The sequence below is a fragment of the Acidovorax sp. Root402 genome (assembly GCF_001425125.1).
Taxonomy (GTDB): Bacteria; Pseudomonadota; Gammaproteobacteria; order Burkholderiales; family Burkholderiaceae_C; genus Acidovorax; species Acidovorax delafieldii.
Genome location: NZ_LMDQ01000001.1, coordinates 506,643 through 562,740, shown reverse-complemented (window position 1 = coordinate 562,740; position 56,098 = coordinate 506,643). Strand labels below are relative to the sequence as shown.

General features: G+C 59.2%; 55 protein-coding genes and 2 pseudogenes (2 of these 57 only partly in view). 37 read left to right on the top strand and 20 right to left on the bottom strand.

Annotation, left to right across the window (positions count from 1 at the left end):
• On the bottom strand, positions 1 to 6 hold the start of the coding sequence (locus ASC83_RS02540; protein ID WP_056057449.1) for a DUF4124 domain-containing protein. It extends 672 nt beyond the left edge of the window; 6 of the gene's 678 nt are visible here — the first part of the coding sequence; its start codon is at positions 4 to 6; its stop codon lies off the left edge, out of view.
• A 26-nt stretch (positions 7 to 32) separates the two neighbouring features.
• Entirely contained in the window at positions 33 to 731 is a 699-nt protein-coding gene (gene pyrE, locus ASC83_RS02535) for an orotate phosphoribosyltransferase (RefSeq protein WP_056057447.1), read from the bottom strand.
• Between the two features lie 10 nt (positions 732 to 741).
• Between pyrE and ASC83_RS02530 the strand changes: the two genes are divergently transcribed.
• The 7 genes from ASC83_RS02530 to ASC83_RS23795 all read left to right on the top strand — a co-directional run bounded on the left by ASC83_RS02530 (position 742) and on the right by ASC83_RS23795 (position 8,075).
• Entirely contained in the window at positions 742 to 1,545 is an 804-nt protein-coding gene (locus tag ASC83_RS02530) for an exodeoxyribonuclease III (RefSeq protein ID WP_056057754.1), read from the top strand.
• A 26-nt stretch (positions 1,546 to 1,571) separates the two neighbouring features.
• Positions 1,572 to 3,479, top strand: coding sequence for a GspE/PulE family protein (locus ASC83_RS02525; RefSeq protein ID WP_056057444.1), 1,908 nt, complete (start codon positions 1,572 to 1,574; stop codon positions 3,477 to 3,479).
• 193 nt (positions 3,480 to 3,672) lie between these two features.
• Entirely contained in the window at positions 3,673 to 4,221 is a 549-nt protein-coding gene (locus ASC83_RS02520; protein WP_143227300.1) for a molybdopterin-dependent oxidoreductase, read from the top strand.
• Complete coding sequence (locus ASC83_RS02515; protein WP_056057438.1) at positions 4,202 to 5,848, top strand: diguanylate cyclase; 1,647 nt, start codon at positions 4,202 to 4,204, stop codon at positions 5,846 to 5,848. Before ASC83_RS02520 ends, ASC83_RS02515 begins: the two co-directional genes overlap by 20 nt.
• A 23-nt stretch (positions 5,849 to 5,871) precedes the next feature.
• A complete protein-coding gene (locus ASC83_RS02510) occupies positions 5,872 to 6,234 on the top strand; it encodes a response regulator (RefSeq protein WP_225580994.1) in 363 nt (120 codons plus the stop codon).
• A 1-nt stretch (position 6,235) separates the two neighbouring features.
• A complete protein-coding gene (locus tag ASC83_RS02505) occupies positions 6,236 to 6,850 on the top strand; it encodes a hypothetical protein (RefSeq protein ID WP_056057432.1) in 615 nt (204 codons plus the stop codon).
• 367 nt (positions 6,851 to 7,217) lie between these two features.
• Positions 7,218 to 8,075, top strand: a complete 858-nt coding sequence (locus ASC83_RS23795; RefSeq protein WP_369816931.1) for a hypothetical protein — start codon at positions 7,218 to 7,220, stop codon at positions 8,073 to 8,075.
• Here the strand turns inward: ASC83_RS23795 and ASC83_RS23790 are convergent.
• Positions 8,050 to 9,117 carry a hypothetical protein gene (locus tag ASC83_RS23790; protein WP_140426278.1) on the bottom strand — a complete coding sequence of 356 codons (1,068 nt, stop codon included), beginning with the start codon at positions 9,115 to 9,117 and terminating at the stop codon, positions 8,050 to 8,052. The genes ASC83_RS23795 and ASC83_RS23790 overlap by 26 nt on opposite strands.
• Positions 9,118 to 9,190: 73 nt before the next feature.
• Here ASC83_RS23790 and ASC83_RS02500 point away from each other — a divergent pair, with 73 nt between their 5' ends.
• From ASC83_RS02500 to ASC83_RS02475, 13 genes and pseudogenes are all read left to right on the top strand, one after another.
• Positions 9,191 to 9,649, top strand: a complete 459-nt coding sequence (locus ASC83_RS02500; protein WP_140426277.1) for a helix-turn-helix domain-containing protein — start codon at positions 9,191 to 9,193, stop codon at positions 9,647 to 9,649.
• A 259-nt stretch (positions 9,650 to 9,908) separates the two neighbouring features.
• Positions 9,909 to 10,907, top strand: a complete 999-nt coding sequence (locus tag ASC83_RS23785; protein ID WP_140426276.1) for a hypothetical protein — start codon at positions 9,909 to 9,911, stop codon at positions 10,905 to 10,907.
• Entirely contained in the window at positions 10,900 to 13,176 is a 2,277-nt protein-coding gene (locus ASC83_RS23780; RefSeq protein WP_140426275.1) for a hypothetical protein, read from the top strand. The genes ASC83_RS23785 and ASC83_RS23780 overlap by 8 nt, the downstream gene beginning before the upstream one ends.
• 101 nt (positions 13,177 to 13,277) lie before the next feature.
• Positions 13,278 to 14,639 carry a hypothetical protein gene (locus tag ASC83_RS02495; RefSeq protein ID WP_140426274.1) on the top strand — a complete coding sequence of 454 codons (1,362 nt, stop codon included), beginning with the start codon at positions 13,278 to 13,280 and terminating at the stop codon, positions 14,637 to 14,639.
• A gap of 2 nt (positions 14,640 to 14,641) precedes the next feature.
• Positions 14,642 to 15,127, top strand: a pseudogene (locus ASC83_RS24505) (TniQ family protein); the annotation flags it as partial.
• A 117-nt stretch (positions 15,128 to 15,244) separates the two neighbouring features.
• Complete coding sequence (locus ASC83_RS24255) at positions 15,245 to 15,979, top strand: hypothetical protein (RefSeq protein WP_235509295.1); 735 nt, start codon at positions 15,245 to 15,247, stop codon at positions 15,977 to 15,979.
• 9 nt (positions 15,980 to 15,988) lie between these two features.
• Positions 15,989 to 16,144 (top strand): annotated as a pseudogene (locus ASC83_RS24500) (helix-turn-helix transcriptional regulator); the annotation flags it as partial.
• An 18-nt stretch (positions 16,145 to 16,162) separates the two neighbouring features.
• Entirely contained in the window at positions 16,163 to 16,663 is a 501-nt protein-coding gene (locus tag ASC83_RS02490; RefSeq protein ID WP_235509303.1) for a transcriptional regulator, read from the top strand.
• 110 nt (positions 16,664 to 16,773) lie between these two features.
• Positions 16,774 to 16,986: a DUF2384 domain-containing protein gene (locus tag ASC83_RS02485; RefSeq protein ID WP_056057423.1), complete on the top strand. Its 213-nt coding sequence runs from the start codon at positions 16,774 to 16,776 to the stop codon at positions 16,984 to 16,986.
• A gap of 79 nt (positions 16,987 to 17,065) precedes the next feature.
• Positions 17,066 to 17,653 (top strand): HAD domain-containing protein, encoded by a 588-nt coding sequence (locus ASC83_RS24070; protein WP_347230962.1) that lies wholly within the window; start codon positions 17,066 to 17,068, stop codon positions 17,651 to 17,653.
• A gap of 33 nt (positions 17,654 to 17,686) precedes the next feature.
• A complete protein-coding gene (locus tag ASC83_RS02480; protein WP_056057422.1) occupies positions 17,687 to 17,989 on the top strand; it encodes a hypothetical protein in 303 nt (100 codons plus the stop codon).
• Positions 17,986 to 18,453, top strand: a complete 468-nt coding sequence (locus ASC83_RS23320) for a hypothetical protein (RefSeq protein WP_082522308.1) — start codon at positions 17,986 to 17,988, stop codon at positions 18,451 to 18,453. The genes ASC83_RS02480 and ASC83_RS23320 overlap by 4 nt, the downstream gene beginning before the upstream one ends.
• A 406-nt stretch (positions 18,454 to 18,859) precedes the next feature.
• Positions 18,860 to 19,189, top strand: a complete 330-nt coding sequence (locus tag ASC83_RS02475) for a helix-turn-helix domain-containing protein (RefSeq protein ID WP_056057419.1) — start codon at positions 18,860 to 18,862, stop codon at positions 19,187 to 19,189.
• 290 nt (positions 19,190 to 19,479) lie between these two features.
• Here ASC83_RS02475 and ASC83_RS02470 read toward each other — a convergent pair whose 3' ends face one another.
• The 5 genes from ASC83_RS02470 to ASC83_RS02445 form a co-directional block, all read right to left on the bottom strand.
• Complete coding sequence (locus ASC83_RS02470) at positions 19,480 to 21,090, bottom strand: response regulator (protein WP_056057417.1); 1,611 nt, start codon at positions 21,088 to 21,090, stop codon at positions 19,480 to 19,482.
• Positions 21,087 to 22,622 (bottom strand): transporter substrate-binding domain-containing protein, encoded by a 1,536-nt coding sequence (locus ASC83_RS02465; protein ID WP_082522307.1) that lies wholly within the window; start codon positions 22,620 to 22,622, stop codon positions 21,087 to 21,089. The genes ASC83_RS02470 and ASC83_RS02465 overlap by 4 nt, the downstream gene beginning before the upstream one ends.
• A gap of 9 nt (positions 22,623 to 22,631) precedes the next feature.
• Positions 22,632 to 27,446, bottom strand: a complete 4,815-nt coding sequence (locus ASC83_RS02460; protein WP_082522306.1) for a PAS domain S-box protein — start codon at positions 27,444 to 27,446, stop codon at positions 22,632 to 22,634.
• An 88-nt stretch (positions 27,447 to 27,534) separates the two neighbouring features.
• On the bottom strand, positions 27,535 to 28,704 hold the full coding sequence (locus tag ASC83_RS02450; protein ID WP_056057405.1) for an HD-GYP domain-containing protein: 1,170 nt from the start codon (positions 28,702 to 28,704) through the stop codon (positions 27,535 to 27,537).
• Positions 28,705 to 28,883: 179 nt separating this feature from the next.
• Positions 28,884 to 29,519: a tyrosine-type recombinase/integrase gene (locus tag ASC83_RS02445; protein ID WP_056057402.1), complete on the bottom strand. Its 636-nt coding sequence runs from the start codon at positions 29,517 to 29,519 to the stop codon at positions 28,884 to 28,886.
• Between the two features lie 1,213 nt (positions 29,520 to 30,732).
• On the opposite strand from ASC83_RS02445, the gene ASC83_RS02440 reads away from it, so the two are divergent.
• From ASC83_RS02440 to ASC83_RS02435, 3 genes are all read left to right on the top strand, one after another.
• Positions 30,733 to 31,398: a carboxymuconolactone decarboxylase family protein gene (locus ASC83_RS02440; protein WP_056057399.1), complete on the top strand. Its 666-nt coding sequence runs from the start codon at positions 30,733 to 30,735 to the stop codon at positions 31,396 to 31,398.
• Positions 31,399 to 31,492: 94 nt separating this feature from the next.
• Positions 31,493 to 31,888 (top strand): cupin domain-containing protein, encoded by a 396-nt coding sequence (locus ASC83_RS23315; RefSeq protein WP_200938886.1) that lies wholly within the window; start codon positions 31,493 to 31,495, stop codon positions 31,886 to 31,888.
• A gap of 81 nt (positions 31,889 to 31,969) precedes the next feature.
• The gene (locus ASC83_RS02435) at positions 31,970 to 32,671 is read left to right on the top strand and encodes a cysteine hydrolase family protein (RefSeq protein WP_082522304.1); all 702 of its coding nucleotides are present in this window, start codon (positions 31,970 to 31,972) and stop codon (positions 32,669 to 32,671) included.
• 17 nt (positions 32,672 to 32,688) lie between these two features.
• On the opposite strand, the gene ASC83_RS02430 is transcribed toward ASC83_RS02435, so the two are convergent.
• On the bottom strand, positions 32,689 to 33,585 hold the full coding sequence (locus tag ASC83_RS02430; protein WP_056057393.1) for a LysR family transcriptional regulator: 897 nt from the start codon (positions 33,583 to 33,585) through the stop codon (positions 32,689 to 32,691).
• Between the two features lie 138 nt (positions 33,586 to 33,723).
• On the opposite strand from ASC83_RS02430, the gene ASC83_RS02425 reads away from it, so the two are divergent.
• From ASC83_RS02425 to ASC83_RS24440, 8 genes are all read left to right on the top strand, one after another.
• Positions 33,724 to 34,704 (top strand): aldo/keto reductase, encoded by a 981-nt coding sequence (locus tag ASC83_RS02425; RefSeq protein ID WP_056057390.1) that lies wholly within the window; start codon positions 33,724 to 33,726, stop codon positions 34,702 to 34,704.
• Between the two features lie 9 nt (positions 34,705 to 34,713).
• Complete coding sequence (locus ASC83_RS02420; protein ID WP_056057387.1) at positions 34,714 to 35,487, top strand: SDR family NAD(P)-dependent oxidoreductase; 774 nt, start codon at positions 34,714 to 34,716, stop codon at positions 35,485 to 35,487.
• Positions 35,488 to 35,500: 13 nt separating this feature from the next.
• Complete coding sequence (locus ASC83_RS02415; RefSeq protein ID WP_056057384.1) at positions 35,501 to 35,812, top strand: putative quinol monooxygenase; 312 nt, start codon at positions 35,501 to 35,503, stop codon at positions 35,810 to 35,812.
• Between the two features lie 93 nt (positions 35,813 to 35,905).
• Entirely contained in the window at positions 35,906 to 36,697 is a 792-nt protein-coding gene (locus ASC83_RS02410; protein WP_082522303.1) for an alpha/beta hydrolase family protein, read from the top strand.
• 412 nt (positions 36,698 to 37,109) lie between these two features.
• Positions 37,110 to 38,207: an alkene reductase gene (locus ASC83_RS02405; RefSeq protein ID WP_056057377.1), complete on the top strand. Its 1,098-nt coding sequence runs from the start codon at positions 37,110 to 37,112 to the stop codon at positions 38,205 to 38,207.
• Complete coding sequence (locus ASC83_RS02400; RefSeq protein WP_056057374.1) at positions 38,204 to 38,797, top strand: TetR/AcrR family transcriptional regulator; 594 nt, start codon at positions 38,204 to 38,206, stop codon at positions 38,795 to 38,797. Before ASC83_RS02405 ends, ASC83_RS02400 begins: the two co-directional genes overlap by 4 nt.
• A 46-nt stretch (positions 38,798 to 38,843) precedes the next feature.
• The gene (locus tag ASC83_RS02395) at positions 38,844 to 39,131 is read left to right on the top strand and encodes a YciI family protein (protein WP_056057370.1); all 288 of its coding nucleotides are present in this window, start codon (positions 38,844 to 38,846) and stop codon (positions 39,129 to 39,131) included.
• A 382-nt stretch (positions 39,132 to 39,513) separates the two neighbouring features.
• Positions 39,514 to 39,645: a hypothetical protein gene (locus tag ASC83_RS24440; RefSeq protein ID WP_255356899.1), complete on the top strand. Its 132-nt coding sequence runs from the start codon at positions 39,514 to 39,516 to the stop codon at positions 39,643 to 39,645.
• Positions 39,646 to 40,385: 740 nt separating this feature from the next.
• Here ASC83_RS24440 and ASC83_RS02390 read toward each other — a convergent pair.
• The 3 genes from ASC83_RS02390 to ASC83_RS02380 are packed head-to-tail and all read right to left on the bottom strand — an operon-like array spanning position 40,386 to position 42,985.
• Complete coding sequence (locus ASC83_RS02390; protein WP_235509294.1) at positions 40,386 to 41,948, bottom strand: DUF2326 domain-containing protein; 1,563 nt, start codon at positions 41,946 to 41,948, stop codon at positions 40,386 to 40,388.
• A gap of 52 nt (positions 41,949 to 42,000) precedes the next feature.
• A complete protein-coding gene (locus ASC83_RS24435; protein ID WP_369816923.1) occupies positions 42,001 to 42,156 on the bottom strand; it encodes an ABC-three component system middle component 7 in 156 nt (51 codons plus the stop codon).
• A 52-nt stretch (positions 42,157 to 42,208) separates the two neighbouring features.
• Positions 42,209 to 42,985: an ABC-three component system protein gene (locus ASC83_RS02380; protein ID WP_056057361.1), complete on the bottom strand. Its 777-nt coding sequence runs from the start codon at positions 42,983 to 42,985 to the stop codon at positions 42,209 to 42,211.
• A 728-nt stretch (positions 42,986 to 43,713) separates the two neighbouring features.
• Here ASC83_RS02380 and ASC83_RS02375 point away from each other — a divergent pair.
• A complete protein-coding gene (locus tag ASC83_RS02375; protein ID WP_235509293.1) occupies positions 43,714 to 44,907 on the top strand; it encodes a hypothetical protein in 1,194 nt (397 codons plus the stop codon).
• Positions 44,908 to 44,942: 35 nt separating this feature from the next.
• Here ASC83_RS02375 and ASC83_RS02370 read toward each other — a convergent pair whose 3' ends face one another.
• From ASC83_RS02370 to ASC83_RS02355, 5 genes are all read right to left on the bottom strand, one after another.
• Complete coding sequence (locus ASC83_RS02370) at positions 44,943 to 45,395, bottom strand: helix-turn-helix domain-containing protein (RefSeq protein ID WP_056057358.1); 453 nt, start codon at positions 45,393 to 45,395, stop codon at positions 44,943 to 44,945.
• A gap of 149 nt (positions 45,396 to 45,544) precedes the next feature.
• On the bottom strand, positions 45,545 to 45,856 hold the full coding sequence (locus ASC83_RS02365; RefSeq protein WP_056057356.1) for an HU family DNA-binding protein: 312 nt from the start codon (positions 45,854 to 45,856) through the stop codon (positions 45,545 to 45,547).
• 70 nt (positions 45,857 to 45,926) lie between these two features.
• A complete protein-coding gene (locus tag ASC83_RS02360) occupies positions 45,927 to 46,742 on the bottom strand; it encodes a DNA/RNA non-specific endonuclease (RefSeq protein WP_140426272.1) in 816 nt (271 codons plus the stop codon).
• A gap of 279 nt (positions 46,743 to 47,021) precedes the next feature.
• Entirely contained in the window at positions 47,022 to 47,471 is a 450-nt protein-coding gene (locus tag ASC83_RS23310) for an HNH endonuclease (RefSeq protein ID WP_082522302.1), read from the bottom strand.
• A gap of 189 nt (positions 47,472 to 47,660) precedes the next feature.
• Positions 47,661 to 48,275 (bottom strand): SOS response-associated peptidase, encoded by a 615-nt coding sequence (locus ASC83_RS02355; RefSeq protein ID WP_235509291.1) that lies wholly within the window; start codon positions 48,273 to 48,275, stop codon positions 47,661 to 47,663.
• Between the two features lie 116 nt (positions 48,276 to 48,391).
• On the opposite strand from ASC83_RS02355, the gene ASC83_RS02350 reads away from it, so the two are divergent.
• Together ASC83_RS02350 and ASC83_RS02345 are read left to right on the top strand one after the other, a co-directional pair.
• Positions 48,392 to 48,838, top strand: coding sequence for a LexA family transcriptional regulator (locus ASC83_RS02350; RefSeq protein WP_056057351.1), 447 nt, complete (start codon positions 48,392 to 48,394; stop codon positions 48,836 to 48,838).
• A 20-nt stretch (positions 48,839 to 48,858) separates the two neighbouring features.
• Entirely contained in the window at positions 48,859 to 50,157 is a 1,299-nt protein-coding gene (locus tag ASC83_RS02345) for a Y-family DNA polymerase (protein WP_056057348.1), read from the top strand.
• A gap of 261 nt (positions 50,158 to 50,418) precedes the next feature.
• On the opposite strand, the gene ASC83_RS23305 is transcribed toward ASC83_RS02345, so the two are convergent.
• From ASC83_RS23305 to ASC83_RS02335, 3 genes are read right to left on the bottom strand one after another with little or no spacing between them, the layout of a single operon-like run.
• The gene (locus ASC83_RS23305) at positions 50,419 to 50,748 is read right to left on the bottom strand and encodes a DUF6527 family protein (protein ID WP_082522301.1); all 330 of its coding nucleotides are present in this window, start codon (positions 50,746 to 50,748) and stop codon (positions 50,419 to 50,421) included.
• Entirely contained in the window at positions 50,745 to 52,133 is a 1,389-nt protein-coding gene (locus ASC83_RS02340) for a ThiF family adenylyltransferase (protein WP_200938885.1), read from the bottom strand. The genes ASC83_RS23305 and ASC83_RS02340 overlap by 4 nt, the downstream gene beginning before the upstream one ends.
• Complete coding sequence (locus ASC83_RS02335; protein ID WP_056057343.1) at positions 52,133 to 53,209, bottom strand: multiubiquitin domain-containing protein; 1,077 nt, start codon at positions 53,207 to 53,209, stop codon at positions 52,133 to 52,135. Before ASC83_RS02335 ends, ASC83_RS02340 begins: the two co-directional genes overlap by 1 nt.
• Before the next feature lie 144 nt (positions 53,210 to 53,353).
• Here ASC83_RS02335 and ASC83_RS02330 point away from each other — a divergent pair, with 144 nt between their 5' ends.
• The 3 genes in view from ASC83_RS02330 to ASC83_RS02320 are tightly spaced (at most 7 nt apart) and all read left to right on the top strand, a layout consistent with a single transcriptional unit that may run on beyond the window.
• Complete coding sequence (locus ASC83_RS02330) at positions 53,354 to 54,034, top strand: hypothetical protein (RefSeq protein WP_056057340.1); 681 nt, start codon at positions 53,354 to 53,356, stop codon at positions 54,032 to 54,034.
• A 4-nt stretch (positions 54,035 to 54,038) separates the two neighbouring features.
• Positions 54,039 to 54,554, top strand: a complete 516-nt coding sequence (locus tag ASC83_RS02325; protein ID WP_056057337.1) for a hypothetical protein — start codon at positions 54,039 to 54,041, stop codon at positions 54,552 to 54,554.
• A 7-nt stretch (positions 54,555 to 54,561) separates the two neighbouring features.
• A protein-coding gene (locus ASC83_RS02320) for an ATP-dependent helicase (protein WP_056057334.1) crosses the window boundary here: on the top strand, positions 54,562 to 56,098 show its beginning. It continues 1,910 nt past the right edge of the window; 1,537 of the gene's 3,447 nt are visible here — the first part of the coding sequence; its start codon is at positions 54,562 to 54,564; its stop codon lies beyond the right edge, outside the window.

Here is a 56,098-nt window from a genome sequence, read left to right as displayed (position 1 = left end):
GCCCATGATCCACGCCGATTTGCTCAAACCATCTACCCCTCGTTGACGCCATAACGCTGGCGGTAGGCCAGCACCTTTTCGTGGTGGGAACGCATCCCCTCTTCCCCATTTTTCTCAAGAAAGAGCAATAAGTCTGCCAGCCGTGAAATGGCACACACCTGCATGCCCAGTTGGTTGCGCACGTACTGCACCGCGCTGTGGTCCACGTCCTGGCCATTCTCGGTGGCTTTCTCCTGGCGGTCCAGCGCAATGGCCACTGCATGGGGCGTGGCACCGGCGGCGCGGATGATGGCGATGGACTCGCGAGCGGCCGTGCCGGCCGACATCACATCGTCCACGATGAGCACCCGGCCCTTAAGGGGCGCACCCACCAGGGTCCCACCTTCGCCGTGGTCCTTGGCCTCCTTGCGGTTGTAGGCAAAGGGCACGTTGCGGCCCAGGCGCGCCAGCTCCACCGCCACGGTGGCAGCCAGCGGAATGCCTTTGTACGCGGGGCCAAACACCATGTCGAATTCGATGCCGCTGGCCAGCAGGGCTTTTGCATAGAATTCCGCGAGCCGGCCGATCTTGCGGCCGTCGTCAAACAGTCCGGCGTTGAAAAAATAGGGGCTCAGGCGCCCGGCTTTGGTCTTGAATTCGCCAAACCGCAGCACGCCCGACTCGACGGCAAAACGGACGAAATCCTGCGCCAGCTGGCCCTGTTCGGGGGTTTGCACGCCAACATCCACCATGGGGAAATCCTTGTTCAAGTTAACCAGCCTCAATCTCAATGGCATCCGCTCGGCCACCAGCAAAGGCGTGGAAAGCTGGATGGCAGCCACGCGGCCGGATTGTATTTGTGTGCAGGAAGTCAAGGCCCAGGCCGCCGACATGGCCAACCGCTTCGAGCGCCTGGCCGACCTGCAGGGGCACTTCCACTTTGCCCAGAAAAAGGGCTATTCGGGCGTCGGCATCTACACGCGGCACGTGCCGTCGGATGTAGTCATTGGCTATGGATCGACCGAGTTCGATGCAGAAGGCCGATACGTCGAGCTGCGTTTTGACACGCCCGCCCGCAAGCTGTCGATCATCAGTGCGTACTTTCCCAGCGGCTCGTCGGGCGAAGAGCGGCAACAGGCCAAATTCCGCTTTCTGGCGGAGTTCCACCCCCACCTCATGCGCCTGAAGGCCGAGCGCGACTTCATCCTGTGTGGCGACATCAACATTGCGCACCAGCAAATCGACCTCAAAAACTGGCGCAGCAACCAGAAGAACAGTGGTTTTTTGCCCGAAGAACGCGCCTGGATGACAAAGTTGTTGCACACAACTGATGAAGGCGGCGGCATCATAGACGTTTACCGTCAGTTACAACCTACCGCCACCGACACCGCCTACACCTGGTGGAGCAATCGCGGCCAGGCCTATGCCAACAACGTGGGTTGGCGGCTGGACTACCACCTGGCCACCCCTGCGATCGCGGCGCTGGCGCGTGCTGAACATATCTACAAGGGCGAAAAGTTCTCGGACCACGCACCCATCACGGTGGACTACGCACTGACCCTTTGAGCCCTGCCCCAGCCCCTCTGCCCCCGATGACCGACGCCAGCACCTCCGCCCCGCCTCCCGCCCACAGTTTTCGCCCCCAGAGCGCCGAGGCGCTGTGGCGTCAGATCTCCACCCCCCACCCCACGGTGGGCAAGGCCCGGCACCTGGGCGAGGCGCTGGTCCACGCGGGGCTGCTGTCCACGCCGGACCTGGCAGAAGGCCTGCAGGCGCAGCAGGAGGAGCGCGGCAATGGCGTGCAGCGGCCCATCGGCCAGATCCTGGTGGACCGGGGGGCACTCACCCAGGACCAGTTGCGCAGCGTGATTGCCACCTGGCTGGGTGAATACACCGTGCACCCCGGCGACATCACGCCGGAAGCGCCGGCCCTGGCACTCATCCCCCGTGCCGTGGCCGAGCGCGAATCCGTGCTGCCCCTGATCGCACGCGAGGACGCGCTGGTGCTGCTGATGGCGGACCCCTGGGACCGCGTGCTGATCGACGAGATCCGCTTTCTGACCCAGCGGCGGCTGATCCCGCTGCGCGCAGCGCCCGGCACGCTGATGCCCGCCATCCACAAGGCCTACCGCACCCGCCCTGCCGACGCGGGCGGCGCGGCAGCCGGCGCACGCGCCACCTCGCAGGAGTTGCTGACCAACCTGGCCACTGCGTCGCCAGACGCAGACACCGAGCAGGCCGACGTGATCAGCGAGTCGGACAACACCCTGGTGCGGCTCATCAACTCGGTGATTGACGAAGCCATCAGCCACCGTGCGTCGGACATCCACATCGAGACCGAGCCCGCCCCGCACAACGTGCGCGTGCGCCTGCGCATCGATGGCGACCTGGTGCCCTACCTGGAGCTGCCCGCGCGCTACCGCTTTGCGATGGTGGCACGCATCAAGATCATGGCCAGCATGGACATCTCGGAGCACCGCAAACCGCAGGACGGCAAGATCGACTTTGCCCGCTTTGGCGGCCCGCCGGTGGAGCTGCGGGTGGTCACGGTGCCCACCTCGCGCGGACTGGAGGACGTGGTGCTGCGCCTGCTGGCAGGCGCCAAGCCCCTGCCGCTGGAGAACATCGGCCTGAGCCAGCCCAACCTGCTGGCGCTGCGCGCGGTGGTGCAAAAAAGCTATGGCCTGGTGCTGGTGTGTGGCCCCACGGGCTGCGGCAAGACGACCACGCTGCACTCGGTGGTGCGCGACATCAACACCGCAGGCCGCAAGATCTGGACGGCCGAAGACCCCATCGAGATCACGCAGGAGGGCCTGCGCCAGGTGCAGGTGAACCCACGCATCGGCTGGACCTTTGCCGCCGCCATGCGCACCTTTTTGCGCGCTGATCCGGACGTGATCATGATCGGCGAGATGCGCGACGAGGAGACGGCGCGCATCGCCATCGAGGCCTCGCTCACCGGGCACCTGGTGCTGTCCACCCTGCACACCAACTCCGCGCCCGAGAGCATTGCGCGCCTGCTCGAAATTGGCCTCGACCCCTTCAACTTCTCGGACTCGCTGCTGGCCATCCTGGCGCAGCGCCTGGTGCGGCGCCTGTGCACCGCCTGCCGCGAGCCGCGTGTGGCCGACGACGACATGCTGGCGGGCCTGGCGTCGCAGTACCTGGAGAGTGGCACCCACAATACCGCCGAGGCGCGCCAGGCGCAGATCGGACGCTGGCGCCAGCAATACGGCGGCGCCCAGGGCGAGCTGCGGATGTGGCGCCCCGTGGGGTGCGCCAAATGCGAAGGCCACGGCTACCACGGTCGCCTGGGCATCCACGAGCTGATGATGAGTGACGAAGCCATTCGCCAGCACATCCGCCACCGGGCCCCGGCTTCGGACATCCGACACTCTGCGCTCACCGCCGGCATGCTCACCCTGCGCCAGGACGGCATCGAAAAGGTGTTGCAGGGCCTGACCGACATGAGTGAGGTGGTGGCGGCGACCAACCTGTAGCCTTCAGCCCCGGCAGTCACCCACAAGCCCCCAAAAACCGTCAACAATTGTCAAAACCACCCATCTCGCGGCAATTTTCCGTTGGACGGCAGTCGGTTTTCCTGCTTTCACGGGCATAGTCAAGCCGTGCCAGCTGCCGCACCTGGAGCCATTCCAGTCCCCTGCGCGCTGGCTGGATGTGAAAGTGGTGACGATGTTGTTCCGATTCCTGGCTGCCCTACGGGCCCGCACAGACGCTACCCTGGTGGCCCTGCTCGGACCTTTGAGCCTGTGCCTGCCGCTGTGGGCCCACCCCGCCCCGCTGTGCCCAGCCCCCCAGGGCCGCAGCGTGCTGCAACTGCAGCCTGCCGGCGACGGTCAGGCGCAGGCCTGCGACCTGCAGGCCCTGGAGCGACTGCCAGCGCTAGACATCACCACCGCCCTGCCTCCCGCGCTGGGCATGGCGGGTACACACCGCTGGACCGGTGTGCCGCTGCGCCACCTGGTGGAGCAGCTCGGGGGCGGCGAACGCAGCCGCATCGTGCTGATGGCCCTGAACGACTATGCCGTCGTGATCCCCTGGAGCGACCTGCTTCGCTACAACCCCGTGCTGGCCTACCGGCGCGACGGCCAGCGCATGGGCATCCGCGACAAGGGGCCACTGATCCTGATCTACCCGTTTGATGCCCACCCCGCTCTGCAGCAGGGCCAGGACTACGTCAACCGCACCATCTGGCAGGTCCATGCTGTCTCCATCCGCTAAGCAGCAGCCCGCCGCCAGCAACACACGTACCACCCACCGGCTGCTGGCCCTGGTGGTGGCCATGGCTTTGGGCACCTCTGCGGCCCTGTGGTGGACGCTGCGCCAGGCCCAGGACCTTGCGCAGCCCCACCAGCAAAACGACCTCTGGTACATCGCCAGCGTACACAACGAACTGGCGCGGGTGAGTCTGCTGGCGCGCCAGCTGCGGGCCCGGGAGGCCAGCGCGCAAGACCTGGTCGACCGGCTGGACGTGCTGTACAGCACCCTCGACACCAGCGGTCGCGGACCGCGCGTGAGCACCCAGCTGCGCGAGGCACTGCCGGACACCGCACAGGGCCTGGACGGGTTGCGCACTCAGGTGGAGCGCTGGTCGTCGCAGGCCAGCGGCAGCGCCAACGAGCCCGGCAGCACCGCGGCGCGGCGCACGCAGGCGACGGCCGCACCCACCCAGGCGCTGCGCGTGGCCGAAGACATCACCCGCCAGTCCGACGCGCTGCTGGAGCGCCTGCGCCAGGCGGTGGCCACCGTGCACCTGTTCAGCACCCAGCAGACAGACCAGGCGCGCCAGCAGTTGCACCAGCGCTTCATCGTGCTCAGCGTGGTGCTGAGCGCTCTGCTCGTGGGCACCACGCTGCTGATTGCCCGGCTGGTGCAGGACGCACGCGCCGCCAAAGCCGCATCGCGGCAGCTGGCGCAAACCAACCGGGAGCTGGAAGACCGCGTGGCCCGGCGCACGCGCAAGCTCGAAGAAAGCCGCGCGCTGCTGGGCTTCATCCTGGACACCAGCCCCAGCGACGTGCTGCTGGCCGAGGTCGAGAGCGGTCGCGTGCATTTCATCAACCACCGGCTGACCGAGCGCCTGGGGCTCAAAACCGCTCCTCAGACCCTGTTTCTGCCCGACCTGCTGCACGACCCCGACACACGCCAGCGCTTCATGCAGACCCTGGACCAGTACGGGCAGGTCGATGCCATGGAGGCGCAGATCGGCACCCATGCCCCGCGCTGGAGTTCACTGTCGGCCCGCCTCATCGACGTCGAGGGCCAGCTGGCACACCTGCTGTGGGGCTTTGACATCAGCACCCACAAGGCCCTGGAGGCCCAGCTGCGCGAACTGGCCACGCGCGATGCGCTCAGTGGCCTGCTGAACCGCCGGGCCTTCATGGAGCGCAGCACCGCCCTGTTCGACCACTGCCGCCGCCATGGACAACCTTGCACCGTGCTGATGATCGACATCGACCACTTCAAGCGCATCAATGACCGGTACGGCCACCAGATGGGCGACACCGCCATCCGCGCCTGTGCCGAGGCCATCGGCCAGGCCCTGCGCGAGGCCGACCTGCTCGGCCGCCTGGGCGGGGAGGAATTTGCCGCGCTGCTGCCCCATGCCAGCGCCGACAGCGCACGCCAGGTGGCCGAGCGCATCCGGGGCGCCATCGCACAGCTGGGCCTGGCGTCGCCTGCAGGGCACCCGGTCACGTTCACCATTTCCATCGGCATGGCTTCCAGCGAGCGCCACCACACAGGCATCGAGCCGCTGATGGCCGATGCCGACGCGGCGCTCTACCGCGCCAAGGCCGCCGGCCGCAACCGGGTGCTGACCCACGAGGCGGCGCACCCCGCACTCTGACCTTAACCAACGACACAACAACCATGAGCCTGCGCCTTTTGATTGTGGATGACAGCCGCATGTCCCGCCTGATCCTGCAGGGCCTGGTGCAACAGGCCCACCCCGACTGGACCATCGTGCACGCCAGCAGCGGCGAAGAAGCCTTGCAGCTGGCGCGCGAGAACCCCGTGGACCTGGTTTCCATGGACTTCAACATGCACGGCATGAACGGCCTGGATGCCGCACTGGCGTTGCGCCAGTTGCTGCCCCGGGTGCCCATTGCCATCCTCACGGCCAATGTGCAGAACGCCGTGCAGGAGCGCATCGAGGAAGCGGGTATGGTGTTCATTGCCAAGCCCATCACCGCCCAAGCCGCCCAACAGCTCATCGCCCTCGCAGGAGCCTGACATGCCCATCCAGCTAGACGCCGAACAGATCGATGCACTGAGCGAGATCTTCAACATCGGCGTGGGCAAGGCCGCCGCCGCCATGGGCAGCCTGCTGCGCGACGAGGTGCTGCTGTCGGTGCCGCATGTCAGCGTGTTCACCGTGAGCGAGGCGGCGCAGCAACTGGGCGCCCAGGGCCACCCCATGTATGGCGTGCGCCAGCCGTTTCGCGGCGTGCTCAACGGCGATGCCCTGCTGATCTTTCCAGGCCACCGCAGCCTGGAGATCGTGCGCATCGTCGCCGGGCAGAACGTGCCCAGCGAAGACCTGAGCGCCATCGAGCAGGATGCGCTGACCGAGGTGGGCAACGTGATGCTCAACGCCTGCATCGCCGCCTTGTCCGACCTGCTGGGCCACGAGTTCGAACTGAGCCCGCCACGGTTCGACATGGGCGACAGCCGCACCATCCTGGGCACCCGCATCCAGAACCACCTGGTGGTGTTCCTGCACATCCGCTTTGAGCTGCTGAGCAGCCAGATCGAGGGCTTTGTGGTGTTCGTGCTCAACACCACGTCGCTCGAGGGCCTGCGCACCGCCGTGAACCGGCTGCTGGGCCGGCCTGTGGACGCAGACTGAGGCGCCAAGCGGCCGCCAAGGGACGGCGGGCGCTGCACAGGCCCTGTGCGAAACTCGCGGCTGTTGCCTTCCGGCCCTGCCGCCGCCGCGCCAGCCCGCTATCGCCCCCTTGGAGAAAGCAGCCCTGGCCCGATGGGCGATGGGTTTACTGCCTGGGTAGCGCTGAACAAACTTTTAAAAGTGCTCTCTATGAAAAGAACGCCTTTTAATAGCGCAAGCTGCTCATAAAGAATGAAAAAATTCTCGGGGTGCGAGGCCTTGGCACTGTTAAGCAGTAAACATATTTTCAAATCTCGTTACTTTTGAAGTGATTCCGTCTTTCCCCAGAGGGGCCACGTTGTACTCCCTCTACGAAGCATCGGTTCGAATGGGAAGATTCGCTTCCATGCGTTCTGGACCGAGGGCTGTCGTCGGGCGACCTCCAAGCACCAATCATCTTTTTCTGGGGTACAGAGCACGCGACTTCTGCAGCATCGTGCTGGATGACGCCATCGCCCCAACAACCTTACTTCAAGAGCACACCCTCTTTCCAGTATTCACATGCCTATATAGCAGTCAACTTGAAGAAGAGATCCGTCACAACCTGATCTCAGGCAATCGAACCGTGAGCCAGACCAAGCTTCGAACGACCGGCTACGTAGGATACGTTTCGGAAAGACCACGGCTCTGCCAACAATGCGTTATCGACGACCTGAGAACGCACGGGCATGTTTATCAACGATTAGCTCATCAGTTAGCGAACGAGCGTCATTGTGACACTCACGGCTTGGAACTTTGGGAAGGGTGTAAGTGTAAAGCCGAACCCTTCAGATGGGACGGCGCTTTTCAGACCTGTCCCACTTGCCGCACGGCACCTTCCCCGATAAGCAGCAACTCTCTCCACAACCATGCATACGCATTCAAAGTTCTCAATGATATTCTAAAAAGATTACTTAATGGTGATGCACCGGAAATGAAGCTTCGGTGCAGGAGAATTTCAATAAGAATGATTGCCAATGAATTAAAAACAAACCCAAATTCATTAGTTCAGAAATTCCTGGACTGGATGCAAATCATCAATCCATCAGATTTTTCCGTCATATTTCGCAGTGGCGGTCCAATTGGCTATTTGAAGCTTGCCCTCGAAGGCTACCATTTTATGAACCATAGAGTAAACTTGATGGCATATGCTTTCGCGTGGGAGCAACTCCCAACACATATCAAGAATCGGCTCGCTGCGAATTAGTGCCCATTTCAAATACAAGAGGAAATAGATCAATTATCGTGTCAGCCGACAAATCCATCACACGCTCCTTTTTGGACAGAGCAGATAGCGCCCACGAAAAAATTCTCTGATGCGTTTCACATGCTTCGATGCTGGCAACCGAACTGCACTCGTCTAGTGGCACTGAGATCGCCCAAGTAATAACAGCAGGTGCATATCCATGCCTTATGACGCAAGCATCATATAGAAATTCACGCTGACTCCCTCCATACTCTGACCGACACTCCACATAAAAGCGATCGAGTAATTCAATACTAACCAAATAAAGATTTGAAGGGTAATCCAACCGGTTGCCGTCGTGCCTTACTGAGTCCAGCAAATTCTGCTTAAACAGTTCGAGCATGGGCAATGCAATACCAAGGGACCGAAGATCGGCGCCATGGACCAGCATCGCGCCATACAGGCAGCGTACCCAGCCCGCCTGAGCAGAAGTGTCAACGCGCAACTTTGCCTGCCATAGTAGGTAGGCGATCGCGCCTAATGCATCAAGCGGCTCCAAAATAACCAGTTTCCTGACATACAGGATTGCAAAGTCGGGCGACGTCCACTGAGAAGGCGATCTAGCCGCATCAATTTCAAGCTGTACCTTGGGCGCAAAGGAGGTTTTAACTCTTGCGAGTTGACCCAGCGAAGAATACTGCCGGTCTATCAACAACCACACAGGGTGGTTGATCAATGCTGCTGAGCCTGGAAATTTCTCGTCTGAGCGCGCGACGAGTGCACTTTGAGGTACCGCCGTGCCCCTCGAGTATCGAATCCATTTGTTTGAATGCATGTGAATTCGATTTTTGTCACTTACATCAACTTTGTACGCGCTCGGCTCGGCAAGCTTTCCCAAAGCATAAGCAGAGATCCCCGGCGTTTCAGACGCCAGATACCTATACCAACAAACGGTCCGTAGTGCGTCCGCTGGACCCCGGGATTTCCCTGCTCGGTTGCGCTTCAGAGGGGTCTTAGAGAGCGCGCAAAAGTCAATTAATGACAATTCGAACGTATCTTTCATAGGAGGACTAGAGTAGAAATTTGGCAAATCGTACTTGTTGTGCCCTCCAATACAGACCGATAGCATCTGTGCGATGGACTACCGTCCGTCCAAAAATGAAATGGAACAAGTAAATCAGCTTCTCCTCTTTCCCGGTCGCTTATTGCAGGCCCGCGAAAGATGTTCGACCAGCCAAAAAGCAGTAGCGCTGACCGTTGGGATCGACCAAGCTTTTTTCTGTGGCGTTGAGAAGGGACGCCGACCTCCTTTCACTGACCGTGTTCTGGGCCAGTTGTCCGTGTTGCTTCAGTTAAATCCAGGGGACACGGAGGCGCTCGCTTGGGCTGCCAAGCATGATCGGTGCATCCGCTCCGTATGGCAACTGACCGAGTCCGAAGAAGAGACACGCCTCGTGTCACAGCTGCTCACCACGGCCCAATGGCTGGATGGGGCTCAGCGAGCTGGATTGCTGGCTTACCTGGAGTCGCTCCAAGAAAGTGCGACCCGTCTATCAAGGCTCACCGAAAAGGGAGGCGATATGACGCACAAATAAAAACGGCGAGCACGAGGGCTCGCCGGAAAAGTCTTGGCCAAAACCAAAACCTAAGCAATTGAATTCTCAGGCCAGACGCATCCCGAGTCAAGCATCCGCTTCGCATCACAAATGCAAGCGCGAGCAAGTGGACTCAACATAGTCTACGGATTTTGCACGTCGAATCCAGTCGACCCCGCCCGCCCTCAGCTCCTACGAATTGTCCAAACGCTTTGTGCGTGAGGCTTTAACTTCATCCTTGAGCAAGGAGGGAGACGGTATGCCGTCTACATCAAGAAATGCCAGTGCGCTCGCGAGGGAGGCAGGGTACAGCGCGCCGTATTTGTATTTGTTGGAAGAGGATACACAACCGGTCGGGAAAGCATTGTCGCAATACTCACTGCGGCAACTCGGCAAGGTCAGTACTGCGATTCGCGCCGGAGCTGGACAAGGATATGACGAACACTACCAACCATGGATTCGAATCCGAAGAAACTTCTCATCGCCCGTCAGCTACCAAATCTTTGACTCTGTCTCCATCCATCAAAGAAATCACCATTTTCTATCCTCGCTCGAGTTTCACACTGCGCTGATTTGTGCATACCTGGGTGCACAGGGACTACGCGAGTGCTTACCCATGTGGCCGTATGAACATCCGCATCCAGCCCAACATCTGGACCAGGGTCAGCGCACTACACAAGGACTGATCGACATTGCAAAACACTTGGGTATTGATCACGGGTGCTTTGTCGGCACAACCGTCCCCTACATTGGCTCTATCGATCTGATGCTGAACGGCACGGTGCGGCAGAAGCCTCTCGCGGGTATAAGTTGCAAGCCCGGAGCAATCGCAGCCAACAGTGCCCGTGCCCAAGAACGCATTGAGCTAGATCGAGCTTATTGCCATGCAGTCGGGGCTCATCATCATCATGAAACAGGCGAGTCCATTCATCCGAAGTTTGTTGAAAACTTGAGATGGCTACGGCCGCTAACCAGCGAATTACGTCTTTATAGAGGTTCACGGCAACTTGCCGACTATGTCGCAAGTTTCAATAACTATGCACTTGAGCGCCCCATCCGCGACGCTGTCGCAGAGGCCGCCCGAGAAGCATCCGTAGTCGATCGCGACCCCTTTCGACTGTGGCGGTTGGGTATATGGCTACAGTCGATCGATATCGACCTAACGATACCCGTTGAGACAACAAAGATGATACGACGCGCCAGTCAAGACTATCTTCGAAACCTGCGCGCAACCTTCTTTGGGGCATCCAATGAGTGAACTCCATCTCGGCTGCGCACTTTTGACACGACTACCGACAAAACAACCGATGTTGTACGCGCGTGTCATACATATGGACCCGTTTGAAGATGTAGTCGCCATCTCATTCTTCCCAGAAAAAAATTCTGCCGGATTTCAAAAAAATTACATCAAAAAACCTGTCTTCCGCAGACTCTCATCTCTTGAGGCACAGATCGCTGACGGCGAATTCGCCGTAGCGAAATTCGAAACTCCCAGCCACTGGCTCTTATCAAACAAACAACTTCATAGCAATTCGTCTACCGACTTACTTAGAAAAACTCGCCGGGATCTACGTAAATGGCTTAAGCATAGAAGAGACGCATATCAGCTCATCAGACCCTTTGTCCACCATCGCACAGTAGCTCAGATTATTCTGGACCCGAAGTTCTCAGGATGGCCGACGATGCGTGCCAAAGAGCTTGGTCACAAGAGTTGCGCCAAGGTGCAGAGGGCATTAAATGCGTTCATCCTCGGGCTCGGTCTGCGCAACTCGCTGCTTCCGTGGTATCCACATTCTGGTGGCCCTGGAAAAGAAAAGCACAGCAACAAAAAGACTGGCAGACCTCGTGAGTTTGGCGATAGCGAGAATCGCTTGGCAGGCGTCAACTGCTCAGAAGATGTCCGCAAAATCTTTGCAATGGGGTGGCGTAAGTACAAAAAGCCGGGAGTATCAACTCAGGTGGCCTTCCATAACACGCTCAACGATTGGTTCGCAACTTCAATCAAGTGGGAAGGAAGCAATGCGGTAGTCACGCTTGGCCCAGAAGCTCAAAACTACAACCCAGCCCAATTCGAGTACTGGGGCACTCGAGCTACAGACGCGCTCACCGCAAGGCAAATCCATCGAGGCGAGACTCATGTCCGGCAAGAGTACATGAGGCGCCAAGGAAAGATTAAGGATCGGCATAACTCAATGAACGGAGAGGGGTACCTCGACAGCACGCCCACAGATCAAACATTAGTCTCTTCCGCATCGCGACTCAAGCCGCTCAGCTCGCCGATACGGACGGAGGTTATCGGAGCCGGATTTGGGATCGACTACATCTTCGGTTCGTATGTGGGATTCGAGCACGCAAGCTCAACTACAGCGCTACTCGCAATTTTGCATGCTGCAGAAGACAAGGTTCTCTATTGCGCAAAAAATGGCATAACGATTGAACCACGCGACTGGCTGTCTATTGTTCTTCGCCAGTACGTTATGGACAACGGCGAAGGAAAGAACAAAGCCGTGATGAAAACGCTGGAAGAAATCGAGTTAGGAGCGAGCTTCGGTTCAGCTTACCAGTCAATCAACAAGGCTCCTGTCGAATCGAACTTCAACCGGGCACACAAGGATCTTGACCACCTTCTTCCTGGATCAACGATGGGCCGTCGTCCACGTCGCGGGGAGCCAGCGCGTGCGGAACTTGCTCGGCTCAACTTCCAAGAGTTTTTACCACTCGAGATCAAGCGCATTCTGCGTCACAACAACGAAGAGGTAATCAGGCTACCCCTGGTGGCAATGAGACGTGACGGTGTTGAACCTACACGACGAGGCGCCGTCGAGTGGCTTCTAGCAAACGGTTACTTGAGCTCAACAGCACAAGACCTTACGGCACTCAAAGTGCGTTGCCTGCCGCGAATTTCTGGATCTCTTGGGCCAGAGGGAATACATCTGTACGACCCCTTTTATGCAGCTAAGCGTCTCATACCTGAACTGGTCTACATAAACGACTGGCTCCAACGCTCCGGGACCCTGGGAACACTCGGAGGAAAGCGGAAGCACATTGAGGCTCACATCAATCCGTCGGATCTTTCACAGTGCTGGTGCAATCTCGGCGGATCACTACAGCTACTTCACCTTAAAAGTGGAGACCCCGATCTGCAGCACATGACGCTGCTCGACTGGCTTTCCATTACCCGAGACGATCGACTGGTGGCGTTTCTCAGTAAAGCTGCCGAACAAAACCGTGGGCTGCAACGCGCCGCTGAGATCAAACAAGCCACGTCAAAGGCGAACACAGAACGCAAGGCGGAGATCAAGTCCATTGGAGCCAAGCCGACCAAATCGCAGCTCAAGCGTGACATACGGGCGAACACTTCGCTTGAGCGATCTGCACAAAGTGGAGTACCAAAGCTGTCAAAGACAGAAAGGATGAAACTGGTCGGTCAAGCCCCTGCTGCACCAATTGTTCTGAGCAGTGTGAGCACTCGGGCAATCCCGTCGTCGGAAGTCGAAGACGTTATGCGCCAACTACTCGAAGACTAATCAGGAGCAGGAAAATTCCAATCGATTCAAACCCACTGCTCGCCTTTCTGAAAGACGCAGAGAGCAATCCACTGCTAGCGCACATGCCACCGAAACTGGGCATGTTAGAGCTCGCAAAGGCTTTGCGCAATCGGCCCATCAGCAAGGAAAACGTTTCTGAGATTCCACTTGCTCGCCGCCACGAACTCGTCGACATATTTAAGTCGATTGTCGTTCCAAGCAGTGCCGGGATTGAGTTCATCTCTAGCGTCCAGAACATACTCTACCAAGGCCTGATGCAACGCAATCCGCGCATAGAGGCCAATCGGCAACGCCTCCGCGATACGTCCGAATTCAAAGGCACGAGGGAGAAGTCTGTTCCTTGGTTTCCCTCATTTGCCTCGGGAGCCATTCTCGAAGCCATCACTGGAATGGGCAAATCACAAATACTTGATCGATATCTCTCGTTGTTGCCAACGGTGATTGAACATGGAGCGATACCTGAATGCCAATGGGCCAAGCTTAAGCAACTGGTTTACTTGAAGGTACACATGCCATCGGACGGTTCGAGGGGCGGCTTCCTTGAATCGGCATTTCTTGCGTTGGACGCATCCCTAGGTTCAAACTATCGTGAGCAATTCAAGAGTTGGACTGTTGAACGCAAGGCAGTCGCTTTCTTGCACCTACTCTCCCTCCATTGCTGCGGGCTGCTTATAGTGGAGGAAGCGCAGGAAAAAAATTTAGCCCATACAGCTTTCGCACGAGAGTTCCAGACCTTCTTCTTGAGGGTCCTCAATTGGGGAATCCCTACAGTCGTACTCGGCAATCCTCTGGCCTTCACCGAATTGCGAAGTTTCTCGCAAGACGCTGATCGTTTCTCGGAGGGTGGATGGCACACGATGTTTCCGGTTGCCGAACCTACAGATGCTGAATGGGTCAATCACTGGATGCCAGGACTGTGGACACCCACCTTGCTTGATGAGCCAGATGCCCCATATTCACCACTCCCAAACGGGATTGCTGAGCCCACGCTGGATCACTTCATCTGGAATCGGACGGCTGGCGTGCCACGGTACCTGTGCAGGCTTCGGCGCGAAGTTCAAAAACACGCGCTGTTCGCGCAAAAAGCGATCAATACCGAGATGATCGATTTCGTGTACCGCAACAGCAAAACGTTTGACAGCATCCGCCCTCGCATTGAAGCGATGGTCGCAAAGGATTGGCAGAAATTGCAAATGTTTTCTGACATACCTGCAGGGACGTTCAGGCGTCTGTGGAATGGAGTCGAAATCAATATATCAACGCCCCCAGACACTGCGCGTGGAATGGCTGATAAGCCTAACCAGAAGGCTATTAAGCCCAAGCAAAGCACTCGAAGCAAGAAGGACCCACTGAAGACCCCATCACATCCGTCTCTTGACGAGAACTTCCAAGAATCTCAAATACGCAGTCTCGCGCTTGCAGCAAAACAAGCTGATGTCTAAACATGAAGACAGAAGCCCAACAGAAGCTCCCATTCATCCCTGCGTGGAGAGGCGATGAGTCGCTGTATTCGTGGGCATCTTCTTTTCACAAAAATTGTGGAAACGGTTCGCACCGTGACACTGGAATGTTGCTATTTGGTGCCGCACATGCCTGCAAGGAGCGCGATGCACCTACGGGGATTCCACACTTTGTGCATGCTACCGATGGGAATCTGGGCAACTTGCCAGAGCTTCTGCGAACACGATGCTCAGTGGGCATATTCATACCCTTTCTGACACCTGCTAGGCGAGCGATTTTTATTGACCGCGCGGAGACAGCAAACGGACCTGGGTGGACGACCACTCTTGGCATGTCGGCGAGCGGCCTTTCTCCGAATTCTCACTTACGCTACTGCGAATCATGTCTGAATGAGGATCTAGCAAACCTGCAATTGCCGAGATGGCGGTGGCCCCATCAACTCGCAGGATCATGGGTCTGCTCAGATCACGCCCAGCCCCTTAAAACTGCGATACATAGATCATTCACCTGGATACTCCCTAACGTATCGATTGGCGAATACCTGCACGCAGAGCCAACACCAACTCAACTTGAAGTCCTCCAGAGAATGTCCCGCCTCGCGCAATATGCCGCGCACCAGGAGCATCTTGACTTGTACGCAATCCGACAGTCTGCTTTGAATGAACTGCGGCGACAAGGCATTTCAAGTTGGTCGCATCCTTTGAACACAAGCAGATTGGCTGGTTGGTTTTCGGCATCCGAGCTGGCTGAGTGGTTGCGAACCGCTCAATCTCCGGAATCCAGCCTGGCGGCAGGCACTTGGATTCACGACCTGCTGAGGGGTCGTCGAGGGGACCACCCGCTGAAGTGGTTGCTGTTGTGGTCTGTTCTGTTTGCACACGAGCAAGATGCGTCAAGCCATCGACGCCTCTCGAGGCCGTGGTCCGAACCGCAATGGGATACGTTTGGTCAGAGCAGTCTATGGATCGAAGACATGACTGGCCTACCTGCCGATATCAACCAAATTATTTTGAATGCAGAGACCCTGGCCGATGCGGCGAAGAAGCTTGGAATAACAACCGGTGCGCTGCGAGATCGCCTTGTACAACTTGGCGATCGCGGTGGAAGCTACCGCAAGGGGCATGGCATGCCTTTACGTCGCCAACGTGCTGTGAACAGCATACTCAAGTTCATTGCGCATCGACCGGATTGCACGCTCGGTGACATTCATCGCGAATGCAAAGCCGCAGTCTCTTGGCTCCGAGCCAACTCTCCTGAAGACTTTGCAATTGCTACACGAGAGCTGCAGGCTAAATCGACTCGACAAATGCCACTTTTTTAAACCGAACAGATGCTCGTCCCAAGCAACTACTCATTGCTACAACTCCACTTGCTCCTCCAATTGGGCAACAAGCTCCGGCGCCTCCGAGAGTCCTACGGTCTGAGCACAGTAGAGATGGCGAGCCGCGTGGGAATCTCGCGCGGGACGCTGCGAGCAGTCGAAGCGGGAGATCCCACGCCGTCCATGGGTACCTACTTGAAAGCCATATCCGCTTTGGGCATCCTGGGCGACTTCGCGTTGTTGGCGGATGACGCCATGCGATTAGTCACTTCAAACACTGCGGCGACTGGGGCAAGCAGTGATGCGCCGTTGGCACGAATCGTCGTTTCCGCGGACCCCACGCGCCACCGGATCCAGGATCTACAAAGTCTCGCCCTGCATGAAGAAGCGGTGCGATGCGTTCGTGCTGACCCTGCGTTGCTCCAGCAGGCACAGGCAGTCCTGCAAAAGTGGCTGAATGCTGGGGATCAACGATCGGCCACCCTGTGGGTTGAGTGGAAAGACATCCTGGAGCATCGCAAGTGGCGTAAGGCACTGGGGAGAACCCATCGAGCGCAGGAACTGAGGCAAGCGTCCCCGATGACCGCTGTTCTGCCACCAGATGTCCGAAAACGCATCCTCCAAGAAGTCCGTGACCTAAAGGAAGGCGTCGTTCTTGAAATCGCCGGTAGGGCTCATCAATGACAAGCGCCGTTCGAACTAGCGACTGGCGACGGCCAGAATTTAACGCTCAATCCCCAGAATTGCACCATCGCTGGCTCGCACTGATCCCCGCCATTTCCACGGAGTAAGCCATGGCCCTTGAAGATGACATCTCCACTCTCACCGTGCTCGTACGGGGCATGGTCGAAACCGGTTTTGATGCAAAGGTGGGGCTGGACAGTGGGCTTACTGGTGTGGTCCCAGCATTGGAACGTCGAAGACCCATCGATGTGCTCAATGAGCCGGAGGGCCTGGAAGTCGTGAAGAGCTTGCTCTTGCGAGCTCAATCCGGTGCCTACTCGTAAGCATAGGCAGGGAGTGAGCTGGTCGTGAGTCAGGTCTGGACCAGTTGCTATCACCGCTGACCAATTGACACCATGCAGAATGCCTACGGCTATGTCCTCTAGCCAGAACGCCCCGTATCTCCCTGCGTCTACTCCCCGCAGCGCGGATGTCGCTCTGTATCTGGACCTGGATGGTGTTGTTCACCATGAAAAAGTGCTCTGGCATCCCCGCAAGGGCATCTACATGAGCCCGTATGAGGCTGCAGGGCACTCTCTTTTCGAATGGATTCCTATCCTGGAGTCGGTGCTTGAACCGTACCCGACAGTCGCTCTGGTGCTGAGTAGCACCTGGTGTATCCGCCCCGGATACAGCGCAACCCTCAAACGGCTTCCGGCATCTCTGCGTGCGCGGTTCATTGGTGGGACGTACCACAAGCGTGTCCATGGCGTGGATCCTTGGAATCTGTCCATGTTTCGCACCATGCCCCGGGGAGTGCAAGTTCAAGAGGATGCTCGTCGCCGAAAGCCCCGGCAGTGGCTGGCACTTGATGACGATTTGGAGGGGTGGCCCGACTCCTGTCGAGAAAATTTGATCGCGTGCGAAGGAACTACCGGCTTGTCCAACCCTGTAGTTCAACACGAGCTGAGGGAAAAACTGCGCGGCTGCCATGCAGGGTTGTCCGCCTAACCCCGTAGTTTCTGAAAACAACCAACCGATGTGATGCGACGCCACTCCGACATCCTCCCGATCTTGCAAACTGTCGATGGCATCGTGAAGCGTCGCGACGCACTCCCGATCTTGGCCAATGTGCTCAGCCGTCGGACAGCCAGTATCGGCTTCATGGATTTGGATATTGGCCCGTTGGTTCTCGAAGCGGCAGTTCGCCAGAGCGCCGAGGTCTTCGCCTTGCTCTCACGTCTTGTGGCCATGCTCAAGCAGACTGTTGCCTTGAACTCGCCCTGCACTTCGTATTTCAGCAGCAAGATCGACGGCCGCAAGGGGCCATTGATGAGGTCCCCATGAAAACAAACTCAACCTCAACGACTCGCCACCGCACAAGCAACAGCCCAAGCGGAGTTGAACATCAGTCGCCCTACGCGTCTGCTGCTCAGACAAAGGCTCTTCTGGCTGGCAGCCTGGCCGCCCGGACGGCTCGCTTGGAAGCCAATGACATGCTCAGCACAGACATGGCTGCGGATCTGGTCGGTACCACCCCAGTGACGATCAATGCGTGGGTCACCAAAGGGCGGGCGATCGGATTGACCCAGGCCCGGCGTGGATTCAAGTTGCCTCGTTGGCAGTTTGAAGCTGCCCTATGGGATGCATTGCCCAAGCTTTCAAAAGCCTTGGGAACGACTGAGGGCTGGGCACTACTCGCCTTCTTGGAGACACCATCGGGCGCTTTGGGCGGCCGGACACCGCGTCAGGCGATAGAGCAGGGTCATCTGGCCCGTGTAATTGAAGTGGCACGTGCTGAGGGCTATTGACCCCCTAGGCCTCATTAATCTCGCAGATCTTCAGTACATCCCTTGCTCCTAGCTCCGCAACTTCTTTCTGCGTTCCGCGTTCAAGCGCCCCTACGGTCACGGTGAAGACTAGGACACGGCTACTCGTGGTGCCTTCATCGAATCTGCTCTCTGGGCGATTTGAAAATGCGGGTCAGCCCGGTGCCTACATTGCAGAACGCTCTGGAACCGAATTTAAGCGGCGATCTGTCGTCGTGAAGCCTGAAGAGCTTCATCTGAGACGGTGAGTGGAAAGTCATTCCATAATGAAAGCGCTAGCGGAATCCGACACATCGCCCTGGCAGGCCTTGTCGGGAGCTCATGGCGGGAACAATCACCGTGTCGTTGGAACCTGCGATTGGGATCATTAGGCACCAAGGGCTCAGAAATGCCAGACGCAGTTGAAGTGGGAAGCACCAATGTATATGCCGACCTTGGATACCAAGACGCTGAGGCGTTGCAGCGAAAGGCTTCGTTGGCAGCACATATCGCTTGGACGATCAAGGCGCGACATCTGACCCATGAGGCAGCTGCAGAATTACTTGGGATAGATCAAGCAGACATCATGAAGATTGTTCGTGGGCAGTTCCGCGGTGCGAGTGAAGCAAAGATGCTTGAATGGATTGCGATGCTTGGTCACGATGTGACGATCCTGGTGACCAAAACAATACGGCGACGGCCGGGGAAGATTGAGCTGGAGTTCCGCTGCTCCTCTTGAGCGCCAAGCTCACCAGATCGGTAGCTCGCGATAGAAGCGGCAATCATCAGGGCGCGTTCTTCAGCATCCAACCGTCGACGCTTGGGCACTTTGGCTATGCCTTTCATGTCATCGGCGTTCTCATTTATCTACACGCACGGACAGTCGTGCGACCGCTACGCAGCGGTTGCAGCCGTTCGCATCTCAGTCGCGAATGGGTACTATCGGCCAGAAGTGGACCTCAGTGAAGGGCTGCTTTCGGCTGGGCTATCCTGATCAGGCGGTTTGCTGATTGCCGTGAACTGACTTCATCACCGTCGCGGAAGCTCCACGACGACCCGGGTCGTATTGGTGTCATCGAATACCTCTAGCCCTACGCTGCCATGCTGGGCCTCGGTGAGCAATTTGGCGGAATATGTGCCCAGGCCTGTCCCCCCCTGTTTGCCCGCAGTCACGAACTTGTCGAAAAACCGGTCGCGGATCGCGATTGGCACAGCTCCAGTGTTGCTGATGATGATGCGCAAGGGGTTCTGATCCTGGAGCTGCACCGACACCCGCGACCCGTGCGGCGCTGCTTCGCACGCGTTCCTTAGTAGGTTCTGGAAGATCGAGTAGCACAGGGTTGAATCCGCAAGCGCTACAGGTGGCTCCGCTCCGACCGCCACGTCCGTGTCCACCGCGATAGACAGGTCCTTCTCCGCGAAGGTCACCCGATTCATCTCGGCTATGCGGCGCAGCAGTTCGCCGATAAGCACGGGCTGCGCTCGTAGCACGAAGCGACCCGATTCAATTTTGTACAGTTCGGATGACAGGTTGATCATGTTGAGCACCTGCATCACGCTCTCTTCCATCAAGCGCAACTGCTCCACTTGTCGGCGACCGACCGAGTCATCCTCAATCAGCGCCTGCACAAGACCCAGTGCCCCGGCCAGCGGCGCCTTGATGTCGTGCCGCGTGATGCGCTCAACGTCTTCGCGCAACTGGGCTGCCTCGACCATGCTGTCGAACTCGGCCTGCAGGTCCTTGCGCAGCTGCACGTAGCGCATGAAATTGCGCACGCGCGGCTTGAGCGTTTCGGGGTCGATGGGCTTGGTAATGAAATCGACCGCGCCGAGATCGAGCCCCCTGATGCGTGCGTCCGCCGACGCCATGGCAGTGACGAAGATGATGGGAATGCTCTGGGATGTGGGATGCTCGCGCATCATCCGCGCTACTTCGAAACCATCCATGCCGGGCATCATGATGTCCAGCAGTACCAAGTCCGGAGGGTCGTCGGAGGTCACCACCTCCATCGCCTTGGCGCCTGTCTGAGCCAGCCTGATCCGATACTCGCCTTTGAACAGCTGGGACAGTAGCAGCAGGTTGTCGGGCGTATCGTCGACGATCAGTATCGTCGGTCGAGGAGCTTCCTGCTCTTCGGCTGATGGCGTGCTCGCGGTGTCCTGCGTCGCCGGAGCATGCGCATTTTGCGCTGGCAACCCCTCCCCAGCAAAATCGCCAGGAGCGCGCGGCTTCCATTGCAAGGCCTTCTCCAGCCTTTGAGCCAATTGCTTGGGGGAGTAGGGCTTGAGCAGCAGGGAGGTCACCCCCATCGAAATGGCCTCCTGAACACGGCTGCGCTCCGCCTCGGCGGTGATAAGAACAAACGGTATTGCGAATAATCGTTCGTCTGCACGCATGGCCTGAAGCAACTCCACGCCTGTCATCACGGGCATGTTCCAGTCCGAGAGCACCACATCGAAACGCTGATTCTTCAGAAGGCGCAGGGCTTCGGCACCGTTGCGCGCGGATTCAATGCGTTCCACTCCCATCTGCCGGAGCTGGTTGATGGTGACCTTGCGCATCGCCTCAAAGTCATCAACGACCAGACAGCGTGCGCCTCGCCCAATGGCAGATGGGCTCGAAGCAGCAAAAACACTCATGCAGATACCTTCTTGTCTTGCTGGGTGAGGTCAAGAGCCACATCGGCCTCTTCACGAACGAAGCGCAGGATACCCACAGCGATGATGGGTTCCATGTCCACTAGCAACTGGCGGCGCTCTGGCCTGATCGACTCAGTCGCGGCTAACTCAATGACGGCCACGACACATCCAGCGTGCTTGATCGGCATCAAATAGATGGCGCAGGGAGCGCAATGCCCAAGACCTGACTGGACACGCAGGTAGTCAGTCCCAGGCGCTTCGATGAGCACGGACTCGCCCGTTGCGATGCATCGCTCGATCATGCTGGCTGTTGTGGGCAGCTCAGAGAGCGTTTGTTCCGCACTAGCACCCGAACCCGCATAGTGCGCAACTGCCTGCATCGCGCGCGCTTCGTTTACTCGCACCAGCAGGGCTTGCCCCATCGGCAAGTGCCTCGCCAGTTCGTGCAGGACTGTGCGGGCAAAAGCTGCAAGAGTGTTGGCGTGTTGCAACTCGAGCAATAGGTCGGACACTGCCTTGCGCCGGTAGGCCTCGCCGGTCAACTGGTCGTGGCTTTGCTGCAGCGCTTTTAGGGTCAGTTTGTGCCGGGCCGCTTCGCGCCTGAGCTGCGTTGCCCAAAATAGCATGGCCAGCAGCACTCCCGCAATGGCGGCCCCGCCAGGGATTCCCCAGGCCATCCAAACCCGGTGCCATTTCCCGCTATTGTCGAAAGAGGCGGAGAAGAGCTGGTACTCCATCAGCGACACGCCATATTTGCGTCGCCAGGACAGATCGAGATCTGACCCCATCCGACGACTGTCGGTGAAATAGCGCTGTATGGCGTGCTCGAGGTCCGATGCTTCAAAGGAAATACCCCAGCCTACCGAGATCGCCTCGCCCACCGGAAACAGCATGTCCAGGTTCTCCAGGTCGTTACGCACCCAGTGGAAGGCAGATTCGGCCGCGATCACGGTGAAATCTGCGCGACGCTGCGCGACGGCCTGCATGGATTTGGCGGTAGGTACGTTCTCAATGACGATCGGTGAGTGCTCTCCCGCTCCAGCGTTGAATCCCTGGATCCATCCTTCGTAAGCGGTTCCCGCCTGGACCGATGCAGTGCGCCCTGCAAGATCTACCTCGGCGCGCAAAACGGATCGCATCTCCGGTCGCGAGACGACGACATTGCGCGTGGTGAAGTACGGCACCAGTATCATCTTTTGCTTGCGCCATTCGGTGATGTGCAGGTCATTCGGGTACAGATCGCATTTTCCAGTGGCCAGAGGAGCGGCTTCGTAGCGATCTCCCTGAACTGTCACGCCCTGCGCGTTGTGAAACTGCTGATCCCACTGCGAAAGCGTCACGGTTTTCGCTTGAACACCAAGGTATCGGGCGAAATCCTCCCCATTGGTCCGATAGTAGTCGGCGCTGGAGCCAGCGACGCAGATGCGCAACTCTTGGCTGTCCTTGATTTGCACCAGCGAGCGCCCCAAGGCGCTGCCCGCGGCCATCGCAAGGCCCACAAAGCAGGCAAAAAATCGCATTTGGCGCTTCATGGACCAGATTCAGCCGGGCTGAGCAGGAGCCTGAACTTCGAGCGCTGAGAGCGCAGCATCGAAATCGATGCGATCAATGGCTCGGCTCACGGCAGACAGGGACTCAGCAAGCGGGTCGCCATCCGCCGCCAACCGAGCGACCAAGTTCTCCAGCGCGTCGCCCGCATCCGCGTCGCTGTCTCTGAGCAACTTGCGCAATCGGCTCAGCAGAGCCTCGGTTTCGGCGGAGCGCGCCTTGGAAACAACAGGTTCCGATCGGGCTTGCACAGTGCCAGCCCCGCTGCTCGCCGTGGACTCCTGCAGAGCCTTGATAAGCGGGCGTAACAAAACTCCAATCTGGGACAACATTTCCAGCGCTGCCGGCACGCGGGACTCGTGGGCGCCCTCTGCCTCCAGCGCCCCTGCTGCCGATGCGACGTTGGTGGCGCCGATCGTGCCCGCAGCGCCTTTGAGGGTATGAGCCAGCCGCGTGGCCAGAGGCCAGTCGCCCTGATGCAGCGCCTCAGCGACGGCTGTTTCAAAGCCCGTGTACTCCTGCAGAAACATGCCCAGTAGTCGGCGGTAGAGCCGCCGGTCGTTTTGAACTATGCGAAGTCCAATCGCCTGATCCACGCCGGGCAATTGCGGCAGATCTGGATCGGCCACGCTGCCTCCTTGATTGAAAGCCTGTTCAGGCGTCGTCTGGGCGGTTGTGGCAGCAGGGTTGATCCATCGAGCCATGCACGCAAACATTTCCTCTACCCGCAGCGGTTTGGGGATGTGGTCCACCATGCCGGCATCCATTACCTTCTCCCTGTCACCGGCCATGGCGTTGGCTGTCATGGCGATGATGGGCAGGTTGGCAAACTGCGGCAGCGAGCGCAGGTGGCGTGTGGCCGTATAGCCGTCCATCACGGGCATCTGGCAATCCATGAGGACGCCATCGAATCGAGGGTCCGCGGCCAGCAGGTCCAGCGCCTCCTGGCCGTTGTTGGCCAGCACCACCTCCATGCCGGCCTGGCGCAGCAGCTCCATAGCCAGTTCCTGGTTCAGTGCATTGTCTTCAACCAGCAGCACCCGCGCGCCCTTGAGCTGCTGCAAATGCTCGGTTCGCCCGTCGGCCTTGGCTACCACGCGATCAGATACCAGGCGACCTTTGCCCAGCGCCTCAGCCACCGCTTCTAGCAATGTCGATGCCGTGACCGGCTTGGTGAGCACCGCATTCACCCGGGCGCCATGGCTCTGCACCGCAGTCATGGCTTCTTCCCGGCCGAAAGCAGTCACCATGATCACCGCCGGTGCAGCCCCACCCTTGAGCGCCTGCATGCGGCGCACGGTCTCGGCGCCGTCCATGCGTGGCATCTTCCAGTCCATCAGCACTAGGTCGTAGGCGAGCGAGCGGCTGTCGGCGCCCTCCACCATGCGCAGCCCTTCCTCGCCATCGCGGGCCATGTCCACCTCCAGGCCGAAACGGCGCGCCATGGTCGACAGGATCTCCCGGGCCGCAGCATTGTCATCCACCACGAGAACTCTCAGGCCCAGCAGTTCGTTGGCATCAAACATGCGCCGGGGCATGGGCTGCGCCTGCAGGCCAAAGTGCACATGGAAGTGGAAGGTCGAGCCCTGCCCCTCGGTGCTCTCCACCCAGATGCGGCCTTTCATCAACTCCACCAGGGTCTTGGAGATCGCCAGGCCCAGGCCCGTGCCGCCATAACGCCGCGTGGTGGAGCTGTCGGCCTGACTGAACGACTGAAACAGCCGTTGGCATTGCTCTGGCGTCATGCCGATGCCCGAGTCCTTGACCCAGAAGTGCAGCTCGACGTCACCACCTGGCTTGCCTTGCTGGCCGGCCAGCTCGATCCCCAGCACGATCTCCCCCTGCTCCGCGAACTTCACGGCATTGCTGCCCAGGTTGGCCAAGATTTGGCCCAGTCGCAGCGGGTCTCCTACCAGCGCCGTCGGAACGTCGTCCGCTGTGCTGAACAGCAACTCCAGACCCTTGTCCTCGGCCTTCATACCGATCAGATTGGCTACGTGGTCGAGAACATCCTCCAGCCGGAAGTCGACTTGCTCCATGGACATCTTGCCGGCTTCGATTTTGGAGAAGTCGAGGATGTCGTTGATGATGCCCAGAAGGCTCTCGGCAGCGCGGTTGACTTTCTCGATGTAGTTGCGCTGCTTGTTGTCCAGCGCGGTCTGCAGAGCCAGGTGCGACATGCCGATGATGGCGTTCATCGGCGTGCGGATCTCGTGGCTCATGTTGGCCAAGAACTCGCTTTTGGCCCGCGTCGCTTCCTCGGCCATTTCCTTGGCCCGCCGTATATCTTCTTCTGACGTCTTTCGGATCGTCACGTCAAGCAGCATCCACACCGTCCCCTTGCTCAGGTCGTCCGGATCAATGGCTGCACCGCTGAGTTGACACCAGAAACGCGTGCCATCGGCGCGCACCAGCTCTTCCTCGCGTTGGTGTTTTTCACCGCTTGATAGCTGTCCGTATATCTCATTGAGGGCATGGGCAAACGCGTCATCAGATGCGTACCAGGCACGGGGGGACTGGCCAAGTTGCCCGGTGCCGAACAGCGTGTCAAGCTGTGTGTTGCCGCGCACAACCACGCGGTCCTTGATGAACGCGATGCCCAGCGTGGTGGCCTCGAACATGGCGGTCTGCTCGGCATGGGCCAGCTGCATGGCCTCCTGCGACTTCTTGTGCTCGGTGATGTCGGTGGCGATGCCGCAGATGCCGTAGATTTCACCTGCTTCGTTGATCAGCGGTGTTTTCGTGGTCATGAACGAGCGCTGCTCTGATCCATCGGCAGTGGGGATGATCTCCTCGTAGGTGATGGCTTCGCCCCTTTCGAGCACGCGGTTCTCCACCTCCCAGATCTTGTCTGCCATCTCTTTGGGCCACAGGTCGTGTGCGTTTTTACCGAGAACCTCATGCTCGCTGGTGCCTGCGTACTTCGCATAGGTGGCATTCAATAGCTGGTAGCGGCCTTCCCTGTCCTTGAGCGTAATGATGGAGCCGATGCCATCCACCAGGGTGCGGATCTGACGTTGGCTGTTGCGCACTTCCTGCTCTACCCGGTTGCGCTCGGTCACGTCGCGCACCGAGGCGCATACACAGACGCCATGGCCGCCAATGGCAGGCAGGCGTGACAGGCCGACCTCCACCGGAAACTCGCTGCCATCCTTGCGCACGCCTTTGAGGTTGGCATTCGTACCCCCCATGTTTCGCGGCAGTCCGACTGCCAGGAAGCCCTGGCGCAAGCCCGGGTGCCGGTCGCGGATGGCGGATGGCACCAGTATTTCCATAGGCTGGCCCACCAGTTCATGTTCCGCATAGCCAAACAGATCGAGCATGCGCGGGTTGACCATGATCACCGTGCCGTGCTCGTCCGTGACCATCAAGCCGTCGGGTGCAGATTCGATGATGCCGTGATACCAAGCCTCGGTGGCGGCGATGGAATCTTTTTGCGTGGCGAGCTCGTGCGCCTGCTGTTCCAGCGTCTTCGCCTGGGCCTGCGTTTCCTCAAGCAGCCGATGGGTGGCCACGTTGCGCTCCAGAATCTCCAGATTGGCAGCCAGCGCAGGCATCAGCGCGTCCAACAGGGCCTGCTGTGCAGGCGAGAAGATCTGAAAGCTGGCAATCTCCAGCACACCCAGCAACTCGTCACCACGTTGGATCGGCAGCACGCAGATACACCGGGGTGCGGCATCGCCCAACGCCGATCCGATGCGTACGTAGTCTGGGGGAGGCTGAGTGAGCGTGATGGCGCTGCGCTCCAGTGCGCACTGTCCCACCAAGCCCTGGCCCAGCTGAATGTATTGATCCATCGTCTTGCGTTCGCGATGGGCAAAACCGGTTAGCAGACGCAGGTGGCGCTGGCTTTTTTCGTAGATGTAAAGGACGCCGTGCCCTATGTCCAGCAAAGGCGCCGAGAGCGTGAAGAAGCGTTGCGCCAGCTCGACGAAGGACTGGGTCGACTGCAGTTCGGCGGAGACGCTGGCCGTATGTGTCTTGACCCAGCGCTGCACCTCCAGTTCGCGGGCTCCCCGCTGTAGCACCGCCACTGCACGCGCCAGCGCGCCCAGGTCGTTGAGGTACGAGGTATGAGGCACCTCCTGCAGCAGATCTCCTTCTGCAATCCGCTCCACAGCCGTGCGCAGTTCGAACGCTGGTACACGAATGGACCGCGCGATAAGCCACGCAAAAAGCACACTGAACAAGCCGCCCATGACCAGCAGGGTGCTGCCGCGGATCCTGGTCTGCTGCGCAAGGTCCTGCACGGAGCGCAGCGTAGCCCGGGCGCTGTCCTCTTTCGTGGCTGCCACAGCTTCCATAGACTGGGCCACGGTATCCCCAACGACAGCGAACTCCCGACTTGAGACCTGTCTGCGCGCTTCTTGAAGTTGCCCCTGCCTGGCGAGCTCAAGCAGACCTTCAACTCTCTTGCGGTACTCCGCATAGTTCTGGTCGAACGTCAGAAGGTTGCGTCTGTTGTCGTCGCGAACAATGCGCCCGCGAAGCTCACCGACCTCGCGCAAGATATCTTGGTGCGACTGATCAAGCCTCTCCAGCGCCTGGGCCCTGTCGTCTGTCTCTACGGTGAGCAGCGCATTGCGCAAATGGCGCCCCATGCTGGCATAGTGGAACTGGATCGCCCGGGCGTTGGAAACGCCCTGCAGGTCCCTTTCATACATGTCCTGAATCTCGTCGTTCACGCGGCTGACCGCCTGCATGCCCAGCACGCTGAGCACGATTGCCATGAGGAGGATGACGAAAAAGGCGAACGCGAGCTTCGCCGTCAGGGAGGAGCGGTGGTAGTGCTGAACAATAGCGTTCATGAAACGCGTTCCTCTCTATTCCGGGGCGAAGTGATGCAGGCCAGACGGTCCCGGCAATGGAGGCTGGCTGCCTGGGAACCTATTGAGCTCAGGAAGAAGGCTGAATGACCGCAGTCGCCAATTCCAGGTGCTTGGCCTTGTCGGCCATTTCCGCGTCGCTGTCGGCAAATTTTTGAGCAATGCGCTGAAACTCTTCGAGCATGCCGAGAAAGGCATCCAGGATGTCGGGGTCGAAATGCGAGCCTCGGCCTTCGCGCATGATGTCCACCGCTTTCTCGTGTGGCATCCCGTCCTTGTAGACACGACGACTGATCAGTGCATCGTAGACATCGGCCACGGCCATGATACGCGCAGACAGGGGAATTGCCTCGCCCGCCAGGCCCTGTGGGTAGCCGCTGCCGTCCCATTTCTCTTGGTGGCCATAGGCGATCTCCTTGGCGTATTGCAAGAACTCAACCGGCATGCCCAACTGGTCCTCGGCATGCTGTATCGCGTCTCGGCCCAGGGTCGTATGCGTCTTCATGATCTCGAACTCATGCGGCTCAAACCGCCCGGGTTTGAGAAGAATCCGGTCCGGGATGCCAACCTTGCCGATGTCGTGCAACGGCGCCGACTTGTACAGCATGTCGATCACGTGATCGCTCAGTGCAGTGCTGAAGCGCGGATGCGTCTTTAGCGCTGTGGCTAGCGCCTTCACATAGTGCTGCGTGCGGCGGATGTGGTTGCCGGTCTCGTTGTCGCGGGTCTCTGCCAGGGACGCCATGGCCAGGATGGTGACATCCTGGATAGCGGCGAGTTCGCGCGTGCGCTTGTGGACTTCCGTCTGCAAAAACTGATTTTGGTCGCGCAGGAAATCGGCACCCGCCTTGGCCTGAAGCTGGGTCGCCACACGGGCAAGCACGATTGGAGGGTTGATTGGTTTAGTGATGAAATCGGCAGCGCCTAATGCCAGCCCGACCTTCTCATCCTCCGTCCCCGTCATGGCCGTCAGGAAGATGATGGGAATATCCCGCGTGGCCGGAGCCGCCTTGAGCTGGCGGCATACCTCATAGCCGGAGAGGTCCGGCATCATCACATCCAGCAGAATCAAGTCTGGTGCTGGGATGCTGCGCGCGATCTGCAGCGCTTTTTCGCCAGACCCTGCCAATTTCACCCGGTACTGATCTTTGAGGAGGCCGGAAAGTACCCAAAGATTGTCTGAAGAGTCATCGACAGCAAGTACCAGTGGACGCGGAGAATCCTCGGACTGTTTGAGCATCTTTAATCATCCCTCCAAGGCGTAGGCCCCTCATCAGCCTAACTATTCCTTACACGGGACAGTTTGACAAGTGCTCAATTGACCTAAGTTGGATCGAAGGGCAGCACTCCGAGTTCAGGGGTGATTTAAGGCCTGCCCCCAAGGGCTGTCTCGCTATGGAAATACGGTGCTCTCTCAACTCAGATTTCGGTCTGTTCGGATAGCTCAAGAGCATCGTCAACCTCAATGCCAAGGTAGCGGACAGTTGATTCGATTTTTGAGTGGCCCAGTAGTAGCTGGACCGCACGTAGGTTTTTGGTTCTCCGGTAGATGAGCGTAGCCTTGGTGCGCCGTATGGAGTGCGTTCCATACTCTGCTGGATCGAGCCCAAGCTGCACCACCCAGTGCTCGAGAATCCGGGCGTACTGGCGCGTCCCGAGGTGCGGAGACTTGTGAAGTCGGCTCGGAAAAAGAAAGTCTTCTGATTTCAGTCCGGCTGCCTTGATCCATTGCTGAAGTGCTTCACGGGTGGTCGCCGTTATCTCGAATTGGACGGGGCGCTGGGTTTTGTGCTGCAAGACCATTGCTCGCGAGGCGACTTGGTCGCCATGGCAAACATCGCGAACCTTGAGGGCGACCAGGTCGCATCCGCGCAGCTTGCTGTCTATTCCCAGATTGAAGAGTGCAAGATCGCGCACCCGGCTCTCCATCTGGAGGCGCACGCGTAGCGCCCAGATGTCTTTAGGCTTGAAGGGAGCCTTCTGACCAACGATTTTCCCTTTGTTCCAAGGCTCGCATGAACGACGACTGGTGCGGATTCCATGATGGTCTCCCATCGAGTAGAGGGGACAAATACGATGCGCCTTTTAGATGCCGTTGTCCACGAGTGACCACGGTAGCTATGTCAGTTCTTGCGGTTCAGAAAACGCCCAGTGATGTTCTTCACTGTCTGCTCTCGATCGCAGCAGTCGTTCAACGACTTCGGGTCGAGCGACAGCAACCAGCCTGAAGCCGCCACGCCTAGGTCGGTTCTGCAGCGATTGCTGTCGCTCAGTTCGGCGGAATGTACTCTCGCTCGATAGCACCAAGCAGTCATTGGTTTGGACGTTCTTCGCCTATTCTGACCAGATGCTCCCCGAGGTACGGCTGCGGTACCCGCAAGGTCATGCCCTCATCGCGTGAGTGATCGTTTCCTCGCTGGGTGAATAAGAAGCCCAACTTCAAGCAGGTATCTGGATCCCATATGCACCCATGCGGATGCGCCCTAGTCATTGCGGAGAAGCCGTCTCTCTATTGGCTGCGCTGTCTTCCGATACCCACGTGTTCAGTTTTTTGGGCGCACCAAAAGGTGCCCCGTCAGTTGGGGCCATGGCTAGGGATGAGGGACGTATCGAACTGGGTTGGCATTGACCCGATATGAATGCAGCTCATAAGCGTGTGGAACAAAAAGAGCCTACCGCCTGTATAGACGAATTCATATAGTTTCCGGAATAGTTGTAGCAACGTGCCTTCCTGCAAAAAACTTAGGGCCCCTCTATGAACATCAAACGCTGGTGTCTCGGTCGATCTGTGGCGACATCCGAAGCGTCAGTAACCACGACCTCGATGTGTGCATATCGGTCGGAGCGACGGCGAAATCTGTTCGTTGGACGCCAATTCAATTCAGAGCCGCCCCACTACACACGACCCAGCACTTCTTTCGGGCAGAGCATGCCTTGGTGCTGTTTGTGAGATCCAAGCACAGGTTGGACTCAACCAACGGTTTGCGTCGGATGGGATCTGGTGTTCCTGCATTGACGCCCACAGACACGAGGCTTCGACAGACCAACTAAGTCATACGCGGTGTATGCACCATTCTTACCGCGAGGAATCCGAGTGGGTCAACTCGTCAATGACGAGCGATACCAGGCTGGTCAACTCACGACCACTTAAATTCAATAAGCCTCAGCGAGACCACCAATGCAAAAGCTCATCTCAGCGGCCCTCCTTGCCTGGACCTGCTGCTTCGCTTCATCGGCATCTGCAGCCACTGCAACCGACTCTTCACCCATGACGAATCTGCAAACCACCGCCGATACGCTCTCATCTCGTCAACAGGCCATCGTTCCCATAGCCGCCCACGCCGCAGTCGGCGATATGGCCAGACTGAGCATCGCGATCAACCAAGGTCTCGATACTGGCCTGACGGTGAATGACGCGAAGGAAATTCTGGTCCAGCTCTATGCCTATGCGGGCTTTCCACGCTCCCTCAACGCCCTGGGTGAGCTGATGAGGGTTGTGGAAGACCGCAAGAAGCGCGGCTTGATCGACGCGATTGGCCGTGTGCCGAATCGCACCATCCCCACGGGCGACGCGCTGCTAGCTGCTGGCACCGCCAACCAAACCAAGCTCCTTGGTGCTCCGGTCAAGGGGCCGCTGTTCGAATTTGCTCCAGCTGCCGATCTATACCTCAAGTCCCATCTGTTTGGAGACATCTTCGAGCGAGACAACCTCGACTGGAAAAGCCGCGAGCTGGCTACGGTGGGCATGCTCTCCGCCCTCCAGGGGGTGGACCCGCAGTTGCAGTCCCACGTGGGTATCAGCATGAACATCGGGATCACGGAGTCCCAATTGAAACAAGTCGCTCAGATAGTGACTGAGCAGGTCAATGCTGATGCCGGGACTCGAATTGCCGACGCTATCAAGCGACACCTGACCACCAGGACATCTAGGTAAGCCACCCAACCCACAATTGATCGAGGAACCAATGAAAACCCTCACATTAACTCTCGCGTCGTTCGCTTTGGTCGCAGGCGTACAAGCAGCAGACATTGTCGTGAAGCGCAACGGTTCACAACCGTCGGTCAAAGGATCCGCCGCAACGTTCACAGGCTCGGTGCGCAGCGAAGCGTTGTTCGACGCCGTGCCACCGGCGCGGACATCGGGTGGATTGGTCACCTTCGAGCCAGGCGCCCGTTCGGCATGGCACACCCATCCTCTGGGTCAGACGCTGATGGTGACGTCAGGAAAAGGTTGGGTGCAGCAGGAGGGCGGCGCTCGCGTGGAGATCAATCCCGGCGACGTGATCTGGACGCCGCCTGGTGTGAAGCATTGGCATGGAGCCACTGCGACCACAGGCATGAGTCATATTGCAATACAGGAAGCGCTAGACGGCAAACGGGTCGAATGGCTGGAAAGAGTCACAGATGAGCAGTACGGCAAATAGATAAAAGCAAATGTGCCGAAGGCTTCTGCTGAGCGGCCAGCCCAACCTCCGCGAATATCCGCGAAAATTTGAAAGCGTTGAATGACAAAAGCCCTCAGCCATGAACGCAGAATGCTTCTGCGCGTAACGCCCGCCCTGGCGGCGGGAACGCTCTTGGCGTCGCTGGCACCTCTTGCCTCTGCAGGAAAGCCCGGGATCGACACAAGCAAGGTCAATGTGGGCTATGGGACCAGTGTTCAGGATGTTCAAGTGCTGTTCGCCGACCTGCAGCCTCAACTGATTCAAAGCAGCCGCACAGTCCCCCCTCATGTTCTTTGTGCCCGTGCAGGCGCGTTGGCCAAGTCAGCGCGGATCCTAGGTATTCCCATGACGTTCGCCGTGGTTCCGTTGGCTGGCCAGGCTGGAAAATTGATCGACGAGCTCGCCGAATATGCGACTCCGGACATCACTTTCAGTAGGGTGGTTGCCAGCCCATTCATGGAGCCCGGCATTGTGGCCCGGCTTGCCGCCAATCGCCGAAGAACACTGGTGATCGCTGGTTTCACGGCTGAAGTGGCCGTACTCCAGGCGGCGATGGACGGCATCGCGGCAGGATATAAAGTACAGGTGACCTTGGATGCCGTCGGTAGCCAATCGGAGCGCACTGAGGCCCCCTCAATTCGGCAGATAGAGATGGCGGGCGGAACGACGACTTCGGTCCTCAGCTTGGTAGCACAGTGGGCACCCGATTTCTCCCGACCTCCAGGTTCAGAAACCATCAAAGCCGTTTTCTCGCAGGGATAACGCCAGCCCTAGAGCGCTCAAGCCCGTAATTTCAGGGCCTCTACGATGAGCGCAAACGCGGGCAAGGATTGACGACGGCTGGGGTAATAGAGATGGTAGCCCGGGAAGGTCGGGCTCCAATCTTCCAGCACACGCACCAAGCGGCCGGCCTCTACGTGAGGCTGAAGGACGTCCTCAGGCGCGTAGGTCAGCGCATACCCTTCCAGTGCCGCGTTGAGGAGCTGCGCCGACGTGTTGAAAATGATCTGACCGGGCACTTGGACGTTCAATCCTTTTCCGTCGCGCGCAAATTCCCATGCATACAGTCCCCCATGCGTCGCCATGCGCAGATTGGCGCAGTTGTGCGATGTTAGATCCTGGGGTGTCCGTGGTTTGGGCCGATTCGCAAAGTAGGCCGGAGCTGCGGCGACGCCCATCCTAAAGTCCGGTGAGATGCGGACCGCAATCATGTCCTTGGCAATCTGATCGCCGATTCGCACGCCAGCATCGAACCGCTCGGCCACGATGTCAATCAACCCATAACCAATGTTGATCTCTAACTGGATGTCCGGGTATTCGGGCAGCAGCTTTGACAGTTTGGGCCAGAGGATCGTCGAAGCTGCATGGTCATGCGTGGTGATGCGTATCGTGCCTGCGGGCTTCTCGCGCAACTCGCTAATGGCCGCCAGTTCTGTCGCGATGCCTTCGTAGTGCGGAGCCAGGCTCAAGAGCAGGCGCTCTCCAGCCTCGGTCGGCGAAGCGCCCCGCGTAGTTCGGGCCAGAAGACGCACTCCTAAGCGCTCCTCCAGCGCTCGCATGCTGTGGCTCAACGCTGATTGGGTGACGCCCAACTGGGCCGCAGCACGTGTGAAGCTCCGCTCTCGCGCCACGACGATGAAGGACGAGAGGGTGTTGAGGTCAACGCGATCTGCCATGAGAGGAATTCATATCGTTTAGTCAAGTATGCCGGGTTCTCACATGACCCTCAAGTTTTTACAGTAGCTGCATGCCTTCCGAACCCGCCAATTCGGCACCCACCAACGAGGGCAACAACAACTCTGAAGGAGCTTGATATGCAAAAGCGAACCCTGGGCAAAAATGGCCCAGAAGTCTCCGCCATCGGCCTGGGCTGCATGGGCCTGACCTTTGGCTACGGACCGGCGACGGAAAAATCGACCGCCGTTGAATTGATCCGAGCCGCATACGAACGCGGTATTACGTTCTTCGACAGCGCCGAAGCCTACGGCGCGGTGAATGAAGAAATGCTCGGAGAAGCCGTCGCTCCCTTTCGCGACCAGGTGGTCTTGGCCACGAAGTTCGGATTCAAGGACGGCATCGCCACGGCCGGCCTTGACAGCACGCCCGAGCGCATCCGGGTAGTGGCTGAGCAATCGCTCAAGCGCCTGAAGACGGATCGCATTGACCTCTTCTACCAACATCGCGTAGACCCGAACGTACCAATGGAAGACGTGGCGGGCACAGTCCGTGATCTCATCCAGGAAGGCAAGGTCAAGCACTTCGGCCTGAGCGAAGCTGGCGTACATGCCATCCGCGCTGCGCATGCGGTCCAGCCCGTGGCTGCACTGCAGAGTGAATACTCGATGTTCACCCGTGAGCCTGAACATGAAATCATCCCAACCCTGGAAGAACTGGGCATCGGTTTCGTAACCTTCAGCCCGCTGGGCAAGGGCTTCCTGGCAGGCAAGATCGATGCCTCCACGACCTTCGCCGAAGGCGACGTGCGCAAGAATCTGCCCCGTTTTGCCGACGAAGCCCGTGAGGCCAATCACAACCTGGTTACGTTGATTGGCGAAGTAGCCAAGCGCAAGAACGCCACGCCAGCGCAAATCGCGCTGGCGTGGTTGCTGGCACAAAAACCATGGATCACTCCGATCCCCGGCACTACCAAGCTGCATCGCCTGGAAGAAAACATTGGCGGCGCCAGCGTCGAACTGACGGCTGCCGACCTGAAGGAGCTGTCTGATGTGATGGCCAAGGTCCCCGTCACGGGCGAGCGCTACAACGCCCAGATGATGAAGACGGTCAACCGTTGAGGGCCAGGTATGAACGCACAAACACTCAATGGACGCGTCGCGCTTGTCACCGGTGGCACGACCGGCATTGGCTTCGGCTCGGCCAAGCGCTTGCTTGAACATGGGGCAACCGTCTACATCACTGGCCGCCGGCAAGAGGTGCTCGAAGCAGCAGTCGCTAGGCTTGGTAGCGGTGCCCGTGGCCTCCAGGCAGACGTTAGCAACAAAGCCGACATGCAGCGCGTAGCCGACACCATCAAGGCCACCCACGGCACGCTGGATATTTTGTTCGCCAACGCTGGCGGCGGTCACGCCACCCCTCTTGAGCAGCTGACCGAAGAGCAGATCGACAGCGAACTGTCCATCAATATCAAGGGCGTAGTTCTGACCATGCAGACGATGCTGGGCGTGCTGCGCAACGGCGCCTCTGTGGTGCTCAACGCCTCGATCACTGCGGACATGGGCCTGTCGGGATTTGCAGTCTATGCGGCGACGAAGGCGGCAGTGCGCTCGCTCGCCCGCAGCTGGACGACGGACCTCAAGCACCGTGACATCCGCGTCAACACCATCAGTCCGGGTGTCGTGCCCACCGAAGGATACGGCAAAGAGCAGAAGATGACCGAGCAGCAGGTGGCGGACTATGTAGAGCGCGTCTCGGCAGAGATACCTGCGGGCCGCGTGGGCTCAACGCAAGACATCGGAGACGCGCTGGTGTTCCTGGCGTCCGACGCAAGCACATACATCCGTGGCATTGATCTGGTCGTGGACGGTGGCATGACCAGGGTCTACGCCGGCAAGAACTGAAGGAGCCAGAACTATGACCGCAAGCCAACGGGACGAAGTCCACATCGTATGCGAGCTGCGCTGCGAGACGGCCAACCGAGACCGGGTGCGGGAACTGGCGCTGCAGTTCGTAGAACCCGCCAGGGCAGAAATAGGCTGCCTGTACTACCAGCTACATCAAAAGCGCGACGATCCCAACACGTTCCTCATCATCGACGGATGGGTCAACCAAGCGGCTGTCGATGCACACGCCGGCAATGCCCATGTTGCCGATGTGATGAGAGAGCTGGCACCGCTGCTGACCTTCGGGCCCTCGCTCACCTTTACTCGGCGTGTGAGCGAGTGATGCGCTCTCCTCGGGCCGTTGATCCGGCGAGGGAAATCATGACCTTGATCATCCTCAGAAATTGACGACTTACTTTACTGACAGGGACATCGTATGAAGCGACGAACCATCCTCAATCTGGCAGTCAGCGCATCTGCTGCCGCAGGCCTGTTGGGCCCCACTGCAGCTCGCGCAACCGACGCGAAGACTTTCGTTCTGCTACACGGAGCATTTCACGGCGGCTGGTGCTGGTCGCCCGTGGCCGAGCGCTTGCGAGCTGAAGGGCACCGGGTCTTCACTCCAACGTTTACCGGCGTTGGCGAACGCGCACACTTGCTGAATCCAACCGTTGATCTGAACACGTTCATTCAAGACGTCATCGCCGTCGTGGAAATGGAGGAGTTGCAGCGGATCACGCTCGTGGCGCACAGTTTCGGCGGCTACGTCGCCAGCGGCGTCATTGACCGCATACCGGGACGCATTGCGTCAGCCATCTACCTCGACGCTCCCATGGGCTCCAACGGAGTGTCAGTGCTGGGCGAGGCTCCGGCAGACGTCAGGCAGGCACGCCTTGCAGCAGCGGTGGATTTGAACGGCACCCGCGCTATTGCACCGCCATCTTCCACCGCCTTTGGATTGTCCGAGGCGGCGCAAGTTGCGTGGGTCAATCGCAGAATGACGCCGATGCCACTGAGGGCCTACGAAACGCCGCTCACGCTGAAAGGGCCGCCAGGGGGAGGGCAGCCGAAGCGCTTTATTCGATGTGTCGAACCTGCACTCCCCAATATTGAGGCCTCGGGAAGGTATGCCCGTGAGCACGGGTGGAGATACTCGGAGCTGCGCACTGGGCATGACGCGATGATTTCAATGCCGACTCAAGTCGCTGAGATGCTGTTGGTGGATTGACTACGTGATCGTGGTGGCCACAAGCAGTGGATTCGTGACGACAGATGCATCCTCGATGGCTGTGTCAGCCATAGCATGGCAGAAAGGCGTCCGGCGATATTGTGCGCTGTCTGCTCTTGGTAGCAGTAGTCGTTCAGCGACATCGGATCGAGCGACAGCAACCAGCCTGAAGCCGCCGCGTTTGCGGTCTGTGGTGCAGCGGTTGCGGACTATTGATGGCGGCGTGCATATTTCTGCTTTACCCCAGTAACCAGACGATCACACGAGCACCCAACTAGAGAGCCACAGCTCCCCAAGAAGATCTGGATGGCTACTAGCTTGAACTGATCGAGCATCCAAGATGCGTGTTGACATGATTGGGTCATTTGTCCTACGATATTAGGACAAATGACCTAAACCTGCGGAGTCTTGCATGCATGAGCTTTTTGCCCCCTTCATGATGAGCGACATGTTGCTCAGCAACCGGATCGTCATGGCGCCGATGACGCGCAACCGCGCAGCACCTGAGGGCGTGCCTTCCCCTCTCATGGCAATCCACTACGGACAGCGTGGCGACGCCGGGCTTGTGATCTCCGAATCTGCTCCTGTATCGGCTCAGGGGGTTGGATATCCCGGAACGCCCGGGATCTACACGGAGGAACAGGTGCAGGGATGGCGGAAGGTCACTGACGCGGTCCATGCCAAAGGAGGGCACATCTTTGCCCAGCTACAGCACTGTGGTCGTATCTCACACCCCAGTCTTCAGGTGAACGAGGAACTGCCCGTAGCCCCTTCATCGATCAAGCCCGAAGGCTTGGCAGTCACATACGGTGGAATGCAGCCGTTCTTGATGCCGAGAGAGCTGGCCACTGGTGAGGTTCCTCAAGTGGTGGACCAGTTCAAGAAGGCCGCCGCAGTAGCAAAAGCTGCAGGCTTCGACGGTGTCGAGATCCACGCAGCGAATGGGTACCTGATCGATCAGTTTCTGCGAGACAGGAGCAATCAACGGGGCGACCGGTATGGAGGATCACCCGCACGGCGGTTGACGTTTCTGGTGGAGATTGTGGCTGCCGTCAGCGAGATCTGGCCGAAGGGGCGTATCGGTGTGCGATTCAGTCCAGAAAACCGCTTCAACGACATGCGCGACAGCGACCCGGCAGCGCATTTTGGGTACTACGCCCAAGAGCTTTCCAAACTGCACCTGGCATATCTTCATGTGCTGGAGGGGGATATGTCGGCCACGGCTACCGCCATGGACTATCGAGAACTGCGGCGCCGCTTCGGCGGCACCTACATCGCCAACAACGGTTACGACAGAGCCCGAGCCATGGCAGCCATCGAGCAAGGCTCTGCCGATCTGATCGCCTTCGGCAAGCCATTCATTGCCAACCCGGACTTGGTCGCCCGGCTTCGTCATGATCTGCCTCTCGCAACTCCTGATTCGGCGACGTTCTATGCCGGAGACGTGCGTGGATACACGGACTATCCAACGGCCACTCAGCAATCGCTTTCGACAATGGCGGCAGCATGAAATCCACCGACCCCAAACCCAGCACGCGGCAGGAGATCGTCGAGAAAGCCGATCTTCTGTTTTATCAACGTGGTTTTGAGAACACCTCGTTTGCCGACATTGCCCATGCAGTGGGCATCTCACGTGGCAACTTCTACTACCACTTCAAAACCAAGGACGACATCCTCAAAGAAGTCATTGCCCACAGGGCGACCAAGACGCAAGGGATGCTGGACGCCTGGGCACTCCAGGGGCGCACGCCTATCGAGAGGCTCAAGTGCTTTGCCCAGATGCTGATCGACAACCGCAAGGACATTCAGCGCTTCGGTTGCCCAGTAGGAACGCTGTGCGCCGAACTGGCGAAGCTCGAACACCCCTCACAAGGCGATGCGGGAATGATCTTTGGCCAGTTCAGGCGCTGGCTGGCGCAGCAGTTTGTAGAGCTGGGCCGCATCAAGGATGCCGACGCGCTGGCGATGCACCTGTTGGCGCGAAGCCAAGGCATTGCCTCCTTGGCAAATGCCTTCCATGACGATGCCTTCATTCGCCATGAGGTCAAGCAGATTGAGGCCTGGGTGCTGGATGCAGCGGGTCAAGGCGCGCAAAAGTAGATCCGGATTCCAACTTTGAAATCGCTATTAATAGGAGAGAGCTCTCATGCACATTGTCTTGCTCAAGTTCGGGCCCAATCGTTCGCAAGCCAGTCAGTGGATGGCCGGGCACAAGGAGTGGATTGAAAAGGGGATCAACGATGGGGTGTTCTTGCTCGCCGGGTCTCTGGAGAATGCGCAAGGCGGTGCGCTGCTCGCAGTCAAGCTCAGCAAGGCCGAGGTGACAGCCAGGGTTGAAGAAGACCCGTTTGTGACGCATCAAGTCGTGGAGCCAGAGATCATCAGCATTGCGCCGTCGCGAATGACTGGGGAATTCGCTTCGCTGCTTGCCTAGATTTGGGACTTCAGAGGGTCTCTCGTGGCCGGTTGGCACCTGCGGTACAGTTCCGTCGTGCGAAAAATCCTCGTCATTTTCCTGATACTGCTGGGTAGCGTTTTCCTGACCCAGACGGTGTCGGCAAGTGTCTCTTCTTATGGACATTGCTGTATTACCGAATGCGGTGATATGGATGGGTGCGCAGTTCCGGGTTGCCAACCCTGCGGCTTGCACTTGATAGCCTCCACATTTTCCCGTAGATCGGATTCACCTCAGTCCACAGGCATGCCCGACGGCTCTGTAAAGGACTGGGCTTCTTGGCGGGCATCGGTGTGGCGACCTCCTGACTAGGGGTGGGTTGATTTCTCAATTTCCATCCAACCTAAACAGGAACATTCCTATGAAGAACAAATTTTTGAAGTTCAGTGTGGCCGCTCTCATGCTGTCGATTGCAGGCGTGGCCATGGCCCAAACCGATTGCTGCGCAGAACTCGCCGAGTGCTGCCTGGAAATGTTGGGCTGCTGTGATTGATAGGTAGAGCCTAGCTTTCTCAAGAAGGGCTGGCGTCCATGGACGCCAGCCCTTTTTTTGTGGTCACAGGGAGGCTCAGGCAACGGCCCGTGAACCCACGCAGGGCCATCGCAATATAGGTGCGAAACCACTGGAGAAATCTGAGCCCATTATCTCGACCCGTCGCCTCATATCCACATACGCGGGGCGGAGTTTCAATTGCCTCGGCCGAACCGGATTCCTTTGGCTATCTAGCCAGACCCACCAGTCTGCTTGGCGATATCCCACTTTCCGGGCACTGCGACAGACGTGGATACGTTGTGGCGCAAAGCAGACCAAGCGATGTTTGGCGCCAAGGCCGCCGGCAAGCGGCGCGTACGAACCGCCATTTAGCATGCAGGAGCTTTCCGTCGCCATCAAGGAGGTGGGGCGGAATGGACTCCTTCTAAGCTGTCATATGCTTTGATGCGCACTCGGCTCACGGGGGCCGTCTCACTACGGGATGAAGATATCCGACACAGCCGGAATTGAAAGCAAAGGGAGGGATGACGGAAAGGCAGCGATTGCTGACGATCGCTCTGCCGAGTGGGCTGTCAGCAACGTGCCCGAAACCGAAATTTGATCGGGTGGTAGCAGAAGGCTGTCTGGAGTCGCTGGCTTTTTTGGCGAGCCAGCGGCCGCCGCTAATTCAGTGCGACATGCTCACGTCAGCCGGCGCGATGGTCGGCAAACGGAAAACCCAACCAGCGCCCGAAAAGCGACTACTTTCGAGTGCGCCAATCCTTGGTGTATAGCAGGTCGTCGTGAGCGAGTTTCAAGACTGTGAAGCGCTTTAACAGCTGCTCCACGTCCGGCCCAAACTTCTTCGCCTCATCGAACGACAGAAAAATCTGCTTCGACTGCATGGCTGCCAGGATGCGCAAAATGCGGGCTGTCGCTGGCACCTCGATGTTCTTGTAGATGACCGAGTCGTGAAGCGCCATCGGTAACTTGGTGAGCGACAGCATCGCCAGGTCAAAGCCCACCAGGCCTGCGAAGGACTTGCCAGTGCCGGTGTCGTCCGGTGAGGTGAAGAGATAAGACCCAGCATTCCTAATGCGGAGTTCTGAGGCGACCCGCGACGGGCCGTAGACCACCTTGTTGAACGACCTGAGCTTGCCGTTCACTTGGCCTTCGATGGCCAGGAAAATTCCTGCATAGATGTCTTCTAGGCGATCGTTTGAGCCTTTGACGGCAGCGTCGATGTTGACTTTGCTCTCGAAGTGATAGTTTTCGGCGGCGGCCTTGTCGACGGCGCCTTTCAGTTCGAAAACGCGATTGAACACGTCGTCAGGTAGGCCCTTCGACTGCAGCGATGCTTGGATCTCACCATCCACTTGAGCCAGCTCAGACGCTGCTGCGCGCTCTTCCTCGACAGTGGCAGCCAGCTCATCCTTCAATTCCTTCTTGACGATGCTGCCAATCTTCTGGTGGAAGGCCTCAACCTGTTCGAGGCGCTGCACGTCAACCGTCGGGAAGAAGTCGGCGACGAGCGCAATGTTGGCCGCAAGGCGCGGTGTGATGCCCGAGATCTCCCGCTCAAGGCGGCGGACCTTGGTCTGAAGTTCGATGCGATGGCTACCAAGCTCAAGCTTGCGCTGCTGCTTCTTCTGCAAGTCTTGGTCGAACAGCGACTCATAGACATTGAGGGCGCCTCTGAACCCGTTCTTCAACTGCTCAATCTGAGCTTGGTTGGACTCGATTGACCGGGTGTTCTCCAGGTACTGGGGCTTGGTGATCTTCGGGATGATGCTCGCAGTCATGGAGTCGCTGATGAGCTTCTTGCGGTTCTTCAGACCGTCCAAAGTCTTGCGCTCTAGCGCCACATCAGGGCTGCGGCCGAATAGGTCAACCAGGCGGGTGATGGCCGCCGCGACTGGTTCCTTGTCTGCGCCCACGAACGGGTGGCTTGGGTTCAGCCCGCCTTTCTTCCAAATTCGCGAAAACGGATTCACGATGGACCGGAACGTGCCCTCCAGCTCATCCAGCCCGTACAAGCGCTTCAGCAACCTGTTGTACTCGTCGATTCCAAGCTCGCGCTGTGCCTCATACTCTTCATTGCACTCATGCACTAGTTCAGGGCTATCGGTCGCGCGTGAAAAGCACATCCGCTCGGAACCGAACTCGAACGAAAAGTCGTAGCGATGCGGCCCGAGCTCACGGATGGCCCCCGCATCGTCCTTCTCTGCGAACGTCGAGCCTCCGAATACGAAGTCGATGACCATGAGAACCGTGGATTTTCCAATGGAGTTCTTGGCGTCATCGTCTCCGAGGATGACGTTCAAGCCAGGGCGGAATTTAATCGGTGAATGACTGAAGTGAACGCAGCGGATTTCTTTAAGCATAGCTAATTGAGCCTGTCTCTACTTCAATGGTCAGCATGCCGAGTACGAACAACACATCCAGCGCATGCAGGAACTCCGTCGCATCCTGAAAGACGCCGTGAGTTCGGCGGTAGACGTCTTGCACGGTCTCACCCTGCGATTTGCCCATCAAGACCTTCCGCATCTTGAACAGTGTCGACTCCTCAAGTCGTGTGAACTTGCTAGGGACCAACATCGAAGACCTCACAGTTCTGGACGAAGAAGGACGTCAGCACCTTTGCGGCTAGAAGTGGCCTGCCAGTTCGCGCGCTGATCCACTGCGCTACGAAGTTGAAGACCGCGTCCTTGTTGTGAGGGTTTTGCTGCTGCATCGCCAAGTAGTAGGTGTTGATTTGGCTCTGCAGCAAGCGCACGGCTACTTGGTCACTCTGCTCCAACATGCGGATCTGGTCCCGGATCCGAACATAGAAAGTGACGGCATTGGTCTTGATCTCATGCCTTTGCAGAGGGCTCATCCCCGTACGTAGCTTCTTATCCACGGTCGTGGCGTCGAAGCTAGCTGGAGGGATGTCTAGCTCGATGCTGCTCAGTGAAGTAATGCTGTCCAGGATAGCGTACACCTCTTCCTGAATCTTGTAGTCGGCCACCGTTGCTTTGGCGCGCGCCTCAACGAGAAAGCCGTCCTTGATTTTTCTAAGCTTGTCCATCTCATCCAGCTTGAAGTCCTTGTCGTACTTCGTGTGGCAGGAGGGGCAAAGCGCAATGACGTTCTCGAGCGCATTGATAGCTTGAGGAGCGGTGCGGCCAATAAGAGCCGTGACTTGGGACGGGGTCGGATTCAGCGGGTAGATATGAGCCACTTCGTAGCCTTTGTTCAACCTGCTTGAGCCCGGCTTGCGAAAAAGAATTGACTTCGAGCACAGCGGGCAGCACCCGGAGGTCTCTGCGTACAGGATGCTGTGCTCGTTCTCGCCGTAGTCTGTTCTTGCCGTCGCCATTTGAAGACCTTGCTGCGATAACAGAGCCGCAAAACCGGATTGCCGCAGGCTCGTTCGCTGGTAGCGAATCGTAACAAAGCACCTTGATGGGGTTCGACCTATGAAGGCTTCATGGGTTGCGAATGACGTCGAATCGCAACGTCAATATTTCCGCGTGCAGGCTCACATGTCTCTGACTAGCAATTTGCGACGAGCACTTGTAGAACTGTGGCAACAGGTGGCGCCCACGCGAAAAGGGGCTAGCGACCTGCGCAGCTGATCCTAAAGCTGTGCCATCAAGAAGGCCCAGCAACTGCTCGGTTGAAGAGGGCGATCAGGCGTCTTGCGATGGTAAGACCGAGGCAGCCAACTCCTGACGCCTCAGTTCGCAGGCCGGTAGGTCGGCGGGCCCAACTGAGGCCTGACATGACGCCACAGACAACAAATTTGGAGGATGGCGCTTACGTCCAGCGGCTGGGCTGCGCCCATTTTGCGCACCTGCGTGCCGTCATCGAAGACCTGTCCCCCACGCGTCCGCACAGCACCACCTGGCCGCAGACACTTCGGCCAGCTGAGACGACTGCTGCGCTTGGCGAGAGCAGTCACCCAGTCCCCAACCGCGAACGACCGCGATCAGCCTGAAGCAGTCAGATTCTCTCGGACATGCCTCGCGGTCTCGGCATCGTTTTGCACAATATTTGTTTGCCTAGAGCTGGGTTCCATCTAGAGTGCGGCCATAGGAGGGACCTATGCACGCCGCATGCACAAAGATCGCAATTCATCATCACAAGTCTTCGCCTTTTGTGCGCTCTGTTGCGCGTCTGGTTGCGGTAGCCGCAGGTGTTCTCGCCCTCTCCAGCGCCGCCGTCGCCTTCCAGATCGCCCCCATGGGCTCCGCCTTCGAATCCAAGCTGACCAACGAAAAAGAGGACTCTCTGGCGAAGGTGGCTGAGCGCCTGGGTGTCATCATCAAGGGCCGAGTCCACGAAGAGATCACCCAGATTGGCATGGGCTGCCCGATAGAGTCCGGCGCTCTGGCGCAAGACGTCAGCTGCAGTTCTCGGGATCTGCCGTTTGCTACCCCATATGTCATCTACGGCGTGCGTTGGAACGATCTGCCTCCATTCAAGCTTTCCCCCGACGAAGGCAATTGCACCTACCTGGGCAAGTCGTGCAATGTGTCCCAGACCATCCGGTTCTCGACGCAGCCACTGTGTTGGTACTGCCTCTTCAAGGATGCAGAGAAGAAGGCACAGACCCAGCCGATCGTTGGGTGCAGCAAGACCAAGGGTAGTCTTCACGGCAATGTGATGACCCGCTCGCACTTCGGCGACTTGCAGTTCCTACACGCCATGGCCAGTGAAGAAGGAGTACACCCCGGCGCAACCCGCGCCAAAGTGCTGGACTGGCTGGAGTTCGCCTGGAAGGTGTCATCGCGCGAAATCAGGCCTGACACCTTTCTTCGAGACATCGACAACGCCACCTTGAGAGAGCACTTTGGATGCACACAGTGGCGGGTCTCGGACCTCTACATCCTCGGGCGGCAGGACAAGCTGCTTCCTTACTTGCACCACGTGGCATTCGGCTCGGTGCTCCACACGGTCCAGGACTCGTTCGCCGGAGCCCATGCCTCGCGAGAGAACTCACAGCCAAGTGGCATGTGTCAGGGCACTGACCTTACGCAGCCCAGGCGGATCGTGGAATTCCACACCTATGGCGCTCAAGACGGAAGCCTGCACGACGAACAGGACAGCCGAGAAGCTATGACGCGCGTAAGCGCTGCGGACCGTTGGCCAGATGCGGTGGAGGCCACGCGCAATCTATCGCGCTTCTATGAAGTCCGCGCCCAATGGAGCGAAGTCCAGCCCTACATGCGGTGTCTGTTCGAACTGGCGGACGAGCGCAATGACTCGTCACCAGGAGCGCAGTACCGCCGCCGCTAAGTCTATGGTGGGGCAATCCGGCCCACCATTCATCGTCACTGCGGATGGAGCAATGCCAGCGCCTTGCGCTTGCCCAGTTTGAGCACTTCAGCAATGCGCTCCAGTTGCGCTGCCCGTGGATGAACGTGGCCCGTCTCCCACTTGTAGACAGATATCGAAGAAGCACCCAGCAGCTGAGCCATCTGCTTCTGCGTAATACCGAGTGCTGCGCGTTTGTCGATCAACACCTGAGCATCGAACGGGATCTGCTTTGACTTCTTGGTAGTGACGCCTCCTGTCGCGGCCTTGGCTTTGGGCGCATCTGTTGTTTTGACCTGCCGTTGAGTGGCTTTGAGCTGGGAGGTCAGGGCGTTGACCTCACGCTTGAGTGCGGCGATCTCCGAGCGGTGCCCGGTGATCGCCTTGCGCATGCCCTGAAGTTCAGGTTTGAGCTCCTTGCGCGCCATGCGAACGACTTCAGCGCGAAAGGCATTGGAAAACGTATTCATAGGCCCGATGTTAACTTTGACGCCTTATGGCGCACTTAGGGGGCAGACGCATCGCCGTGTCGGACGCCTTCTTCGGCCCCTCATAAACAAAACCGCCAGAGGCCTGACCCCATGGCGGTTTGCTTCGGTTGCGACGGAAAGTGCGGTACTTACTTCCCAGCCTTGTCCGCCTTGCGCTTGGCCGCCTTTGGATCCACCACAGCCTTGAACTTGGCCCCCGCCACAAACTTCGGCACCGTGCTTGCAGGAATCTTCAGTGCAGCACCGGTCGATGGGTTCTTGCCCGTGCGTGCTGCACGCTTGGCCGACTTGAAGGTCCCAAAACCCACCAGCTGCACGGCATCGCCCTTCTTCACGGCCGTCTGGATGGTGTCGATCAGCGTTTCCAGCACCGCATTGGCTGCTGTCTTGGACAGATCATTCTTGGAAGCCAGGATTTCAACGAGTTCTGCGCGGTTCATGGATGCTCACGTGTAGAGGTTGGAAAGGATGGATTTATAACCCCGCCGCTGACACGGTCCTTGCTGCGACTCAATGCTGCAGTGCACTTCTTGGCAAAAACTCCACGCCTGTGCGTCTCACTAGCTCCTGGTAGCTGATCGGCCGACCCACTGTCTCCCCCTCGCGGTTCTCCTGCCAATGCGCCCAGGCCCTTTGGGTGGTTGCGTCGTACACAAGCTTGTACAGATAGCTCGGCACCTTCACCCCATTGGCCCCAATGCGTGGGCCCGCATCCGTAAACACTGGCCCGGTGATCACAAACACATCCCCCTTGGCCCGCTTCACATAGTGCCGCGTGTCCTGCTCAATCTTGTTCCAGGCGCCCCCGTTGTGCTGGGCGTTCTGCGGAACCATGTTGGCCAAGCTGAAGCTCTGGGCCATGGCCGTTGGCGTGGGCATGTCTCCTGCAGGGGCCATGTGCCCTCGGGAGTAGCCAGAGTTCTTGTAGTCCTCCAGCTCCGCCCGCTCGCCACTGGGCAAGCGCGCATCTGCAAAGAAGCGCTTCGCCCGCTTCTCGTCAGCATCCTCAATGAGCCTGCGGTTCAACCGCTGGGCCACGTACACCGGTGTCTTGGTGGTGCCAGAGTGCAGTACCGCAAACGCTTCATAGCAAAGCTCACGCAACTGCGGCCGGGGCGTGATGACCGGTGGTGTGCCGTTCGCAAAGAACTGCGGACACTGCGCAAAAGAGGTGGGCTCGGGCGTGAGCAGCGCCGCACTGTCAAATTGTGGGGAACGTGCCCAGGAAGGATGGGGGAGAGCAGCGCCAGCAAGAGTCAGTGCCAGCACAGCTGCCAGGCGCACACGACTTGGCCAAGAGAACAAACGATTCACAGAAGAAGACATCGAGTCGAACAAAACGAAGCCCGATTGGAGCACCGTTCATCTCTCACTCCTGGCCCGAATGCTCGGATCCCGCAGGGTTTTACAGCTGCTAGCAGGTGGGGACTGCCCACAAACAGAAAGGGCTCCCCAAAGGGAGCCCGATCTGCCTGCCCGCCCCTGCGGTTCAGTTAACACTCCCCATGGCAGCAGCACCCGCAAATGCAAAGTGCCACCACCATTGGAAGTCCCGCAACTGCTTTAATCCAACTTAAGCAGTTGGTCTCCCAAATACGCAGGCATTCACAAGCCGCCTTGCGGGAACGCCTGCAGGTTCGTCAGTTTTTCTGAAGTCACGCTTGCCCTCGGTTTTGAAGGCTCGCCTACTCCGTAAGCGTTGGTTCGGAAAGCGACAGCTATCGCGGCAACTGGGTGCCAGCGCCCCCTTTTCATCAAGCTTTGCACGCGTTGCCGATATTTCTGTGGATTTGGCGCATTCTCTTCACGCCCTTTGTGTCGCCGAGTGTTGCACCACCAACAGGCAGCAACGATGTTTTGTGCGGAATCGCGCCCTTGATCCTGGCGAGCAGTTAGATGCTCAGCCGTGCAACGAAGGTACTTTTGGAATTTAGGCTTGAGTTCTTTGGGCGTGAACTCAGGCAACGCAGGTTCGATCATTGCCAAACCGCAGTAGAAACAACGGCATTGTTGGATGAGCGCGGACTGGATACGGAGTTTGGCTATCTTGTTCATTTGGCAGCAGGGGTAGTGTTGAAGCTACTCCCGTTGCCGATAGCCGGACAGGTCGGGCGCCGGGGCATCGCACCACTCGGCTATGCGCCAGGTAACCCGGACGCGGCCGGGGTCGCATCAGCCCCGGACAAGCAGTAATTTATATCGCTAAGTTCAGGCAGCGCAAGCACCGGCTGTTGTACGCATGCGTCATGCTGACTCGACAGGTAACTCCACCTGCTGTGCCGGGTCCTTCGCCCGGTGCACAAACAGCTCCAGCAGCGGCACCTTGATCAGCGCCTCGGCCTGCTCCACGGTGCCGTGCAGCCAGGTATCCCAGTCCCCTTTTTCCAGCGGCACCACCGTGCGCTTGTCCTGCATGTCGGGCGGCCGCTTGGGGTCAGGCCTGTGCATTAGGTTCAGCACCGGCACGTCGTCGCAGTTCTGCGTGATCAAGGTGTAGCTGAGCACCATCTCGCCCGTGGCCGGATCGGTCCACTCGCTCCACAGGCCCGCCAGGCCCCAGGGCTCGCCGTCGGCGCGCTCGAACTGCCAGGGGATGTGCTTCTTTGTCCCCCAGTAAGGCTCGACATAAAGCTGCGCCGGGATGATGCAGCGCTGCCCCTTGCGCCAGGGGCCGCCGTAGGTCCATGACTTGGCCATGCCCTCACGCCGGGCGTTGAAGGTGCTCAGTCGCTTGCCGTCCTTACCGGTAGGGATGTGGGTTTTGGAGTTCGGCGGGATCATGCCCCACTGTCCTACCACCAGCTCGTGCCCAGTTTCGCCCTTATCCCGCAGGAACGGACCCCGGTACAGCGGGCTCATCTTGTCGCGCCACTCTTCCTCGGGCAACCGAAGTGCAGCACCAGCTGCTCACGGCCCGGGACCTCGTAGTAGGTACACATGGCAACATTCTGGCAGCAGGGAGCTATACTGTAAATATGTACAGCCTTTGGAATTCCCCGCTACCGGTGCCTTACGACACGGCGGTGCAGTCGCTGGCCTTGCCCATGTGCGGGGTGAGCGTGCGCGCGGGGTTTCCATCGCCAGCTGACGACTTCGTGGTGGAGCGGCTGGACATCATGCAGCTGCTGGTGAAGCACCCCCAGGCCACCTACTTCTGGCGCGTACGGGGCGACTCGATGCGGGACGCTGGCATTGAGGACGGCAGCATCATCGCGGTGGATCGGGCGATCAAGCCCAAGCACAACAACATCGTGGTGGCCATTGTGGACGGCGAATGCACCGTGAAGTACCTGCACCAGCGCGCCGGCCGCATCAAGCTGCGCGCGGCCAATCCCACCTATCCCGACATCATCCCCCGCGACAGCCAGACCATTGAGGTGTGGGGTGTGGTGAGTGGGTGTGTGAAGCTGTTTCTCACCTGATCTGATGGACGGAGGCCAGCATGTATGCGCTGGTGGATGGCAACAACTTCTACGTGAGCTGCGAGCGGGTGTTCCGCCCCAGCCTGAACGGCCGTCCGGTGGTGGTGCTGAGCAACAACGACGGCTGCGCCATTGCCCGCAGCAATGAAGCCAAGGCCCTGGGCATCAAGATGGGGGCGCCGTGGTTCCAGATTCGGCACATGGAAGAGACCCACGGCCTGGTGGCCTTGAGTGCCAACTTCACGCTGTACGGCGACATGAGCAACCGGATGATGAGCCTGGCGGCGGGCCTGGGCCCATCGCAGGAGATCTACAGCATCGATGAGTCGTTCATCGGCCTGCAGGGGCTACGGGGCGACCTGATTACACGCAGCCACGCCATCCGCGCCCGCATCCACCAGTGGGTAGGCATCCCCTGCGGCATCGGGATTGGTCACACCAAGACACTGGCGAAGCTGGCCAACCACATCGCCAAGACTGCCGAGCGCAAACCGGGGAGCTATCCCGCCGAGCTGGCCCAGGTGTGCAACCTGACCGCACTTCCTGCCCAGGACCTGGACGACGTGCTGGCCAGCACGCTGGTGGAAGAAGTCTGGGGTGTGGGCCGCAAGATCGGCGCGCAGTTGCATCAGTGTGGGGTGCATACGGTCCTGGACCTGGCCCGGCTGGACCCAGCCATGGTGCGCAGGCGCTGGAGTGTGGTTCTGGAGCGCACGGTGCGCGAGCTGCAAGGCATGCAGTGCATTGAGCTGGATGACGCTCCCGAGCCCAAGAGAGAGATTGCATGCACCCGGTCATTCGGCCAGGCAGTGACCGAGCTGCCCCCGCTGGTGGAAGCCGTGAGCGAATTCGCCAGCCGTGCGGCCGAGAAGCTGCGCAAGCAAGGCAGCCTGGCCAGCCAGCTGCTGGTGTTCTGCCACACCTCGCCGTTCCGGCCCGGCCCTCGCTTCAACAAGTCCGTGGTGGTGCCCCTGCGCCGGCCTACGGCCGACACCGGCAAGCTGGTGTGGGCGGCCGCAGCTGGCATGCGCCGCATGTACGAGCCCGGCTACAAGATGGCCAAGGCCGGGGTGATGCTGCTGGACCTGGTGCCGGGCAATGCGCTGCAGGGAGAGCTGGATCTGGAGGATGAAGACCACCGCGACCGAACCCAGCTGATGGCGGCGCTGGACACACTCAACCAACGCTATGGCAAAGGCACCGTGCATTCAGGTGCCACGGGCGGCACCAACAAGGGCAAGGATTGGGGGATGAAGCAGGAGAGGCGCACACCGCAGTACACGACGCGGTGGGAGGACGTGCCGGTGGCGAGGGCCTAAGTGTGGGGGTGCTCCCGCTCTCGAGGTTAGCTCTGCAGCGGGTGCCGTCTGTCGCTGGCGGACGTCAAGTTAACGGTCTTGGAGCCAATGCGGTCATTGAGCCACCCCAACTGTGAGTGCGCGAACAACGTCAGTGGGTGGCGGAAGCAGCCATTCCTGGTCTCCGCCCGCAGGCTTCAATAATTTGAGAGCAGAACATTGCTGTACGCCACACCAATGCTTAGGCACGCGCGGGAGGCAAACGAAGCCCCGCACGGCTCCCTAGACCCAGCGGATCCGACCGGCGCGAACGAAAAAGTGTGAACGGCACCCTTCACGCAACCACACTGACGGTGAAAGCGTCGGACGATTTCCGAGGTCGTTTCGCAGCGACCAGCGCGGATTCGCCTCCCGGATCAGGGCCAGTTCCACCTTCTGGCCGCAGCCGCAGGGACAGCGCATTGCCACGCTCCAGTCCTCACCACCGTCGCGAAGAAGCACCAGGTCGCGTCGTGGCAGCCGATCGGGCGGGTCACCACCTTCCACGACGACTAGGACGCGCGGGGGCAAAAGCGCCTCCCAACCATTGCGAAGCCAGTTCGGCCATTTCATTCGATCTCTCCTTCGGACAGGACCGGTAGACCCAGCAGAGGCTGCTCGTCGCCTCGCGCGAGGTGCGGCGAGGCCGAGGCGTGGAACGCATCCTCCGCCTCATGCTCCTCCACGCCTTCTGCGAGCATGAAGCGAGTGCGGGCGTAGCGCGTGTTTGCATCGTGGCGAAACGGGAAACCGCGCGCGATGAACTCCATCACGCAGGCGCTCGCTGCGCGCATGTTCAAGGCGATCACCGAGGGCGCCTGCTCGGGAATCCCGTCGATATATCCGCGGCGAACCTGGTCGGCGTGCGCCTGGGGATCGGCCTCGGCGAGCGCCTCAGCCGCCAGGTTGGCAGCCGTGTAGATGCCGCGGTCGAACAGGCTGCTGGCAGCCGGATGGACGTAGTCGATGCGGCCGGTAGCCTCGTCGATCGCGCGACCATCCCCGGTCGTGGCCCGCGTCGGGATGGCGACGCCGACGTCAAAAAGGGGCAGCAGGAAGGCCTTGCACACCAGATCTGCGATGCTGCGCGCGCGCAGGGTGTCGACGCAACAAAACAAGACATCGGCCTGTCCGGCTGCCACGACGGCCTTGCGCGTCAGGACGTTAGCCTCCACCGGCACCACGTATTCATGCTCGCGGTATTGGTTAGCCCTGCCTGCAAAGACCGCAACCTTGGCCAACGTGTTGTCCGCATCCGTCTTGGTGGTGTTCAGGATACGGTTCAGGTTCTTTGTTTCGACCTTGTCGTGATCAATCAGGATCACGCGGCCGAAGCCGAGCCTGCACAGCTGCTCGGCAACGATGGAGCCGGTGCCGGAGACGCCGATGACGCAGGCCGTCAGCCTGCCCAACTCCGCGGTCATCTGACTGGTGAACGCCATCGGTCGGGAGATCGGCCGGCTCCTCGCGTCGTTCCACCAGAAGCTCAGGTCGGGACCGACGACAGACACCAGATCTACGTCCATCATTTTCATGTTGGGCGTGTATATGCGTGCGAAGATCACTCCGTTGGGCAGCATTACCGCGCTGCCATGCAGGCTTCCACAGGCCTGGAAGATGGCGGGGATGATCTCCTGATCGCTACGATCATCCACGGGAGAAAATTCGGCAAATCCGCCAGGATGCGAGTGCAGCAGAATGAGTGACAGTTGGCCAGGCTCGGCCAGGTCGATTGCTCGTTCGATGTACTCGGACGGCCAAGTGAGGGAGACCGCGTCGCGGCGGATGCACTTGTCGTGGGGCACGGCGATGACGTCCCGCACCAGAAGGCGCAAGCGCGTGCCCGGCACCCGCGTGCAAACGAGCACTGCAGCGGCCTCCTTGCCGTCTCCGGGGAACAAGTGCCGCTGCAGTTGGCCGTGCACTTGCTGCGTCAAACTCAGCGTGCAAGTGGGCATCATTCGCCAAACTCCCGCGCGAGCGAATGTTCCACCAGGCTAAAGTGGGTGCCGACATTGTCGCTGTTTGGATCCCAGGTGTGAGGAGCCTTGCGGTGGCGAGACCATCCCTGGAAGGCGACGCCGCCGATGGTGACGTTGACGTGCGTGTTCGGAATCGCGATGCCGTCGCTACGCGAAACGGCGGGCGCGAAGTAGAACATATCGATCTGCGCTTGCGGATAGTCCTTCGGGATATCCAGCGCGAGGGTGACCTTCGTCGGCTGGTAGCCCGCAAAGACCTCGTAGTCATGGACCACCAGCCAACGGCGCTCGCCGTCCTTAACGGTCTCCCAGCTGAGGCCGGTGCCGTCCAGGAACTTGACGTCCACCGGCAGGACCGCAAACTCGCGCCGCAGCGCCGCGGTCGGCATCTCGCCGTTGTCGACGTTGCGTTGCATCAGACGGATGCGCTCAATACCCGGAGTCCGCAGGTCGACGACGTCGTTGACGCCGATTTCCTTTTTGGGCTCACCGCTGACCAGCAGGAAGATGTTCCAAGCCTTGTTGGGGTCGAAGCCGGCTTGGCGCATAGCATCGGCCACCTTGACGGCCGGCACATCGAATTCCAGGGTCACAGCCTGCACGCGCAGCTTCCACTTACGCGGCCGTGTCGCCAGCCTCTCCACACCCGCGTGGGCCAGATTCACAGTTGCGTCGTCCTCGATCACCTGCGCTTCGGCATCCTCGCGCAGCAGAACCAGTTCGACTTCGTCGGTCAGTCGCGCGAGCTTGCGCAGGACCGCACCGGAAATGCGTACGGAGGGCCACACCATCTGCGCATGGTCCAAGGTAAAGGAGTAGACGCGGTCGCCCGACCCGACAATGAATTCGTTGCCCGCTCGAAGGTCGGGCTTTTCCTGCAGGCGGATGGTCTCCAGTTCGCCGCTGCCCAGGCGTTGCAGGAGCACGGCGTTCGGGTAGCCCATACCCGTCGATTCGAGGATGATCGCCCCACTGATTTCACCGTGAGGCAGCGTGAGCTCGCGAAACTCCAGGGATTCATCAGCGATGCGGATTGCAATTACAGGTTTCATGTGGTTTCCTAACGGGGGAACCATTCCCCCTCACCACTAGAAGGCTCTGTTTTCGACCGGTCTTGCCACGGATTCGCCGCACTAAGGGTTTGTACCTATCAATTGGCAAGACCCCTCTGTTTTGGAGTATCAAGGTAGACGCATATGGACAAGGAGAACCACGATGACCACGATCCTGATCTGGACGACCAAGAGGAAGAACCGCATCAAGCCGACGACGTGCTGGCCAGCCTCCCCGAAATAGAACTGGAGATCAAGGCACTGCTGCTCGACCCGGTGCGGGTCAAAAAGCTCACGGGGATGGCTGCGCTGGTGCTGCGCACGAAGCCGAGGCTGCAGCGCGAATATGAGCCCGGAGACCTGCTTCAGGATGCGCTCACACGCCTGGGAATTGGCAAGCGCGCCTGGGCCCGCAACCGTATTGACTTCAACCAGGCGGTGATTGGTGTTATGCGCAGCTGGGCGGACAACCTGGAGAAGCAAAAGCGGCGAAAAAGCGTGCCCCTGCTGCTGGAAAGTGAGTTGTCGCCTGCCTCTGTGGAGGGCGAGGCTCCCAAGCTGGAGGAGCTGGCGGGGCATTCCCAGGGGCCGCTGCAGGAGCTCTTGGCCAATGAGGAAGACACTCAAGGCAGCGCACAGCTCGCATGCGTGCGGGCGAACTTCGGCCCAGACGAACTGCCTGGCCGCATTTTGGATAAATTAAAAGAGACCAGCTTCGACACTCTCTTGGCGCTTCGGCTTGCCGTTGGCGTCGAGGAAGCGGAGTTTCGCAATGCGTGGAAGAACATCATGCGCGTTGCAACCAAGCTGGCTCCCAAGGAGTGATACCGTGAACAAAGGAAATACGCCGGACGAGAAGTTCCTGGATGCGCAGATCGCCCTCCTGATGGACGCAAGCGCGGAAGAATTGGACGAAGTCCTCCAGACAGCGGGCCTAGAGCCACAGGAGATCGAAAAGCAAGGCATGAACGCTGTAAAGGGCGCGCTCACCAGCCTGCAGTTGGCCAAGCAGGCCGTGGTGCTTTCCGATCTCAGCGTGGCGCGCCAGCGCGAGGTCGCAGCTCGTCTGGGGATCAAGCGCAGCGTCTTTGCGGGCTTGGCCGAGCATCGCGTGATCGTTGCTTCCATCCCCACGCGATTCCTGCAGCGGCTTGCCAATGAGATTGGGGCGTCCGTGCAGGCCCTGACAGATGCGCTTTGCGCGCCTGTCGTTGCTGCGCCCGCAGCGCAGTACAGGTCGGATGTGGCACCCAAGGCCCCCGTTCAAGTGCCGTTCGAGCAATTGCTGCGAGAAGCCGGCATGAGCCAAGAGCAGATTGCCGCACTGATGCGCGAAGACGACTGAGTGCCAGATGGACGCAGTTGAACTGGCCCGGCAAAAGGCGGCTGACCTCCATCGCCAAGCGATCGAGCAGGGGTTAGATCCTTGGCACCCGTATGAGTTCGCGGTTGCCATCGCCAATCAGCAGGATTACGACGTCGAGGACGCGTTACCCGGAGCCTCAATCTTGGATGGAGGCCGGGCCAAACTGCTGCCCAGCGGTAGGCTGATCCTGCACGAGAAGAGGGGCACATCTTTCGAGCGTGCGCTGCTCGTCGCGCATGAGGTCGGTCATGCCCTGCTGGGCGACGCCGATGACTCCACGCCCTCGAAGGACATGGACTTCGCGCGACCCGCCGAGGCCGCTCCCGTGGGCGAAGACCGCGTCGTCGACTACGGGCGCAAGCAGCGCCGTGAAGTTCAGATGGACCTGTTTGCGAGGGAACTGCTGATTCCGCGCTATCGTGCGCGCGAGTTGCACCTGGTGCAGGGTTTGGGCGCGCAGGACCTCTCCTCCAAGCTCGATGCGCCCTACGAAGTCATCGCGCAGCAGCTTCTGGACGCCTTGCTGCTGCCGCAGGTCACGCTGACGGACACCGAAGCGAAGGAATACGGGCTCAATCCATCGCAGTTGAAGGCCGCCAGTCACCGTGGACACGCCTTCCTCGTCGCTGCGGGGCCAGGCACGGGCAAGACTCAGACGCTCATCTCCCGGGTCGAGCAACTTCTGCTGAAAGACAAAGTCGATCCGCGACGAATTTTATTGCTCACCTTCTCGAACAAGGCCGCTGGCGAGATGGCCGACCGCATCGGCGCTAAGCAGCCCGAAGCGGCCGCGGCTTTGTGGGTTGGCACCTTCCACGCGTTCGGCCTGGATCTGGTGCGTCGTTTTCACGCAAGTCTGGAGCTGCCCCCAGACCCGCGCATGATCGACCGCACAGAGGCCGTCGAACTGCTGGAGCATGAGTTTCCCCGGTTGCAGTTGCAGCATTACCAGGATCTGTTCGATCCCACGCAGGTCATCTACGACATGCTGGCTGCAATTTCGCGTGCCAAGGATGAAGTTGTCGGGCCAGAGGAGTACCTGCGACTCGCCCAGGACATGCGCACGGCCGCTAGATCGGCCGACGAGGAGCTGGCAGCAGCCAAAGCCTTGGAGGTCGCGCGCGTGTACGCGCGGTACGAGGAGCTCAAGCGAGAGCGCAACTTGGTGGACTTCGGCGACCTTGTGTATCTGCCGGTAAAGCTGCTGGAGGGCGACGAGTCGGTGAGAGCGCGCCTGTCGGGCCTGTACGACCACATTCTGGTGGACGAGTACCAGGACGTGAACCGCAGCAGTGTGCGGCTGCTCAAGGCGCTGCGCCCATCCGGAGAGAACCTATGGGTGGTGGGGGACGCCAAGCAGTCCATCTATCGCTTTCGCGGCGCTTCGTCCTTCAATATTTCTCGCTTTGGAAAGCAAGATTTCGCTGGCGGCAAGACCGGAAAATTGGACACCAACTATCGGTCGGTGCCGGTGATCGTCAAGGCATACTCATCGTTTGCGCAGCAGATGCGATGCGGTGGTG

What these genes read in the sequence shown, in the direction of transcription:
- pyrE (WP_056057447.1), bottom strand. Translation starts at nt 731, where the DNA reads ATGGTGGATGTTGGCGTGCAAACCCCCGAACAGGGCCAGCTGGCGCAG.
- ASC83_RS02525 (WP_056057444.1), top strand. Translation starts at nt 1,572, where the DNA reads ATGACCGACGCCAGCACCTCCGCCCCGCCTCCCGCCCACAGTTTTCGC.
- ASC83_RS02520 (WP_143227300.1), top strand. Translation starts at nt 3,673, where the DNA reads ATGTTGTTCCGATTCCTGGCTGCCCTACGGGCCCGCACAGACGCTACC.
- ASC83_RS02515 (WP_056057438.1), top strand. Translation starts at nt 4,202, where the DNA reads ATGCTGTCTCCATCCGCTAAGCAGCAGCCCGCCGCCAGCAACACACGT.
- ASC83_RS02510 (WP_225580994.1), top strand. Translation starts at nt 5,872, where the DNA reads ATGAGCCTGCGCCTTTTGATTGTGGATGACAGCCGCATGTCCCGCCTG.
- ASC83_RS02505 (WP_056057432.1), top strand. Translation starts at nt 6,236, where the DNA reads ATGCCCATCCAGCTAGACGCCGAACAGATCGATGCACTGAGCGAGATC.
- ASC83_RS23795 (WP_369816931.1), top strand. Translation starts at nt 7,218, where the DNA reads ATGGGAAGATTCGCTTCCATGCGTTCTGGACCGAGGGCTGTCGTCGGG.
- ASC83_RS23790 (WP_140426278.1), bottom strand. Translation starts at nt 9,117, where the DNA reads ATGAAAGATACGTTCGAATTGTCATTAATTGACTTTTGCGCGCTCTCT.
- ASC83_RS02500 (WP_140426277.1), top strand. Translation starts at nt 9,191, where the DNA reads ATGGACTACCGTCCGTCCAAAAATGAAATGGAACAAGTAAATCAGCTT.
- ASC83_RS23785 (WP_140426276.1), top strand. Translation starts at nt 9,909, where the DNA reads ATGCCGTCTACATCAAGAAATGCCAGTGCGCTCGCGAGGGAGGCAGGG.
- ASC83_RS23780 (WP_140426275.1), top strand. Translation starts at nt 10,900, where the DNA reads ATGAGTGAACTCCATCTCGGCTGCGCACTTTTGACACGACTACCGACA.
- ASC83_RS02495 (WP_140426274.1), top strand. Translation starts at nt 13,278, where the DNA reads ATGTTAGAGCTCGCAAAGGCTTTGCGCAATCGGCCCATCAGCAAGGAA.
- ASC83_RS24255 (WP_235509295.1), top strand. Translation starts at nt 15,245, where the DNA reads ATGTCCCGCCTCGCGCAATATGCCGCGCACCAGGAGCATCTTGACTTG.
- ASC83_RS02490 (WP_235509303.1), top strand. Translation starts at nt 16,163, where the DNA reads ATGGGTACCTACTTGAAAGCCATATCCGCTTTGGGCATCCTGGGCGAC.
- ASC83_RS02485 (WP_056057423.1), top strand. Translation starts at nt 16,774, where the DNA reads ATGGCCCTTGAAGATGACATCTCCACTCTCACCGTGCTCGTACGGGGC.
- ASC83_RS24070 (WP_347230962.1), top strand. Translation starts at nt 17,066, where the DNA reads ATGCCTACGGCTATGTCCTCTAGCCAGAACGCCCCGTATCTCCCTGCG.
- ASC83_RS02480 (WP_056057422.1), top strand. Translation starts at nt 17,687, where the DNA reads ATGCGACGCCACTCCGACATCCTCCCGATCTTGCAAACTGTCGATGGC.
- ASC83_RS23320 (WP_082522308.1), top strand. Translation starts at nt 17,986, where the DNA reads ATGAAAACAAACTCAACCTCAACGACTCGCCACCGCACAAGCAACAGC.
- ASC83_RS02475 (WP_056057419.1), top strand. Translation starts at nt 18,860, where the DNA reads ATGCCAGACGCAGTTGAAGTGGGAAGCACCAATGTATATGCCGACCTT.
- ASC83_RS02470 (WP_056057417.1), bottom strand. Translation starts at nt 21,090, where the DNA reads ATGAGTGTTTTTGCTGCTTCGAGCCCATCTGCCATTGGGCGAGGCGCA.
- ASC83_RS02465 (WP_082522307.1), bottom strand. Translation starts at nt 22,622, where the DNA reads ATGAAGCGCCAAATGCGATTTTTTGCCTGCTTTGTGGGCCTTGCGATG.
- ASC83_RS02460 (WP_082522306.1), bottom strand. Translation starts at nt 27,446, where the DNA reads ATGAACGCTATTGTTCAGCACTACCACCGCTCCTCCCTGACGGCGAAG.
- ASC83_RS02450 (WP_056057405.1), bottom strand. Translation starts at nt 28,704, where the DNA reads ATGCTCAAACAGTCCGAGGATTCTCCGCGTCCACTGGTACTTGCTGTC.
- ASC83_RS02445 (WP_056057402.1), bottom strand. Translation starts at nt 29,519, where the DNA reads ATGGGAGACCATCATGGAATCCGCACCAGTCGTCGTTCATGCGAGCCT.
- ASC83_RS02440 (WP_056057399.1), top strand. Translation starts at nt 30,733, where the DNA reads ATGACGAATCTGCAAACCACCGCCGATACGCTCTCATCTCGTCAACAG.
- ASC83_RS02435 (WP_082522304.1), top strand. Translation starts at nt 31,970, where the DNA reads ATGACAAAAGCCCTCAGCCATGAACGCAGAATGCTTCTGCGCGTAACG.
- ASC83_RS02430 (WP_056057393.1), bottom strand. Translation starts at nt 33,585, where the DNA reads ATGGCAGATCGCGTTGACCTCAACACCCTCTCGTCCTTCATCGTCGTG.
- ASC83_RS02425 (WP_056057390.1), top strand. Translation starts at nt 33,724, where the DNA reads ATGCAAAAGCGAACCCTGGGCAAAAATGGCCCAGAAGTCTCCGCCATC.
- ASC83_RS02420 (WP_056057387.1), top strand. Translation starts at nt 34,714, where the DNA reads ATGAACGCACAAACACTCAATGGACGCGTCGCGCTTGTCACCGGTGGC.
- ASC83_RS02415 (WP_056057384.1), top strand. Translation starts at nt 35,501, where the DNA reads ATGACCGCAAGCCAACGGGACGAAGTCCACATCGTATGCGAGCTGCGC.
- ASC83_RS02410 (WP_082522303.1), top strand. Translation starts at nt 35,906, where the DNA reads ATGAAGCGACGAACCATCCTCAATCTGGCAGTCAGCGCATCTGCTGCC.
- ASC83_RS02405 (WP_056057377.1), top strand. Translation starts at nt 37,110, where the DNA reads ATGCATGAGCTTTTTGCCCCCTTCATGATGAGCGACATGTTGCTCAGC.
- ASC83_RS02400 (WP_056057374.1), top strand. Translation starts at nt 38,204, where the DNA reads ATGAAATCCACCGACCCCAAACCCAGCACGCGGCAGGAGATCGTCGAG.
- ASC83_RS02395 (WP_056057370.1), top strand. Translation starts at nt 38,844, where the DNA reads ATGCACATTGTCTTGCTCAAGTTCGGGCCCAATCGTTCGCAAGCCAGT.
- ASC83_RS24440 (WP_255356899.1), top strand. Translation starts at nt 39,514, where the DNA reads ATGAAGAACAAATTTTTGAAGTTCAGTGTGGCCGCTCTCATGCTGTCG.
- ASC83_RS24435 (WP_369816923.1), bottom strand. Translation starts at nt 42,156, where the DNA reads ATGGGCAAATCGCAGGGTGAGACCGTGCAAGACGTCTACCGCCGAACT.
- ASC83_RS02380 (WP_056057361.1), bottom strand. Translation starts at nt 42,985, where the DNA reads ATGGCGACGGCAAGAACAGACTACGGCGAGAACGAGCACAGCATCCTG.
- ASC83_RS02375 (WP_235509293.1), top strand. Translation starts at nt 43,714, where the DNA reads ATGCACGCCGCATGCACAAAGATCGCAATTCATCATCACAAGTCTTCG.
- ASC83_RS02370 (WP_056057358.1), bottom strand. Translation starts at nt 45,395, where the DNA reads ATGAATACGTTTTCCAATGCCTTTCGCGCTGAAGTCGTTCGCATGGCG.
- ASC83_RS02365 (WP_056057356.1), bottom strand. Translation starts at nt 45,856, where the DNA reads ATGAACCGCGCAGAACTCGTTGAAATCCTGGCTTCCAAGAATGATCTG.
- ASC83_RS02360 (WP_140426272.1), bottom strand. Translation starts at nt 46,742, where the DNA reads ATGTCTTCTTCTGTGAATCGTTTGTTCTCTTGGCCAAGTCGTGTGCGC.
- ASC83_RS23310 (WP_082522302.1), bottom strand. Translation starts at nt 47,471, where the DNA reads ATGAACAAGATAGCCAAACTCCGTATCCAGTCCGCGCTCATCCAACAA.
- ASC83_RS02355 (WP_235509291.1), bottom strand. Translation starts at nt 48,275, where the DNA reads ATGAGCCCGCTGTACCGGGGTCCGTTCCTGCGGGATAAGGGCGAAACT.
- ASC83_RS02350 (WP_056057351.1), top strand. Translation starts at nt 48,392, where the DNA reads ATGTACAGCCTTTGGAATTCCCCGCTACCGGTGCCTTACGACACGGCG.
- ASC83_RS02345 (WP_056057348.1), top strand. Translation starts at nt 48,859, where the DNA reads ATGTATGCGCTGGTGGATGGCAACAACTTCTACGTGAGCTGCGAGCGG.
- ASC83_RS23305 (WP_082522301.1), bottom strand. Translation starts at nt 50,748, where the DNA reads ATGAAATGGCCGAACTGGCTTCGCAATGGTTGGGAGGCGCTTTTGCCC.
- ASC83_RS02340 (WP_200938885.1), bottom strand. Translation starts at nt 52,133, where the DNA reads ATGCCCACTTGCACGCTGAGTTTGACGCAGCAAGTGCACGGCCAACTG.
- ASC83_RS02335 (WP_056057343.1), bottom strand. Translation starts at nt 53,209, where the DNA reads ATGAAACCTGTAATTGCAATCCGCATCGCTGATGAATCCCTGGAGTTT.
- ASC83_RS02330 (WP_056057340.1), top strand. Translation starts at nt 53,354, where the DNA reads ATGGACAAGGAGAACCACGATGACCACGATCCTGATCTGGACGACCAA.